At 39.3% G+C, this 57,671-nt stretch carries 45 protein-coding genes, 3 tRNA genes and 1 pseudogene (2 of these 49 running past the window's edge); 30 read left to right on the top strand and 19 right to left on the bottom strand.

Annotated features, from left to right (window positions below; genetic code table 11):
* The 5 genes from H3299_RS05840 to cbiB form a co-directional block, all read left to right on the top strand.
* On the top strand, positions 1-2,584 hold the end of the coding sequence (locus H3299_RS05840; protein ID WP_182419342.1) for a hypothetical protein. It extends 4,520 nt beyond the left edge of the window; 2,584 of the gene's 7,104 nt are visible here — the last part of the coding sequence; its start codon lies beyond the left edge, outside the window; the stop codon is at positions 2,582-2,584.
* A gap of 339 nt (positions 2,585-2,923) precedes the next feature.
* A complete protein-coding gene (cobA, locus tag H3299_RS05845) occupies positions 2,924-3,712 on the top strand; it encodes a uroporphyrinogen-III C-methyltransferase (protein WP_182419343.1) in 789 nt (262 codons plus the stop codon).
* Positions 3,713-3,836: 124 nt separating this feature from the next.
* Positions 3,837-5,132 carry a cobyrinate a,c-diamide synthase gene (locus H3299_RS05850; RefSeq protein ID WP_182419344.1) on the top strand — a complete coding sequence of 432 codons (1,296 nt, stop codon included), beginning with the start codon at positions 3,837-3,839 and terminating at the stop codon, positions 5,130-5,132.
* A 255-nt stretch (positions 5,133-5,387) separates the two neighbouring features.
* The gene (locus H3299_RS05855) at positions 5,388-6,617 is read left to right on the top strand and encodes an MFS transporter (protein WP_182419345.1); all 1,230 of its coding nucleotides are present in this window, start codon (positions 5,388-5,390) and stop codon (positions 6,615-6,617) included.
* Positions 6,618-6,699: 82 nt separating this feature from the next.
* Positions 6,700-7,689 carry an adenosylcobinamide-phosphate synthase CbiB gene (gene cbiB, locus H3299_RS05860; protein ID WP_246708156.1) on the top strand — a complete coding sequence of 330 codons (990 nt, stop codon included), beginning with the start codon at positions 6,700-6,702 and terminating at the stop codon, positions 7,687-7,689.
* A gap of 7 nt (positions 7,690-7,696) precedes the next feature.
* Here cbiB and H3299_RS05865 read toward each other — a convergent pair.
* Positions 7,697-7,822 (bottom strand): annotated as a pseudogene (locus H3299_RS05865) (IS6 family transposase); the annotation flags it as partial.
* A gap of 202 nt (positions 7,823-8,024) precedes the next feature.
* Here H3299_RS05865 and H3299_RS05870 point away from each other — a divergent pair.
* The 6 genes from H3299_RS05870 (at position 8,025) to H3299_RS05895 (ending at position 17,981) form a co-directional block, all read left to right on the top strand.
* On the top strand, positions 8,025-8,471 hold the full coding sequence (locus H3299_RS05870; protein ID WP_182419346.1) for a hypothetical protein: 447 nt from the start codon (positions 8,025-8,027) through the stop codon (positions 8,469-8,471).
* 159 nt (positions 8,472-8,630) lie between these two features.
* The gene (locus H3299_RS05875) at positions 8,631-10,196 is read left to right on the top strand and encodes a Do family serine endopeptidase (protein ID WP_182419347.1); all 1,566 of its coding nucleotides are present in this window, start codon (positions 8,631-8,633) and stop codon (positions 10,194-10,196) included.
* 184 nt (positions 10,197-10,380) lie between these two features.
* A complete protein-coding gene (locus tag H3299_RS05880; protein ID WP_182419348.1) occupies positions 10,381-11,055 on the top strand; it encodes a response regulator transcription factor in 675 nt (224 codons plus the stop codon).
* A gap of 8 nt (positions 11,056-11,063) precedes the next feature.
* The gene (locus tag H3299_RS05885) at positions 11,064-12,461 is read left to right on the top strand and encodes a HAMP domain-containing sensor histidine kinase (protein ID WP_182419671.1); all 1,398 of its coding nucleotides are present in this window, start codon (positions 11,064-11,066) and stop codon (positions 12,459-12,461) included.
* 493 nt (positions 12,462-12,954) lie between these two features.
* Positions 12,955-15,900 (top strand): bifunctional [glutamine synthetase] adenylyltransferase/[glutamine synthetase]-adenylyl-L-tyrosine phosphorylase, encoded by a 2,946-nt coding sequence (locus H3299_RS05890; RefSeq protein ID WP_182419349.1) that lies wholly within the window; start codon positions 12,955-12,957, stop codon positions 15,898-15,900.
* A gap of 641 nt (positions 15,901-16,541) precedes the next feature.
* Complete coding sequence (locus H3299_RS05895; protein WP_182419350.1) at positions 16,542-17,981, top strand: APC family permease; 1,440 nt, start codon at positions 16,542-16,544, stop codon at positions 17,979-17,981.
* A 259-nt stretch (positions 17,982-18,240) separates the two neighbouring features.
* On the opposite strand, the gene H3299_RS05900 is transcribed toward H3299_RS05895, so the two are convergent.
* The 3 genes from H3299_RS05900 to hemB all read right to left on the bottom strand — a co-directional run bounded on the left by H3299_RS05900 (position 18,241) and on the right by hemB (position 21,784).
* Positions 18,241-19,158: a rhodanese-related sulfurtransferase gene (locus H3299_RS05900; RefSeq protein WP_182419351.1), complete on the bottom strand. Its 918-nt coding sequence runs from the start codon at positions 19,156-19,158 to the stop codon at positions 18,241-18,243.
* A 216-nt stretch (positions 19,159-19,374) separates the two neighbouring features.
* Positions 19,375-20,517, bottom strand: coding sequence for a COX15/CtaA family protein (locus H3299_RS05905; protein ID WP_182419352.1), 1,143 nt, complete (start codon positions 20,515-20,517; stop codon positions 19,375-19,377).
* Positions 20,518-20,770: 253 nt separating this feature from the next.
* Positions 20,771-21,784 (bottom strand): porphobilinogen synthase, encoded by a 1,014-nt coding sequence (hemB, locus tag H3299_RS05910; protein WP_182419353.1) that lies wholly within the window; start codon positions 21,782-21,784, stop codon positions 20,771-20,773.
* 234 nt (positions 21,785-22,018) lie between these two features.
* Here hemB and H3299_RS05915 point away from each other — a divergent pair, with 234 nt between their 5' ends.
* From H3299_RS05915 to H3299_RS05945, 7 genes are all read left to right on the top strand, one after another.
* On the top strand, positions 22,019-23,068 hold the full coding sequence (locus H3299_RS05915) for an enoyl-CoA hydratase/isomerase family protein (RefSeq protein WP_182419354.1): 1,050 nt from the start codon (positions 22,019-22,021) through the stop codon (positions 23,066-23,068).
* Positions 23,065-23,496, top strand: a complete 432-nt coding sequence (locus H3299_RS05920) for a DUF6163 family protein (protein ID WP_182419355.1) — start codon at positions 23,065-23,067, stop codon at positions 23,494-23,496. Before H3299_RS05915 ends, H3299_RS05920 begins: the two co-directional genes overlap by 4 nt.
* Positions 23,497-23,755: 259 nt before the next feature.
* Positions 23,756-24,373 carry a 30S ribosomal protein S4 gene (rpsD, locus tag H3299_RS05925; protein ID WP_182419356.1) on the top strand — a complete coding sequence of 206 codons (618 nt, stop codon included), beginning with the start codon at positions 23,756-23,758 and terminating at the stop codon, positions 24,371-24,373.
* A 265-nt stretch (positions 24,374-24,638) separates the two neighbouring features.
* The gene (gene ttcA / locus H3299_RS05930) at positions 24,639-25,463 is read left to right on the top strand and encodes a tRNA 2-thiocytidine(32) synthetase TtcA (RefSeq protein WP_246708209.1); all 825 of its coding nucleotides are present in this window, start codon (positions 24,639-24,641) and stop codon (positions 25,461-25,463) included.
* 50 nt (positions 25,464-25,513) lie between these two features.
* On the top strand, positions 25,514-26,947 hold the full coding sequence (locus H3299_RS05935) for an amino acid permease (RefSeq protein WP_371739810.1): 1,434 nt from the start codon (positions 25,514-25,516) through the stop codon (positions 26,945-26,947).
* 29 nt (positions 26,948-26,976) lie between these two features.
* Positions 26,977-27,819, top strand: coding sequence for an LpxI family protein (locus tag H3299_RS05940; protein WP_182419359.1), 843 nt, complete (start codon positions 26,977-26,979; stop codon positions 27,817-27,819).
* A gap of 282 nt (positions 27,820-28,101) precedes the next feature.
* Positions 28,102-28,533: a hypothetical protein gene (locus H3299_RS05945; RefSeq protein ID WP_182419360.1), complete on the top strand. Its 432-nt coding sequence runs from the start codon at positions 28,102-28,104 to the stop codon at positions 28,531-28,533.
* Between the two features lie 331 nt (positions 28,534-28,864).
* Here H3299_RS05945 and H3299_RS05950 read toward each other — a convergent pair.
* The 3 genes from H3299_RS05950 to queC all read right to left on the bottom strand — a co-directional run bounded on the left by H3299_RS05950 (position 28,865) and on the right by queC (position 30,454).
* Positions 28,865-28,949 (bottom strand) — tRNA-Leu (locus tag H3299_RS05950).
* A gap of 270 nt (positions 28,950-29,219) precedes the next feature.
* Positions 29,220-29,687 (bottom strand): preQ(1) synthase, encoded by a 468-nt coding sequence (gene queF, locus H3299_RS05955; protein WP_182419361.1) that lies wholly within the window; start codon positions 29,685-29,687, stop codon positions 29,220-29,222.
* Positions 29,688-29,764: 77 nt separating this feature from the next.
* Entirely contained in the window at positions 29,765-30,454 is a 690-nt protein-coding gene (queC, locus tag H3299_RS05960) for a 7-cyano-7-deazaguanine synthase QueC (protein WP_182419362.1), read from the bottom strand.
* 289 nt (positions 30,455-30,743) lie between these two features.
* Between queC and dusA the strand changes: the two genes are divergently transcribed.
* The gene (gene dusA, locus H3299_RS05965) at positions 30,744-31,793 is read left to right on the top strand and encodes a tRNA dihydrouridine(20/20a) synthase DusA (RefSeq protein WP_182419672.1); all 1,050 of its coding nucleotides are present in this window, start codon (positions 30,744-30,746) and stop codon (positions 31,791-31,793) included.
* Between the two features lie 25 nt (positions 31,794-31,818).
* Here dusA and H3299_RS05970 read toward each other — a convergent pair whose 3' ends face one another.
* Positions 31,819-32,496, bottom strand: coding sequence for an HAD-IA family hydrolase (locus H3299_RS05970; RefSeq protein ID WP_182419363.1), 678 nt, complete (start codon positions 32,494-32,496; stop codon positions 31,819-31,821).
* Between the two features lies 1 nt (position 32,497).
* A complete protein-coding gene (gene trmFO, locus H3299_RS05975) occupies positions 32,498-33,898 on the bottom strand; it encodes a methylenetetrahydrofolate--tRNA-(uracil(54)-C(5))-methyltransferase (FADH(2)-oxidizing) TrmFO (protein ID WP_182419364.1) in 1,401 nt (466 codons plus the stop codon).
* A gap of 502 nt (positions 33,899-34,400) precedes the next feature.
* Between trmFO and bcp the strand changes: the two genes are divergently transcribed.
* The 4 genes from bcp (at position 34,401) to H3299_RS05995 (ending at position 37,923) form a co-directional block, all read left to right on the top strand.
* Positions 34,401-34,874 (top strand): thioredoxin-dependent thiol peroxidase, encoded by a 474-nt coding sequence (gene bcp / locus H3299_RS05980; RefSeq protein WP_182419365.1) that lies wholly within the window; start codon positions 34,401-34,403, stop codon positions 34,872-34,874.
* Between the two features lie 156 nt (positions 34,875-35,030).
* Entirely contained in the window at positions 35,031-35,249 is a 219-nt protein-coding gene (locus H3299_RS05985) for a hypothetical protein (protein ID WP_182419366.1), read from the top strand.
* 183 nt (positions 35,250-35,432) lie between these two features.
* Complete coding sequence (locus H3299_RS05990) at positions 35,433-37,181, top strand: extracellular solute-binding protein (RefSeq protein WP_182419673.1); 1,749 nt, start codon at positions 35,433-35,435, stop codon at positions 37,179-37,181.
* 67 nt (positions 37,182-37,248) lie between these two features.
* A complete protein-coding gene (locus H3299_RS05995; protein ID WP_182419367.1) occupies positions 37,249-37,923 on the top strand; it encodes a DsbA family oxidoreductase in 675 nt (224 codons plus the stop codon).
* A gap of 199 nt (positions 37,924-38,122) precedes the next feature.
* Here the strand turns inward: H3299_RS05995 and H3299_RS06000 are convergent, their stop codons facing one another.
* Together H3299_RS06000 and H3299_RS06005 are read right to left on the bottom strand one after the other, a co-directional pair.
* Positions 38,123-38,794 (bottom strand): OmpA family protein, encoded by a 672-nt coding sequence (locus H3299_RS06000; protein ID WP_182419368.1) that lies wholly within the window; start codon positions 38,792-38,794, stop codon positions 38,123-38,125.
* Positions 38,795-38,981: 187 nt separating this feature from the next.
* Entirely contained in the window at positions 38,982-40,301 is a 1,320-nt protein-coding gene (locus H3299_RS06005; RefSeq protein WP_182419369.1) for a replication-associated recombination protein A, read from the bottom strand.
* A gap of 731 nt (positions 40,302-41,032) precedes the next feature.
* On the opposite strand from H3299_RS06005, the gene H3299_RS06010 reads away from it, so the two are divergent.
* On the top strand, positions 41,033-44,848 hold the full coding sequence (locus H3299_RS06010) for a vitamin B12-dependent ribonucleotide reductase (protein ID WP_182419370.1): 3,816 nt from the start codon (positions 41,033-41,035) through the stop codon (positions 44,846-44,848).
* A 375-nt stretch (positions 44,849-45,223) separates the two neighbouring features.
* Positions 45,224-45,299 (top strand) — tRNA-Thr (locus H3299_RS06015).
* A gap of 79 nt (positions 45,300-45,378) precedes the next feature.
* Here H3299_RS06015 and H3299_RS06020 read toward each other — a convergent pair.
* From H3299_RS06020 to H3299_RS06030, 3 genes are all read right to left on the bottom strand, one after another.
* Positions 45,379-45,618 (bottom strand): hypothetical protein, encoded by a 240-nt coding sequence (locus H3299_RS06020; protein ID WP_182419371.1) that lies wholly within the window; start codon positions 45,616-45,618, stop codon positions 45,379-45,381.
* Positions 45,619-45,672: 54 nt separating this feature from the next.
* Positions 45,673-45,825, bottom strand: a complete 153-nt coding sequence (locus H3299_RS06025) for a hypothetical protein (protein ID WP_182419372.1) — start codon at positions 45,823-45,825, stop codon at positions 45,673-45,675.
* Positions 45,826-46,331: 506 nt separating this feature from the next.
* Positions 46,332-47,399, bottom strand: a complete 1,068-nt coding sequence (locus H3299_RS06030; RefSeq protein WP_182419373.1) for a hypothetical protein — start codon at positions 47,397-47,399, stop codon at positions 46,332-46,334.
* 122 nt (positions 47,400-47,521) lie between these two features.
* Between H3299_RS06030 and H3299_RS06035 the strand changes: the two genes are divergently transcribed.
* Complete coding sequence (locus tag H3299_RS06035) at positions 47,522-47,695, top strand: primase-helicase zinc-binding domain-containing protein (protein WP_182419374.1); 174 nt, start codon at positions 47,522-47,524, stop codon at positions 47,693-47,695.
* 149 nt (positions 47,696-47,844) lie between these two features.
* Positions 47,845-48,009: a hypothetical protein gene (locus H3299_RS06040; RefSeq protein WP_182419375.1), complete on the top strand. Its 165-nt coding sequence runs from the start codon at positions 47,845-47,847 to the stop codon at positions 48,007-48,009.
* Between the two features lie 221 nt (positions 48,010-48,230).
* Here the strand turns inward: H3299_RS06040 and H3299_RS06045 are convergent, their stop codons facing one another.
* Entirely contained in the window at positions 48,231-48,725 is a 495-nt protein-coding gene (locus tag H3299_RS06045) for an Lrp/AsnC family transcriptional regulator (RefSeq protein ID WP_182419376.1), read from the bottom strand.
* A gap of 657 nt (positions 48,726-49,382) precedes the next feature.
* On the opposite strand from H3299_RS06045, the gene H3299_RS06050 reads away from it, so the two are divergent.
* Positions 49,383-49,877 carry a heme-binding protein gene (locus H3299_RS06050; protein ID WP_182419377.1) on the top strand — a complete coding sequence of 165 codons (495 nt, stop codon included), beginning with the start codon at positions 49,383-49,385 and terminating at the stop codon, positions 49,875-49,877.
* A 392-nt stretch (positions 49,878-50,269) separates the two neighbouring features.
* Here H3299_RS06050 and H3299_RS06055 read toward each other — a convergent pair.
* Both H3299_RS06055 and murJ read right to left on the bottom strand, forming a co-directional pair.
* Positions 50,270-50,346, bottom strand: a tRNA-Ile gene (locus H3299_RS06055).
* 264 nt (positions 50,347-50,610) lie between these two features.
* Positions 50,611-52,179: a murein biosynthesis integral membrane protein MurJ gene (murJ, locus tag H3299_RS06060; RefSeq protein ID WP_182419378.1), complete on the bottom strand. Its 1,569-nt coding sequence runs from the start codon at positions 52,177-52,179 to the stop codon at positions 50,611-50,613.
* A gap of 374 nt (positions 52,180-52,553) precedes the next feature.
* Between murJ and H3299_RS06065 the strand changes: the two genes are divergently transcribed.
* Positions 52,554-52,811 carry a hypothetical protein gene (locus tag H3299_RS06065; RefSeq protein ID WP_182419379.1) on the top strand — a complete coding sequence of 86 codons (258 nt, stop codon included), beginning with the start codon at positions 52,554-52,556 and terminating at the stop codon, positions 52,809-52,811.
* Positions 52,812-52,900: 89 nt separating this feature from the next.
* Here the strand turns inward: H3299_RS06065 and H3299_RS06070 are convergent, their stop codons facing one another.
* A complete protein-coding gene (locus H3299_RS06070) occupies positions 52,901-54,013 on the bottom strand; it encodes an ABC transporter substrate-binding protein (protein ID WP_182419380.1) in 1,113 nt (370 codons plus the stop codon).
* A gap of 568 nt (positions 54,014-54,581) precedes the next feature.
* The gene (locus H3299_RS06075) at positions 54,582-57,149 is read right to left on the bottom strand and encodes a response regulator (RefSeq protein ID WP_246708157.1); all 2,568 of its coding nucleotides are present in this window, start codon (positions 57,147-57,149) and stop codon (positions 54,582-54,584) included.
* A gap of 254 nt (positions 57,150-57,403) precedes the next feature.
* On the opposite strand from H3299_RS06075, the gene H3299_RS06080 reads away from it, so the two are divergent.
* Positions 57,404-57,671: the 5' portion of a flagellar biosynthetic protein FliO gene (locus H3299_RS06080; RefSeq protein ID WP_182419381.1), read on the top strand. Its footprint extends 1,967 nt past the window's final position; 268 of the gene's 2,235 nt are visible here — the first part of the coding sequence; it begins with the start codon at positions 57,404-57,406; its stop codon lies beyond the right edge, outside the window.

A 57,671-nucleotide genomic window follows, 5' to 3' on the forward strand; every position in this document is an offset into this window, starting at 1 on the left:
TAATCGTATGGCTGATGCATCTTCCAACCTTAACGATGAAGCGCGTAAGATTGATGGTCAAATTGCAGTTGGTCTAGATTTGATTAGCCATAGAATGGCAAGTGCTGCTGCAAACCTTAATGAAGAAGCACGTAAAGTTGATAATCAATTATCAACCAGTATTGATCGTATCCATGAGAAAATGGTCGATGCTGTTGGAAACCTTACAGGCGAAGCCCAAAAAATTGATGAACAGTTGCAAAATAGTTTTAGCGCTATAAGCAGCCATGTTTCATCTGCCTCATCAAGGTTGCAACAAGAAACATTCAAAATTGATGATCAGTTATCCGGTGGTCTTGAGCGCATTAATAATCGCATGAATGAAGTTGCTTTGTCATTAGCAGATGAAGCTGATAAAGCTGAAAATCTGCTAGCAAATGCTGGTGAGCGGCTTGGTGGCTCTGTTGTTCAAGCTGCCCAATCAGTAGAGCAAAAGCTCGCGGATCGTTCGGTATTCTTGAAAGAGAATATTAATCTTATTGAAGAACGTGTTACAACAGGTTTGAGCTCTATTGAAGGACGTATTTCTGAGATTACTCAAAAAACAGCATCTCAGCTTGTGAACAAAACGCAAGATTTGCACGGCCTAACTGAACAATTGCAAGCTGCTGCAACTAAAACAAGTGACTCGCTTGGCATGTTGACTAACCAATTTAGCGATCAGCTTAAGGAAGTTACACGCGCAGCTGAAGAGCGGTTGCGGTCTGAAAATAATACATTTATTAGTAATTTTTCTAATAGTTCGGATGAAACAGTTTCTGCAGTTAAAGCGATAAAAAATGATATTTCTGAAAGCATTGCTCAGCTTTTAGATCGGCTTGATACGTCAAATGGTACTATCCAGCAAACTGTCAATGCGCTTCGGAATGGTGTTTATGAAGTTGATACACGCCTAAATGATGTGACCAATGAATTTAAACAAAATATTGGTCAGCTTTCAGATAGTTTTGCGGTAACAAGTAGTAATCTTAATAGTGATCTTGAGCGCTTTAATGGTCTTTCAAGATTAACACTTGACGGCGTTACTAAATTTTCGCAGCAATTTGATGATCATGCCAAGATCTTAACGGAAGCTACCGGTCTTCTTGATCGTTCTCATGATATGTTCAATGACCGTCTTGATGAACGGCAAGTTGCATTGGCATCGTTAGCAAATGGTTTGGTGCAGAAATCGGAAGAAGTATCTGAAACAATGCAAAACTGCGAACAAATCATTGCTGCAATTATGAAGCGCACGGAAGAGCGGGCTCGGTCTTCAACTTTGCAATTGCAATCATCTTTAAGTGAAATGGTGAACGATGCATCTAACCGTTTTGAAGGTGCAACATCTGAAATTCGTAAGTCTGCCGAAGAAATTCGTGAAGAGTTGGCGCGTACTCGTGCTGATTTAAGTCGCGGTGTGCGGACACTACCAACTCAGACAAAAGAATATACTGAAGCTATGCGTAAAGCGGTAGTTGAACAAATCGAAGCTTTGAAAGAATTGTCAGGTATTGTTGAAGAATCCGGGCGTGTTTTCGATGTGTCGACACCTGCAGCTGGTGCCGTTAATCAGCCCAATCTCTTTGTTTCAGAACCTAGAAAGCAAAGTGTAGTTCAACCTGTGCGTAGTTTTGCTCCGCAAGAGCAAAAGGCGGCTGTGCTACAAGCTGATCTTGTGGGGGCAGGTGCGAATGATGTACATGTTGATCCATTGCCTTCAATAATGCCTTCAATTGCGACAACTCAATTTACGCCAGCGCCAACCAATACTCGTGCTCCGCAGAATACTGGCGCTGTAGGTAATAATTCTGCGGTTTCGCAAGTGCAAAATGCTGCTCCATTACAAAACAGCGCTCCATTGCCAGCAAGTTATTTATCTGGATCAAATCCATCAGTGGTAAATGAACCAGTACGTTCTACGGCGCGTAATGTTGGTAGTACAAATTATCAGCCACAGCCTGCATTCAAGGCAGCAGCGCCTGCACAAAATGTACAAGTACAGCCACAAGCATTTGCACCGCAAACACAGACAACACAACAAACCGCCAATCGTGGTTTGGATGCGAGTTCTGGCCATCAAGATCCACGCGCTGCATCGGCGCAGCGTTCAAATCAATCTCGTGGGTGGGTATCAGATTTGTTAGCTAGGGCTTCGCGTGATGATGTGGATAAGGGGGCAACGCATGCTCCTGTTAATACCGCAAAGCCTATCACTGAAAATGCTGGTGATACCTTAACCTCGATGTCTGCTGATATTGTTCAAGGTATTGATCGCAATGCAATTGCTGAGCTTTGGCAGTATTATCGCCGCGGACAACGAAATATCACACCAAATCGTCTATATAATGCGAATGGTTTGAAGATATTCGAGAAAATTAAGCACAAATATGCACTTGAAGGTGAGTTCCGTCGCGCTGTAAGCCAATATATTACAGATTTTGAGCGCTTGCTCGGCGATGTGACAAAAAATGGCGGTAATAACGATACTGTGCGTGAGTATTTGACCTCCGATACTGGTAAAGTATATACTATGCTTGCTCATGCAAGTGGCCGCATTCAATAAAAAAAGGGGCGCTGCCCCCTTTTTTTATTGCTGTTTTTTGTTGATCGAATTAGGGAACTAAATATGGTCAAGCTATGTTAAGCAGCTTTAGTAATTTTTCTAAAAATTAATTGATTAATATGTATCGCTTATTCAATTAAAATTGGAATATTGGTGTGGTCTGTGTTTTCAACTGTTGAGAATATATTGAAAATGTTTTAGATGGCACACTGGTTTTGTACAAATTCCCTTTTATTTAATTGCAAAAGACCAATATTAATGGGAATTGGATTTCATTCCTTTTTTGTGTATTTGTGAAGTTTTTAATAGCTTTGATTTGAAATAGGTTTATGTAAAATAATGTTTGATGGGGCAATAGCGCAAAAGCTGAATCTACCAAAATTTTTGCCCGGCGAGGTTTGGTTGGTTGGAGCAGGTCCTGGTGATCTTGGATTGCTGACACTTCATGCCCTCAATGCGATAGCGCAAGCTGATATAATTCTTTATGATGCATTGGTTGATCTTTCCTGTTTGGATTTTGCAAAATCTGATGTGATTTTACAATTTGCTGGTAAACGTTGTGGCCAACCTTCATTAAGTCAAGAACAGATCACAAAGGATCTTATCAATCTTGCCCGTAATGGCAAACGTGTTTTGCGATTAAAGGGGGGAGACCCGTTTGTTTTTGGTCGAGGGGGAGAAGAAGCACTTGCCTTGCATCGTGCCGGAATTGTTTTCCGTGTTGTTCCTGGCATAACCGCGGGCATCGCCGGCCCAGCTTATGCGGGTATCCCAATCACTAGCCGTACAACAAACCAATCCGTAACTTTTATTACAGGGCATGATGCAGATGGAAAAGCGCCTGCTAATCTTGATTGGGGCGCAATAGCAAGGGGTTCGCAGGTTATAGTTTTTTATATGGCATTGAAGCATTTAGCTGAAATTGTAGAAAAACTTCTTAATGCTGGGCGCAAGCACACTGAGCAATTGGCATTTATTTCCAATGCAACGACTAAAAGGCAAAGGGTTATTATTACAACTTTGGGTGAGAGTGTTGATAAAATGTTGCAGGAAAAAATATCAGCTCCAGCAATTATTGTATTAGGTCCCGTAGTTGATTTTGCATCTGTCTTAAATTGGTTGCCATAAATATTGTTCAAAATACGTAACCTTTATCTATTAACAAAATATACAACCAAACTAGCCTACTTATGGATCGGACTAGGTTAAACTAGTAATTAAATCAATATGTTTGTGTTTAGGGGATTATGATATGAAGGGCTTCATGTTGGCATCGCCCCATTCGGGCGCAGGTAAGACCGTATTGACAATGGCTATTTTGCGGAAATTGTCTCGAGATGGTTTAGCCATTTCACCGATAAAGGTGGGACCTGATTATATTGATACAGCCTTTCATGAGGTTGCATGTCATAGCACTGGAAATAATCTTGATTGTTGGGCGATGCGTGATGATTTGGTAAGTGCTTTGTCAGCTAGGGCAATTGAAGGAGGGCGTTTACTTATCGCCGAAGCAATGATGGGGCTGTTTGATGGCGCCCTTGATGGTACTGGCTCTGCTGCGGATTTTGCTCGCAGGCTTTTATTGCCAATTATTTTGGTTGTTGATTGTTCTAAAATGTCGCATTCTATTGCGCCACTCGTTTTCGGCTTTAACAATTTTTCTGATGATGTTTATATTGCCGGGATTATTCTCAATAAAGTTGGTAGCGCTCGTCATGAAAAATTGCTGCGTAATGCGTTGGCGCCTCTTGGCGTGAACATCCTAGGTGCCATTGGGCGCAGTGAAAAATTGCATCTTCCAGATAGGCATTTAGGTCTTGTTCAAGCCCATGAGATGCAAGAAATTGATAAATTTATTGAAGAAGCTGCAGACTTTATTGAAACATCATTAAACTTTGATGATTTACTTTCACTTGCTAAGGCTACTACCGATCCAGATTATAGTGCTGGAGTGCCACGGCTCGAACCGCTTGGCCAACATATCGCTATTGCTCGAGATAACGCATTTCGCTTTACTTATGCTCATATTCTTGCGGGATGGCAACGACAAGGTGCTTCACTTAGTTTTTTTTCACCTCTTGAGGATGAGACACCAAGTAAAGATGCTGATGCAATTTATTTGCCTGGTGGTTACCCCGAACTTTTTGCCGAAAAGCTCGCCCATGCAGCAAAATTTAAAAGTGCCCTGCAGCAAGTACAAAGCGATAATAAGATTATTTATGGAGAATGCGGTGGATATATGGTTTTGGGAGATTATATAGAGGATAAAAATGGCATTATGCATAAAATGCTTGGCCTATTACCTTTAACCACAAGCATAAAAAATCCAAAACTTCATCTTGGTTATCGAAAAATATTACCATTGTCAAAATTTCCTTGGCATCATCATTTGCGTGGCCATGAATTCCATTACGCAACGACGACCAGTGCTAAAGATACAGTACCTCTTTTTGCGATTGAAGATGCACTTGGTGAAAATTTGGGCGAGGTTGGTATACGTCACAAAAATGTGAGTGGTTCGTTTATGCATATTATTGATCGGGAATAAGTTTATCAAAATGCACTTTAATGATTATAATTTTTCTGAATTATTAAATTTAGTATTAGGCTGTCGATTTAGCGTTATTAATATTGGGAGTTAAATATTTTTGCATTTTACAAAAATTGTCATAATTGCGTTGCGTGATATGTTATATTAAATGCGTTGTCATTTTATTGATTTGCTCAAAGCTGCGTTTAATTATAACAAGTTAATTTTATCCCATTTAGTTCTATGTTTATTTTCTAGAAAAAAGGCGCCAAAATGGCCTTTAAAATCCACCATTTGTCCGCAGATCAATCTTTCGATGATAAAACCCGTAAATTGAGCCAATTGGCTTTTGCTATGGGCGGCTTTTCCATAGGCACTGCAGAATTCGTTATTATGGGCTTATTGCCAGAAGTGGCTAAAGCAACCAATGTTGATATGGCAACAGCGGGGCATTTCGTTTCGTTCTATGCTTCTGGAGTTGTTGTCGGTGCACCATTATTAGCGGTTTTGACGGCAAAAATGCCCCGGAAAATGCTTTTAATCGCCTTTATGATTTTTTATGCTATAGGAAATATTTTATCGGCTTGTGTCTCAACTTATGATCAATTTAGCATTTTGCGTTTTTTAAGCGGTTTGCCTCATGGTATTTATTTTGGTGTAGCAGCTATTGCCGCAGCCTCGATGGTTGAAGCACGCAAGCGAGCGCAAGCCGTGGGCAGTGTGATGCTTGGTTTGACGGTAGCAACCGTGATTGGAGCGCCCGGCGGTACTTTAATAGGACAATTATTTGGCTGGCGCATTGCATTTTTCCTTGTCGGTTTTTTGGCATTGTTTGCTGCTTTTTTGATATGGCGCTTTGTACCAAATTTGAATGCAGCTGCAGGTGCAAGCCCTTTACGCGAGCTATCCGCGCTGAAAAATGGTCAGTTATGGTTGTTTTTAGCCATTATTGCCATTGGTTCAGGCGGTTTATTCGCGGTGTTTACTTATATAAAACCAATTTTAACCGATGTGTCACACATCGATAAATTTTGGGTACCCTTTGTTTTACCTCTTTTTGGCGTTGGTATGGTGGCTGGTAATCTTATTGGGCCCAAAATTGCTTATCGCATGGGGCTTATGCCATCAATTTTTGTTACCACACTATGGGGAATTTTTGTATTCATAATCTTTGGTTTCATGGTTGAGAATGAAGCTCTTGCAGTTATTGCCACATTTTTAATCGGTACATCTTTTATTAGCCAACCATCTGTTCAGACAAAAATAATCGAAGTCTCTGCAAATGCACCAACTTTGGCAACCGCGCTTATGCAATCCTCTTTTAATGTCGCCAATGCTTTGGGGGCTTTTTTAGGTGGATTGGTTATCGTCTATGGTTATGGCTTAGAAGCAACCGCTTGGCTAGGTGCATTTTTGGTGTTTTTGGGTTTTCTTGTTTTTCTTCTTGCTTGGCATATAGAAAAGAAACAGATTATAAACGAAGATAAATCTAAAATTGATTAATTTTAAGGTTCGTTTTATGAAGGGGCGAGAAATTTTATAAAAATAAGTTGTCTTGCTAATCGATTGAAATGGATTACAATTATTGCAACATTATATATTTGTTTTGATCTTTGCCCTATTGATTGATGGTTTAATAGGTGATCCTAAATGGCTTTGGAAATATATTCCTCATCCTGTAATCGGCTTTGGAAAATTAATTGCTATTGGTGAAAGATTAGGTAATGATGAAAAATATTCTGATAAATTGCGTAAATTTAATGGCTTTATAATTATATTTGCGTTGTGTTTTATCGTCATTTTTATCGGGGCTCTATTACAATATATTTGTATGAAACTTGGATATTGGGGACTTGGATTAGAAATATTAATCCTTGCTTGTTTTCTTGCTCAAAAAAGTCTTTATGACCATGTTTTAAATGTTTATCGCGAATATATAGATCGTGGACTTGAAGGCGCGCGTTACGCTGTATCAATGATTGTTGGTCGAAATCCTAAAAATCTTGATGAACCTGCTATTTCTCGCGCGGCAATTGAAAGTCTTGCTGAAAATAGTTCTGATGGCGTTATTGCACCAATATTTTTTTATATTTTATTCGGACTTCCTGGTCTTTTATTTTATAAAATGGTCAATACAGCAGATTCTATGATTGGCCATAAAAATAAACGATATTTTTATTTTGGATATGCTTCTGCAAAATTGGATGATATCGTAAATTTTATTCCCGCTCGCATTACAGCCTTTATTGCGCTTATTGCCGTTTTTATAAAAAAAGGCCCTAAGGCATTTAAAAAATGTTTCATTAATATGATGCATGATGCCCCTCAGCATCGTTCACCTAATGGTGGTTGGCCAGAAAGTGTTTATGCCGCATTTTTAAATATTCAGCTTTCAGGCCCAAGAATCTATGACGATGTTGAAGTCAATGAACCATTACAAAATATCGATGGTCGTATTGCTAGTATGGAAGATATTAAAAGCGCGCTTGTTTTTTTTAAAATCAACATGGCGTTGGTTTTATTTTTTTCAATTCTCTTCTATGGCTTAATAATTGTTTTTGATGTTTTCTTATAAATATTCAACGATTGATTGTGCTATGATCGACCTTGATGCCGCGCTCCAATAATAGCTCTTCAATATCCCTATAGCTTAAACAATAATGCAGATACCAATTGATAGCTTGAATAATGATCATTGCATCAAAGTGCCCAACTATTAGAATTGGCTTTAAAATCATTCCTTGCCCAATCACTCCTTATATGCGGAAATAATTTATTCTTTAATCTTTTGAGCCACTATGTCTCCCTAAAAACATAAAAGCATAGTCTCAAGTTTTTATATTTTTTACTTTAACGCAGATTACGTATAATATTTGCGACAAGGTCGAAAATTAAGATAAGGAATATCCATTGATTATATATGATTTTGTTTTTTTTAGAATTATTTCTGGCATTATATATGTGGATGATGATCCTATATGGAATGTAATTTTTGATTTTCAAGATGAAAACAAAGAAGTTGAATTAATTAATTACGTTCAGCTTAAAATTGAAATACACCTATTAGAAGAAATTGGTCCAAATTATATAAATTCTAAGAATATAAAAAATACTATATATTACTATATTAACTGTGTAAAATATAAAGACTTAGAACGATCATTGAATGGAAGTTTGACTGCTTTTAAAGACTTTAAAATATTTATAAAAATTTTAGAAAATATTTATAATAAAATGGCTAAAGTGACGGGGGAAACAACATTAAGTTGTGATAAATTTATTTTAAATGATTTGACACTTAATCAACTTGATATTTTTCAAAATAAACATTTTTATAATGAATATATGACGTCATAATATCAACCTTAACAATAATTCATTTAATGGACATTGGTTGGTAAGGTTTGAAAATTTATAAAGGGTTCAAGACAAGTTAAGTTATTTGAATAATCATTCATTCTGCATTAACTTATAAAAAAATCATTTTAGATCCTTCGGATCAAAGGAGTTGAATAAATGACAAAGTTAAGCCGCTTTCGTTCTGCTCGTCGGTTTTTAGCAGCAGTTAGCCTATCAACGATAATGGCAGGTTCTGCTATATTAAGTGGCCCGTTAGTTTTTTCGAATATGGCCCTTGCCGATCCTGTTTATGTTGAAGGTCCAAAGCAAATTGGCTTTGCAGATGTTGTTGATAAGGTAAAGCCTGCAGTCGTATCTGTTCAGGTTAAAAGCAATGTTCGTCCACAAGAGGCCGGTGGGCCATTTTTTGGTGGGCCTGGTTTTGATCAACTTCCCGACGATCATCCATTAAAGCGATTTTTTCGTGATTTTCAAGAAGATCCACGTGATCTAGATGGTCCACGTGGCCCCCATGCTAAACCTGGAAAACCAGGCAGACCAGACCCTAGAGGGCGTATGCGGCCGGTATCACAAGGCTCGGGGTTTTTCATTTCTGAAGATGGATATGTTGTAACTAACAACCACGTTGTATCTGATGGCTCAGCCTATGTTGTGGTGCTTGACGATGGGACAGAACTTGATGCTAAACTTATTGGTACGGATCCCCGCACAGATCTCGCTGTAATTAAAGTTAATAGTGATCGCAAATTCTCTTATGTAGGCTTTGCTGATGACAGTCAAACACGTGTAGGTGATTGGGTTGTTGCTGTTGGTAACCCCTTTGGTCTTGGCGGCACTGTGACTGCTGGTATTGTTTCAGCTCGTGGCCGTGATATTGGTGCAAGTGTTTATGATGATTTTATTCAGATTGATGCGGCGGTTAACAAGGGTAATTCCGGCGGCCCAACTTTTAACCTTAACGGTCAGGTTGTAGGTATTAATACTGCGATATTCTCACCATCGGGCGGGAATGTTGGTATTGCTTTTGCAATTCCTGCCACAACTGCTAAGCAGGTTGTTAATCAGCTTATTGAACACGGTAAAGTACAACGCGGTTGGCTCGGTGTGAAAATTCAACCAGTTACCAAGGAAATTGCAGATTCTTTAGGGTTAAAAGAAACCAAAGGTGCATTGATTGTTGATCCAATGGATGGACCTGCAGCTAAGGCTGGTATTAAAGCAGGTGATGTTATCATTTCTGTTAATGAAGAAGCAGTCAATGATGCAAGAGATCTTGCCCGTAAGATTGGCGGAATTGCACCAGATGAAGCCGTGACTCTTGGTGTTTGGCGCAATGGTAAACAAGAAAACATTAAGGTCAATATCGCAGCGATGCCAAGCTCAGAAAATGGTGGAGCAACGGCAGGTCAATCTAGCGGCGATGATGCAAAGCCTGGTGTTGAAGATTCCGATAGTTTGAGTGAATATGGTTTAACTGTAACGCCAGCCGAAGACGGCAAAGGTGTTGTAGTTACCGACATTGATAGCGAAAGCGATGCAGCCGACAAGGGCATACGTCCTGGTGACATCATCCGCCAAGTAAATAGTTTTAACGTTTCATCAGCTCAAGAAATTTCAAAAATTATTGATGATGCTATAAGGGCGGGTCGTTTAAACGTGGCTTTAAGGGTTGAAAATGAGCGCGGTTCGCGTTTTGTTGCAATTACTGTAAAAGGAAAATAAGAAATCCAGAAAAACTTTGCCATGCTTAATTTAATGCAATGGCGATGTTTTAAAACATTGATTGATAGTGCGGGAGGGATCCCGCACTAAGTTATTTCTGATTTGTTTTTAAGATTATTAATCTATATTATGGGCATCTATCAAAGATTAATTTTCTTAACATTAAAATGAATGTGAGGCTTTTATGAAAATTCTGGTTATTGAAGATGATCGTGAGGCATCGCGCTATCTGGAAAAGGCCTTGAACGAAATGGGGCATCTGGTTGATGTCGCTGGCGATGGTGAAACTGGTTACACATTAGCAGAACATGGCAGTTATGATGTTTTAATTGTAGATCGTATGTTACCACGTCGTGATGGGTTATCAGTTGTTGCTGGTCTTCGCGCACAAGGGGTAGAAACACCTGTGCTAATTTTATCGGCACTTGGTCAGGTTGATGATCGGGTGACCGGTTTGCGAGCTGGTGGCGATGATTATCTCACCAAACCATATGCATTTTCAGAACTATTGGCACGTATAGAAGTTTTACAAAGACGTAAAAACCCTAAGGATGCTGAGACGGTCTATCGCGTCGGTGATTTGGAATTAGATCGCTTGTCGCACTCAGCAAGACGAGCAGGGCATGAAATTGCCTTGCAGCCGCGCGAGTTTCGTTTGCTTGAATATTTGATGCGCCATGCTGGACAAGTGGTAACTCGCACCATGTTGCTTGAAAATGTTTGGGATTATCATTTTGATCCACAAACGAATGTTATCGATGTTCATATTTCGCGTTTAAGATCAAAAATTGAAAAAGATTTTGATAGTCCGCTTTTACATACCATCCGTGGTGCTGGCTATATGTTAAAGGCTGCGTAATTTAAGTGTTGCTAAATATTAGAAATATTTTTCGTACTACCGCTGTGCGATTATCCGCACTTTTCATCTTGCTTTTTGGGCTTGTTGCTTTTGGTACTGTGCTTTATATGACTAAGCTTGCCTTTACTATGGTTCAAAACGAAACTAAGCTTGCTTTAGTAGAAGAAATCTCTTCAATTGAATCAGCCTATGAGCATGGTGGTATATCACTATTGGTTCGTACAATCGATCGGCGTTCTCGGCAGCCTGGTGCGTTTTTATACCTTGTAACTGATCCAATCGGGCGAATTTTAGCTGGTAATGTTAGCAATATCGAACCGGGACTTTTGACAAATACTGATAGTTTGAATGAGCCAATTTATTATGGCCGTTTAGGTGATGGTAATAAAATAAATGATCATCAAGCCCTTGTTATGCTTATTGATTTGCCAAATGGCATGAAAGTAATGATCGGTCGTGATTTGGGTGATCCCAAAAAATTTGCTGAGGTTGTCCGCAAAGCTTTACTTTTTGCGTTTAGTGCCGTTGCACTAGGTACATTCTTGATATGGTTTTTTATTGGGCGGCGGGCTTTACAGCGCATTGATACAATTACGCTTGCATCGCGGAGTTTGATGGATGGTGATTTAACTGGCCGGCTACCTGTTTCAGGTTCTGGTGATGAGTTCGACCGTTTAACGGGTAACCTCAACATTATGCTAGAAAAGATTGAGGAGTTAAATGCGGGTCTGCGTCATGTGTCTGATAATATTGCCCATGATTTGAAAACGCCGTTGACAAGACTGCGCAATAAAGCCGAGCAGGCGTTAAATCACGATAATGACGCTGATAGTTATAAGGATGCATTAAATCAAGTATTAGATGAATCTGATCAGCTTATTCGTACTTTTAACGCTATATTGATGATTTCGCGGATTGAAGCAGGCAATACCATTGTCGAGCATAGTCGGGCTAATTTACGCAACATTGTTGAAGATGTAGCCGAACTTTGTGAGCCGGTAGCAGAAGAGGCCGGTGTTGCATTAACAATTGGAGCATTACTTGATGTTGATATTAATGCAAGCCGAGAGTTAGTTGCCCAAACTATTTTTAACCTCACTGATAATGCAATTAAATATGCGATTATTGATAATGATGCGCCGCAAATTACTTTATCAATGGAAATGGTAGATGATGATCAAATTCGAGTGATCGTTGCTGATAATGGCCCCGGTATACCGGAGGGTGAGCGTGATAAGGTAACGGAACGCTTTTATCGTTTGGAAAAAAGCCGCACGCATCCAGGTTCAGGCATAGGCTTAAGCCTTGCAAAGGCAGTTATGAAATTGCATGGTGGAAGCTTAATATTTGAAGATGCAAAACCAGGTCTTAAAGCTGTATTAATTTTTCCACGTCTTAAAGATTAACTCTGATCGGTATAAATCTAGGGTCAGGACCTATTAATTTGATGGAAATGGTATGAGAAAATTTTTGTGAGAACAAGAAGAAGATCCACAGGAAATATGAATATTTTCAAGGGGCTTCGACATAGTTATCGCGAAAATTTGCCATATCCTGAAAGGACACAAAAACAGCTGTAATCTACTGCGTCGTAAAGTTCAAATGGGTATACCACCCACTTTTCGCTTTCCTCCTTGTATATTTTTGCTGTTTATTGTGCCATTTCATTTAAATTAATAGGTCCTGACCCTAGCTAAGCAATGAATAAAAGTTAAAAGCGTAAATTTTACGAATTTTCGTTTTAATTTTTGTTTTAAATATCTATAAATGGCTATTTATATGGTTTTAAATTTGTGTTTTATTGTTTTTATAACATGAACGGTAAAATAATTGGTTATTATGGGTTTTGCTGTGTTTTACCATAGATGGAACCATAATTAAAAACGGTTTGGATGAGACATGAGTCAGGATATTTTATCGTTAAAGCCATTTTTTTTAACAGATTTGAAATCAATAACGCCGCTTGACGAAAAGTCTAATTTTTGGCTAGGAGAATTGGTCAAAAATGCTCAGCAGCAAGAGCTGACAGGATTAATCCAATTTCTTAACTCATCATCACAGGCTACTCAATTTATTGGCGCTGTGATGACATTATCGCCTTTTTTGCGCGAAATAATATTAGCTAATCCGCAATTTTTATCACCGTTATTGCTAACTGATATTAGAAGTCGTCTTGACAAGGTTTTAGACCATATTGCTAGTATTGACCAGCTTAATGATGTAAATGAAGCGCTACTGATGACGCAATTGCGTCGTGGGAAAGCAGAAGCACATTGTTTGATTGCCTTAGCAGATATTGGCGGGGTCTTTACCTGCGCAGAAACTTGCGACTGGCTATCTAAACTTGCTGAAGTATCGCTAGGGGCCAGTTTAAGGTTTTTGCTGCGTGAAGCTCACAATGCTAAAAAGCTTACTTTACCAGACCTGGATTATCCTGAAAAAGACTGCGGCCTTATCGTGCTTGGCATGGGCAAATTGGGTGCGGGTGAACTTAACTATTCATCTGATATTGATTTGATTGTTTTTATTGATGTTGCCTCACCAGCGATTAATGATCCTTTTGAATCCGTGGATATTTTTTCAAAAATGATGCGCCGGCTTATTCGGATCATGCAAGAACGTACCGGCGATGGTTACGTATTTCGCGTAGATTTACGTTTGCGGCCCGATCCAGGATCTACACCGCTAGCAATGCCGGTGGTTGCGGCACTTCATTATTACGAGGCACGCGGTCAGAATTGGGAGCGGGCTGCAATGATAAAAGCGCGACCAGTTGCAGGTGACATAGAAGCAGGTGATAAGGTTTTAAAAGAATTATCACCCTATATTTGGCGCAAATATCTAGACTATGCAGCTATAGCAGATGTTCATTCGATTAAGCGTCAAATTCATGCTCACAAGGGACATGGTGAAATTGCTGTTAAAGGTCACAATGTCAAGCTGGGTCGTGGGGGCATTCGCGAAATTGAATTTTTTGTTCAGACCCAACAGTTAATAGCCGGCGGTCGTTTTCCTGAATTGCGTGGTCGACGTACGGTGGAAATGCTTGGGGCATTGTGCGAACTTGGTTGGATAAATGAGGAAGCTCGCAACTCTCTTACTAAAAAATATGGTTTTTTGCGCAGGGTTGAGCATGCCATTCAAATGGTTGGCGATGAGCAAACCCACATCTTACCTGAAGATAAAGAAGGTTTTCTAAGAGTAGTACGATTATTAGGCTATGAAGATGCACAAAGCTTTTCCAATGATTTTTTAAATACATTGAAAGCAGTCGAAGCTCATTATGCAGCCTTATTTGAGCATGAGCAAGAACTTGGCGCCGATATGGGGAACCTTGTATTTACCGGCGAGGATGATGATCCTGAAACGCTTGCAACCTTATCACGACTTGGTTTTGGGAGACCAAGTGATATTTGCCGCACCATTCGCACTTGGCATTTCGGGCGTTATCGTGCCACCCAATCAGCAGAGGCTCGTGAGCGGTTAACGGAATTGACGCCATCGCTTTTGCAAGCTTTTGGTGCCACTAAACGTGCTGATGACGCATTGCTCCGCTTTGATGCTTTTTTGCAAGGTTTGCCGGCAGGCATCCAACTTTTTAGTCTATTAAATTCTAATCCTGCGCTTTTAGGTATGATCGTATTAATTATGAGTGCTGCGCCCCGTCTTGCTGATATTATTACGCGCAAACCTCATGTTTTTGATGGTATGTTGGATCCGACAACCTTTGCGCAGTTACCAACTAAACCCTATCTTAAAGAGCGGCTTGATTTTTTCTTGGCACAAGCTATGTCCTATGAAGAGGTTCTTGATCGTTTAAGAATTTTTGCCGATGAGCAAAAATTTTTAATTGGTATCCGTTTGTTGACTGGCGCTATCGATGGAGAGCGAGCAGGGCGAGCTTTTACAGATCTTGCTGATCTTATGCTTGCCAAAGCACTTGAAGCCGTAAGAAAAGAGTTCTCCCAAAAACATGGTGATGTGCTTGGTGGAGTTATAGGTCTTTTAGGTATGGGCAAGCTTGGAAGCCATGAGCTTACAGCAGGCTCTGATGTTGATATAATATTACTCTATGATCATGATGAAGATGTTGATATGTCGCAAGGCACAAAGCCGCTTTTTGTGACACAATATTATATGCGATTAACTCAAAGGCTAATTGCAGCTTTATCAGCGCCAACTGGAGAAGGGGTGCTTTACGAAGTTGATATGCGCTTACGACCATCTGGTAATAAAGGCCCACTGGCCGTGTCTTTTACAGCTTTTGATAAATACCAACGTAATGAGGCTTGGGTCTGGGAGCATATGGCTTTAACCCGTGCACGCGGTGTGTCCGGTGATGATAATTTTTTGGCAAAACTCGATGCTGAAATCGAGGGCGTTTTAAGATCGGCGAATGGAAAAGATGATATCGCTGCTGAAGTTGTTAAAATGCGCTTACTGATCGAAAAAGAAAAGCCGCCGATTAATAATTGGGATATTAAAACGATGGCAGGCGGCATTATCGATCTTGAATTTATCGCTCAATATGCGGTTTTGGCTGGCTATGCGCCTTATGAAAGTGGGAAAACAACTGGCGATGTACTTGCTATCATGAGTGATGAGTTTTGCTCGCCGTCAGACAAAGATCTACTGCATAATGCGTTTAAGTTTTATACAAATCTTAGCCAGACATTGCGTATATGTTTAAATGAAGATTTTGACCCTAAAACGATGCCACCCGGCTTTGCGGATGTATTACAAAGAGCGGTTAATGAGCCGGATTTTGCGCATATTGAAAATCTCATTAATGAAACATCGACTACGATACGTACTCTTTTTCATAAGTTGTTGGAGCCTTGTTGAAAACTGTAAATTAGGCGTGTTTATAGCTCACGCAATTATCTTTAGGCATTATTAGCCATAGTTGTTCTGGGGATCGTGTGCAAAAACGCAAATATTTTCTTATAGCTTTAATGAAAAATATTACATCAAAGTACCTGAATATTAATTTTGACTTTTAAAATTTTCTAGCGTTGTAAGCAATTGGTTCTTTAATTTTTATATAATCTAAGCCTACCTTAATACAGGCAGGCCTCAAGATTTTAAAATGGTAAAATTTGTATATTTTTTACGTTAACGCAGAATAAAAATAGTATTTGAAATGAGGCCCATATGGTAATGTCTCAACTTATGAAAGGGTTACTCAAATATATTAAAACGTTAAAAATGTCTGTATAACCTGTCCGCTACAACAGTTTATCCATATTTTTTTTTAAAAATGAATATTTGTTTTTTATTCTCCCAAGGCAAATCATAACTAATTGAATTTTTTATTTTAAATTAATTAATATAGCTATTTCGTGCCTTTTAAAGGGGCACTTTAAAAGCGACATAAATTAGAACCATTAGTAACAATTCATTAAAAGTTGTTTTATGTCTTTATTTTTTTGGAAAATACAGTATTTAGTGGCACACAAGAATAAAATACTAAATATAGGTACCCAATGAGTTCAATTTTTCGAAAAAAGACATTTACTAACAATATTACTAAAACAATGGCACGTACATTAGGATGGCCACATCTTGTTGCGTTAGGTGTTGGTGCGACAGTAGGAACCGGTATTTATACCCTTATCGGCGTTGGCGCAGATAGAGCGGGCCCAGCCGTTTTGATATCTTTCTTAATTGCTGGTTTAGTTTCCGCCTGTGCCGCTTTTGCTTATGCGGAGCTTACAACCGCGATACCTCATAGTGGGGGTGCGTATACTTTCTCCTATGTAGCTCTAGGTGAATTTCTCGCTTGGATTGTTGGATGGGCACTTATCCTAGAATATTCACTTGTTGTTAGTACTGTAGCAGTTAGTTGGTCTGGTTATGCAGTAGGTTTTTTACACGGTATTGGCATTAATTTACCGATTTGGTTATCTGTTGGATATCACACGGTGATCGATGGCCAACGTGGTCTAATAAACCTCCCAGCAATTTTGATCATTTTTGGTGTAACTGCAATACTTATTATGGGAACTCGTGAAAGCGCTTTTGTCAACGCCATTCTTGTCGTTATTAAAATTTTAGCTCTTGTATTATTCGTCGCTATTGCATTGCCTTATTTTAATTCTGATAATTTAACTCCATTCATGCCTTACGGATTTCAAAAAAATCTTATCGAGCAAAATGGTATTTTAGTCGAGCATGGCGTAATGGCAGCTGCGTCAATTGTGTTTTTTGCGTTTTATGGCTTTGATGCTATTGCAAATGCAGCTGAGGAAACTAAAAATCCCGCCCGTGACTTATCTATTGGCATCATAGGCTCACTTATTATCTGTCTTACTGTTTATATTCTTGTTGCCTTAGCTGCTATTGGTGCAAGTCATTTTACTGTTTTTGCAGCCAGTCCTGAGCCGTTGGCCTTTATTTTAAGAAGCCTTGGTCAAGGTAAAGTTGCCGGAATTATTGGTGCTATCGCAATAATTGCCTTGCCAACTGTTATTCTAGCTTTCTTTTATGGCCAAACCCGTATTTTCTTCGTGATGGGACGCGATGGCTTACTTCCTCAGGTTTTGTCAAAGCTTAGCAAGAAAACACAAACACCCGTAGTAACTTCAATTTTTACGGCGATTGTTGTCTCTATATGTGCAGGCATTTTCAGACTTGATGAAATTGCAGCTCTTGCTAATGCAGGTACTTTGATCGCATTTACTGCAACTGGTATTAGCCTTTTAATGTTACGCATCAAGGCACCAGAATTACCACGGAAATTTAAAGTACCTTTAGTTTGGGTAAGTGGTCCAATTATTGTTTTGGGTTGCTCATATCTTTTCTGGAATTTGCCCAACACTACCAAATATTATTGCCTCATTTGGACGGCTATAGGGATTGTTTTTTATGCAAGCTTTGGCTATTGGAATAGCAGATTAAGAAGCAAAAACAACGATGAAGCATAATCGTAATATATTTACTGTAATTTAATACAAAATTAGCGGTAAATATATTTATTGCACCAAATCATTAAAGCCAGCATTTATATAAATGCTGGCTTTATTCTACCTATATAATGGTTTCAAAGAGTTATTGTGGGATATATGCTATAGTTTAAACTTTATTTTTTAATATTTATTCAGTCTATTATTATATTTAAACAATGAAAAAGGCGAATATTATTACTAATATTCGCCTTTTATAATAAATCATATTTATTAATTTTTATGGGCGTACATGCGGAAAGCCGCCACGTTTCTTGGCAAGTTTAATTTGCTTGTCCCGTTCACGAAAACGGGCTCTGTCTTCTTCACTACGTTCGCCATAGCAAGATTCACATGAAATGCCAGCTTCATAATGGGGCTTAGTGAGATCTTCTGGTGATAGTGGACGGCGGCAAGCGCGACAAAGCACGAGATCACCTTCTTGCAGACCATGTCCAACAGAGACACGCTCATCAAAGACAAAACATTCACCATCCCAAAGGCTTTGCTCTTGAGGAATTTCTTCTAAATATTTCAAGATACCACCTTTAAGGTGATATACTTCATCAAAGCCTAAACCACGGACATAGGCAGTTGATTTTTCGCATCGAATACCACCTGTGCAGAACATTGCGATTTTTTTCTTTTTACGCAACTCTTCATCATGATCAGCAATCCATTGCGGAAATTCACGGAATGTCTTAATATTAGGATCAATAGCACCTTTGAAAGTACCAACTTCCAATTCATAATCATTGCGCGTATCGATAAGAATGGTGTCCTCATCTTCGATTAAGGCATTCCAGTCTTGCGGAGCAATATAGGTACCCACTTTTTTAAGTGGATCAACTCCTTCAACACCCATAGTGACAATTTCCTTTTTAAGGCGCACTTTCATGCGTAAAAAAGGCATTTTTGATGCGTTAGAATATTTAAGCTCAGGCTCAGCAAGCTCAGGTTGTGCTGTAATAAAATCTACAACATTTTTAATGCCTTCTTCAGGACCTGCAATAGTACCATTAATGCCTTCATGAGCGAGCAACAATGTACCTTTAACGCCATTTTCCTTACAAAGTGCTTTAAGCGGTGCCTGTAGCTCTTCATAGCGATCAAAGCGAGCAAAACAATAGAGGGCGGCAACAAGATAATTTTGGGTCATAGCAATAGTATTTACCGTTCGATTAAAATTTGGTTTGAAGAATATTTAAGCAAATCATATGCAATTTAGACATAAATCTTGCCTAATTATCCTATCTAACTGTTTTGCATATTTTGTTAAAAATCTAAATTTTTTGATTTTGAAATATGCTTCACATGTGATTCTTGTGATATTTAGAAAGCTATTTATCACAATTTTATAAAAAATTCGACTTATTCATTTACTTGCCATTGCTTGCTTTTTAAAAAGGCTAGCAAATGATTTAATAATATTTGTCGGGCCGGATAATGGGCTTGGCTTCATCATGCCTTTGGTTCCTATCCAATGAGCAACTGCAAAACACATAACTAGCAAGGCAAATCCTTGATGGATAAGGCCCCATTCAATTGGTACATGTGTTAAAAGAGTGATGATGCCAAAAACTGCTTGCGCAATAATAAGAAGAAGTAAAATCATTGCCCTGCGCGCATGTGCGCTACCTGGAAGCAATTTTTCGACCTTAAAGGCATGGAAAATAGCTGCAACCAATAAAATATAGGCGAACATGCGATGAACAAATTGCACGGTCAATGCATTTTCAAAAAGATTCTTCCATAGGGGATTTTGTGATAATAAACCATCTGGAATAAAGCGCCCATCCATAAGCGGCCAAGTATTATAAGCAAGACCTGCATGAAGGCCTGCGACAAGTGCCCCAAGATAGATTTGGAAAAGGACTAAAAACACCATCCATCCAGCAAATATTTGGGTCGAGCGTGATGCCGGTTTTTCTTTATATACTGCAAGACTTCGCGCTAAGGCAAAAACTGCAATAATAATAATGCAGGCAAAAACAAGGTGGATTGCCAAGCGATATTGGCTAACACTGGTTAATTGGCTTTTACCAAGACCTGACGCAACCATCCACCAGCCAATTGCTCCTTGCATTCCCCCTAAGAATAGTAGCCCTAATAGGCGCCATTGAATTTTCCTCTCCAGCCTTTTTGTTAACCAAAAAGCCAAAAGGGGGATTGCGACAGCAAAACCAATAAAGCGCGCTAAAGCTCTATGGCCCCATTCCCACCAGAAAATTCCTTTAAATTCCTCTAGTGTCATGCCTTTATTAACATGCTGATATTGAGCAATTTGCTGATATTTTACAAATTCTTCATGCCATTCTGTTTGGCTTAGCGGCGGAATCATTCCATGAATTGGCTTCCATTCAGTTATGGAAAGGCCCGATCCGGTCATACGGGTTGCACCGCCAACCAAAACTAGAGCCAAAAGAAGAACGAGAACAATATAAAGCCACCAGCGCACAAATTTACGGTTTTGTGTTTGTTCTGGGCTCAGCTCCAACGCAGGTACACCAGCGTCCATTATAGTAGCTCCTTATGCGATGAGCCATATGAAGTAAATGATTTTCGTGTGGCGGCATCGTTTGAAACATGGTTCATACATTGTGCGTAAACAACATATGAATTGGAAAAAATCACTTTAGTAAGTCGCTGCTAAAGGTTTAGATTACCATTTTAATCATGTTCTTTTTGACGCAGGATCACAAAAATTACAAGTATCGACTAATGTGACATGCCGTCACAGCTTAGAATTCTTCAAAGAGAGTTAAATTTACTCAACTTACCTTATTGTGAAGAATTTTTTGCGCTATATCTTTAGCAAAATAGGTGAGGATACCATCACAACCAGCTCTTTTTAAAGATAAAAGCGTCTCAGCAATAATTCGCTCGCCATCAACCCAGCCATTATTAATTGCTGCCATCATCATCGCATATTCACCTGAAACTTGGTAGGCGAATAAGGGTACAGAAAAATTTTCCTTTAACCGATAAATAATATCAAGATAGGGAAGACCAGGTTTGACCATAAGCATATCTGCCCCTTCATCAAGGTCTTGCGCTGCCTCTCTAACCGCTTCATCGCTATTGGCATGGTCTATATAATAAGTTTTCTTATCGCCCTTTAATAGACCTGCTGTACCAATGGCATCGCGATAGGGACCATAAAAAGCCGAAGCAAATTTGCAGGCATAAGAAATAATTGCAACATCTTGATAACCCGCTGCATCCAGTGCATCACGTATAGCACCAATGCGCCCATCCATCATATCCGATGGAGCAATAATATCGGCGCCGGCACGCGCTTGCGATAAAGCGCCTTTAACTACCATATCAACTGTTTCATCATTTATGATAATGCCATCACGCAATATACCGTCATGACCATGGGTAGTGTATGGATCTAATGCTGCATCGGTAATGATGCCAATATTGGCATTATGGCTTTTTAATTCACTGGTGAAACGATTGGTAAGGTTTAATGGCGAAGCCACATAAGCGCCATCTTCACGTTTTACTGAAAAATCCTCTCGCGAAAACGGGGCAATGGCAGGAATTCCTAAGGCTGCCGCTTCAAGACATTCTTCAACCGCAACATCAACTGAAAAGCGTTGTACTCCTGGCATAGAAGGAATTTCTTCACGGATTCCATGTCCATCACAAAGAAAAATTGTCCAAACAAGATCATTGGTGCCCAGCACATTTTCTTGCACCAGTCTACGCGACCAATCAGCTTTACGCATGCGTCTAAGTCTACGGCCGTTGGTGATTTGATCAATTGTCCTAGTCATTTGTTTTCCATATTAATATTGGGGGAGCGATGAATCACGTTTTTTGCTTTTAACATAAAAAACATAAATTTCATTGTATTAAATTTCATTGTATTAATTGATCACATTTATACAACGATGAGTAGGATTTGGCTAATTTATGAAATAAGCAAATTAATAAAAAGCCTTTAAACTTTACTTTTAGTGATTTAATGTGAAAACCAAATTTGTAGAACCAAGCGGAGAGCATAGATAATGCAAATGGATTTTGGTGGTGGTGATGATGTAAGTTTTGCCAAAGAAGGGCACGTTGGCCTTATTAGGCTTACGCGCGAAAAGGCACTTAATGCCTTAAACTTTTCCATGATCAATGCTCTAAATAATGCGCTTATCGCTTGGGAAAAGGATGATGATGTTGCTTGTGTGATTGTTGAGGGCGAGGGACGCGCCTTTTGCGCGGGTGGTGATGTGGTCGCAGCCTATAAGGCCGGTCAGTCAGGGCAGCCACTTTATAGCTATTTCGAATCAGAATATAAAATGAACTATCGAATTGGTAATTTTCCAAAGCCTTTTATTTCCTTCTTAACTGGTATTGTGATGGGCGGCGGCGTTGGCCTCTCAATTCATGGTTCTCATCGCATCATTACTGAAAAAACCGTTTTTGCCATGCCTGAAAGTGCAATCGGCTTTTTTCCAGATGTTGGAACAAGTGCGGTGTTGCCAGGTTTGCCCAATCAATTTGGTCTCTATCTTGCGCTAACTGGTGAAAAAATAAAGCAGGGTGATTGCCTGCAATTTGGTCTTGCAACCCATGCTCTTCACGAAAGTGATCTTGCGGCATTTAAGCAAGAATTGATTAATAGCGGAAATCCTAGGCCATTTTTAGAAGCTAATGCGGTAGAGCTTGATTTTGATACACCTATTGAAACGCGCAATATGATTAATGAGTGTTTTTGTACGGAAAATATTGATGAAATATTTGAAAAATTGCAACAAAAAGCCGAGTCTGGTAACGAATTTGCAAAAAACTGCCTTGAAACTTTGCAGAAACGCTCACCCACGTCTTTGAAGGTTATTTATCGCCAGTTTTCAGCTTGTAAGCCTTTATCATTAGGCGATTGTTTAATTATTGATAATCGTATTGCCAAACATATGTTAGATGGTCATGATTTTTATGAAGGCGTACGTGCCGTGTTGGTGGACAAAGATGGTAGCCCAAAATGGCAACCCTCAAAGCTGGCAGATGTAACGAATGAACAGGTTGAAGCTTATTTTTCACCTTTGGATAAAGAGTTATCGTTTTGATTAATCAATATATAGGTAAACTAAAAGCAAGCTGGAACGAACGTGGTTTTGCAATATTCTTAGGTGTATTAGCCATGTTTTGCCTTATGCTTGGTGCTGCTTATTGGGTAAGGTTGATTGGGGTTTATAATGAACCTTTATGGCGCTATGATCTTATGCCTTGGAATTGGCGAATTCTATGCTGTAGCCTTGCCATTTTATATCCAATTGCCGCTTGTGGTTTATGGATGGGATCAAAATGGGGAGTAATCCTATGGCTATTGGGTGGCTTTGTTGAAGCTGTTTGTTATACTTTTTATGCATCTTATTTTGAATTACATTTGGTCGTACCTTTTATTCATACATTGTTTGTAATTGCCTATGCAACCCTTACATTTTTTAAAATAAAAGAAAGTCGTAAACCCCAAGAAATCGTGGTTGAATATTAAATATGTTAGATGCAATCACATATTGATTGTTTCATGCTTGACATAATATTAACTATGCCATAAAAGCCCAAAATCATGGTTTTTTATAAATCATAATAATAACGTGTCCCGTGGATAAAGACGCAAAATTGCGGTTTTATCCTGTCAGTCTTTTAGATTTTTATCTTATTGTTTTATTTAAGGTAATTAAAAAGGCAGAGGAGGGCGCGTTTCCTTAAAGTCAGCTGAAAAGCAATAATTATTATTAAAAGGAAATGCGATGAGTAAGCGCGAATCTGCAAAGTATAAAATTGATCGCCGTATGGGCGAAAATATTTGGGGTCGTCCTAAGTCTCCAGTTAATCGCCGTGAATATGGTCCAGGCCAACACGGTCAGCGCCGTAAGGGCAAGCTTTCCGATTATGGTGTTCAGCTTCGTGCAAAGCAGAAACTTAAAGGTTTCTATGGTGACGTTTCTGAAAAGCAATTCCATAAAACTTATGAAGAAGCTGCACGTCGTCGCGGTGATACAGGTGAAAACTTGATTGGTTTGCTTGAAAGCCGTCTAGATGCAGTTGTATATCGTGCAAAATTTGTACCAACCATTTTTGCTGCACGTCAGTTTGTAAACCACGGTCATGTTAATGTTAATGGTGTTCGTACCAACATTCAGTCTTACCGTTGTAAAGCAGGCGATGTGATCGAAGTTCGCGAAAAGTCAAAGCAATTGGCTATCGTGATCGAAGCAACACAGTTAGCAGAACGTGATGTTCCTGACTACATCGAAGCAGATCACAATAAGATGCGCGCTACTTATCTTCGTGTGCCAAATCTTGCTGATGTTCCTTACGCCGTTGTGATGGAACCAAATCTAGTAGTCGAGTTCTACTCACGCTAATAGATTTTGTCGTTTATCGAATTTTAAAGGGGGCTTATGCCCCCTTTATTATATTAAACATTTGAGATATTTTATAAAATTATGCCCTTCAAATAATCTTTGTCTATTTTGATCAATAAAATGATTTAGTTGGTTCGTCGTTAGGGAATTATCTAATATTACAGTAACAGACTATGCCGAGGCAATAATGAGTTCATCTGTAGAAAATTTTATCGAATCTTGCGTTGCTAAAGGTGAAACCTTGGCCGATGATGGCTGTCATCCAATGTTTCGAAATGTTAGTTCCGCAGTTGAGTTTAATAAATTGCGTAAGCGTTTGTTGCGCCATATGCGCCAAGCCATTGAAGATTTTGCCATGGTACATGGCGCATCGTTAAAAGGTGAACGTTGGCTTATTGCTTTGTCTGGTGGCAAAGATTCCTATGGCCTGTTAGCGCTTTTATTGGACTTAAAATGGCGCGGACTTTTACCTGTTGATCTTATTGCTTGTAATTTAGATCAAGGACAACCAAATTTTCCAAAACATATTTTACCCGATTATTTAAAGAGTATTGGTGTTGAATATCATATTGAATATCAGGATACCTATTCGGTGGTGACGGATAAGTTGGATCAGAGTCAGACCTATTGCTCACTATGTTCACGCTTGCGCCGAGGTATTCTTTATCGTCTTGCCCGTGAAAAAGGTTGTTCCTCGCTTGTGCTTGGCCATCACCGTGATGATGCTTTGGAAACTTTTTTTATGAATTTCTTTCATGGTGGGCGTTTGGCATCAATGCCGGGTAAATTGCTCAATGATGAAGGCGATCTATTTGTACTGCGTCCGCTTATTTATGCGGCAGAAGATGATTTGGCAAAATTTTCTGATATTATGCAATTTCCGATTATTCCTTGCAATCTTTGCGGCTCTCAAGATGGGTTGCAGCGCAATGCTATGAAGGCAATGTTGTCGGATATTGAAAAGCGGATGCCAGGCCGTAAGGACACCATGATCCGCGCGCTTGGTAATGTGCGTCCATCGCATTTGCTAGATACTAAAATTTATGATTTTTTAGGGCTAGTCGCTAAGTCTAATGAAGAGCAGTTATAAAATAATTTGTAAAAAGATCGCATTTGTGACAAGCGATTTTTGAAAGGGATGTGATGGAAGGTGATAATAGGCATTTACGCCGCGGATTGAAAAACCGCCACATCCAAATGATTGCCTTAGGCGGCGCTATTGGTACGGGGCTTTTTTATGGCTCGGCTGAAGCGATCAGTCTTGCAGGGCCAGCGACTATTCTTTCTTACCTTATTGGTGGGCTTGTTATTTATCTTATCATGCGGATGCTTGGTGAAATGTCAACCGAAGAGCCGGTTGCAGGTTCGTTCAGTTTTTTCGCCTATAAATATTGGAATGGTTTTGCTGGCTTTTTTGCCGGTTGGAATTATTGGTTTCTTTATATCCTGGTCAGTATGGCTGAACTAACAGTTATCGGCATCTATCTTGATCATTGGTTTGCAATTGATCACTGGATTAGTTCTCTTGTTGTTTTGTTGGCTATTACTGCCGTAAACCTTATAAATGTAAGGTTTTATGGTGAGTTTGAGTTTTGGTTTGCGATAATTAAAGTCATTGCAGTTATCGGTATGATTGTTTTTGGGGTTATCCTAATCATAACAGGATTGGGGGGCGCCAATGTAGCCGTTTCAAATCTATGGAACCAAGGTGGTTTTTTTCCGCTTGGTGTATCCGGTATGATTATGGCGTTTGTTGTGATTATGTTTTCTTTTGGAGGAACTGAACTCATTGGTGTTGCTGCGGGTGAAGCGGAAAGCCCAGAAAAGACCATACCAAAAGCCATTAATCAGGTCATGTGGCGTATATTGATTTTTTATATTGGTGCGATTACCGTCATTATGATCTTAAATCCGTGGAATTTGCTTAATAAAGCGAATAGCCCCTTTGTCTCTATTTTTACCAATATAGGTATTCCTGCAGCCGGACATATTTTAAATTTTGTGGTGTTAACGGCTGCAATTTCAGTTTATAATAGCGGGATATATTCTAATAGCCGAATGCTGTATTCATTGGCAGAACAAGGCAATGCGCCACATTTTTTCAAGAATTTGAGCTATAACCGCGTTCCATTTACTGCAATTATGTTTTCATCGCTTTGCACAGCTGTTGCGGTTATTATCAATTATCTTGTCCCAAATGAAGCATTTATGCGGGTTATGGCCGTTGCTACAACAGCAGCTGCGATGACATGGGCGACAATTATTCTTGTTCACTTGAGGTTTAGACGGGCAAAAAACGTTGAAAATAGTAAAACTAAGTTTCCCTCTCCTTTATTTCCCTTGGCTAACTACATCTGCTTAATCTTTTTATTGCTGCTTGTTTCATTGATGATTTTGACAGGCTTTAGTGAAAATGGCTTAATGACCTATCTATTAAAGACTTTACACATTATAGATGTCAGCGCACCAGCATTCTTTACACTTGCAGTTCCTGATATGAGTTTGTCTGTTGTTGTAATGCCTATATGGTTTTTAATTCTCTATCTTGGATTTAAATTAAAAAAAGCTATTTAACCCAATACCTCAGTGTGGAGGATTTAAATATGATAAAGCCTTTACTTGAAGGGCGTACTGCCATTATTGCTGGCGGCGGAAAACTACCGCTTGCCGTTGCCAATGCCTTAAAAAATAAGGGACAAAATCCTTTTATCATTCCACTACGTGATGAGGCAGAGCTAGCAATTTATGAATTTGACCATTGTGAAATTTCTATAGTCGAATTTGCAAAGCTTATTCGCGCAATGAAAAGCGCTAATGTTCATAATGTTGTTTTGGCAGGTGGCGTGCAAAGTAGGCCTCATCTATCTGATTTACGTTTAGATGGTCCTACATTGCGTGCATTGACACGCGTGTTTTTTGCTTTAGCGCAAGGGGATGATGCGCTGTTGCGTGCCTTTATCAAGGTGCTAGAATCTTATGGCTTTAAAGTGGTGGGTGCTCATGAAGTCGTGCCTGATCTGCTTGCACCTGCGCCATGTCTTTTATCTAAAGCGGAACCTTCTAAAGCGGAAGAGAAAAATTTTAAGCTTGCGCTTGCGGCTGCACATATGCTTGGTGATCTTGATGTGGGGCAGGGTGCGGTTGCTGTTGGCGGCAGAGTAGTTGCATTAGAGGGGGCAGAGGGCACGGATAATATGATTAAGCGCATTGCCTTAATGCGACAAGAGCGACGTATTCCACAACAGGGTGGCGTTTTAGTGAAATGTGCCAAACCAAACCAAGAAAAGCGTGCTGATTTACCGACAATTGGGCCAGATACTGTTGAACAAGCCTTTCAATCGGGTCTTGCTGGTGTCGCAATTCAATCCGGATCTAGTTTTATTCTTGATTTAGAACAAACAATCAATACTGCAGATCAACGACAGATTTTCCTTTCAACTTTTTAATAATATTTTTTAATTTTTTACAATTAAATGGTTTAGGAATAAAGTAAATTTGCTCAATGGATTTAAAATATTACTGTAGGTTACATTCGTTATTGCAATGAAGATTAATTGTATAAAATGTATTATTTTATCACTATTCATCGTTCTATTGTTTTATCACTAATATTGCAGTGGTTTGTAGCGTGGGAAATATAAAAAAACTTTGTCTATATTCTATTTGTTGTTTTATTATTTAATGCCTAGGCTTTCTTAGCGGATTGGGATGATCGTTCAAAGATAGAAATGCGTGATGCATTTATAGTATCTTTAAATATTTTTAAGAATAAGAATCTTGGTAAGGCTGTGGAATCTTTAGCACCCGGTTTTTTAGAGTTCTTTGCAGATTTACACAATGTTTCTGAAACAAAACTTGTACCTGTTTTTCGCTCAATGATGAAAGTTCGCTTAGACCAATTAAAAACAATCGAGCTTGACTTTAATCCAGGTAATATTGTGTATCGTCAAGTCCCAAATGGTAAGGTATTTGCATTATTTGCGTATATAACCCATGCCGTAATGGTGGATGATGAGATTATTGACGATGATAGTGTTTCATTTGTCTTTAAGGCTAATGAGCGTTGGTATTTTGTTGATCTTGAAAATCCTATTAATATAGATGCTATAAAAGCAATTTATCCGCTATTCAAAGATATTGATTTTAACATTCAACAATAAGTCAAAAAGACCTTAAATACTTAATGCCTTCAATTGAACTGCATTATTATTTAAATGTATTTTAATAATCGATTTCAAACGGTGTCTGCCGAAGGTCTTATTGTTTGACGTTAAAAATGTAAAATTTATTAAATATTACTTGTACACCATTAGCCAATGTCGCTAAAAGTAACATTGAAAAATATATAATAGATATATGAATGTCCCTAATCCAACTTATAACCACCAATCCAGTTATGACAAAAGAGGAGGCGGATATTTAATTCAAGAATTTATATATCTGCTTAAGCTACAACAAAGCTAAAGAAAAAATCTGTAAATAGATTTTTAATGGTGCGGTCGAGAAGACTCGAACTTCCACGGGTTGCCCCACAGCGACCTCAACGCTGCGCGTCTACCAATTCCGCCACGACCGCACGTGGTAGAAGCTAAAATAAATCAGCTAGCGGCGTGTAACAAATATGAAACAAGCTTACAAGTCCCTTTTTTAAAAAAAGTAAAATTGTCTCAACTTATTTAATGATTGCGATTAAATCACTGCCCATAATTATAGCATTTTCCATATCAGTTAAAAAACGATCATTGGGCAGGGGCTTATTATATTCAAAGCTTACAGCATAGTTTAACTAACCAAGCTAAGACTATGCGTATAAACCAATTTCATTTAGCTGATTTTTTTATAAAAATTAGCGTCCGCGATAAGGTGGCACACCTTGATCGGGAATCCAAACGCCATCAGGGGAGTTGCCGGTTTGCCAAAATACATCAATTGGGATTCCGCCTCGTGGATACCAGTAACCGCCAATACGTAACCATCTTGGTGACAACAGGTCAACCAAACGTCTTGCGATATGAATAGTGCAATCTTCGTGAAAAGCACCGTGATTACGGAAGGATCCCAAAAATAATTTTAACGATTTGCTTTCAACCAACCATTGATCTGGAACATAATCAATTACAATATGGGCAAAATCGGGTTGGCCGGTTATCGGGCAAAGTGAGGTAAATTCCGGAATTGTAAAGCGAACATTATAGGAAATATCAGCTTGAGGGTTTGCAACTTTTTCTAAAATTGCCACCTCTGGTGAAGTTGGTAGGATATTGTCACCACCGAGTTGGGTTAAGCCTTGATAAATATTAGTTGTACCAGTCATGAAATTCTCCAAGCAAAATGGCTTTTTCTATGAAATTTGGGGCATATAAATTGGAATATAAGCGGCTTTAGCCCGTTTTAATGTCTCAATTCAATTTGCGTTTTCCAAAAATTATCATCAAAATATAGGGTAGGGTCTTCAACGCCCGCACAAAAAAACGCTTCGCGCCGCTCTACGCAGGTACCACAACGCCCGCAATGCTGTTCCAACCCCTTATAGCAAGACCACGTTTCAATAAAAGGCGTGTTTACCTTACTACCAAGTGAAACAATATCTGCCTTGGTCTTTTGTACAAAAGGAGCATAAAGGCCGACACTGCCCTCTAGTGAATAGTTTTCCATCGCAGCAAAACTATTGATAAAATCTGCCCGGCAATCAGGATAGATAAAATGATCGCCGCCATGCACAGCCAATGCCACTTGATTTGCACCTTTGGCACTTGCTAAGCCAAAAGCAATGCTTAAAAAAATAGCATTACGGTTAGGTACGACGGTTATTTTCATGCTTTCTTCAGCATAATGACCATCGGGAACGCTAATATGACCGGTAAGTGCAGTATTAGACATCGCTTGCCCAATTGATGAAATATCAATTAAATCAAAGGGTACACCGAGCTTATCTGCACATAATTTTGCAAAAAACAGCTCTTTTTTATGTCTTTGCGCATAGTTGAACGAAAGAATACCATGAAGGTCTCCGCGTTCAGCTAAAATATAAGCTAAAGACACAGAATCAAGACCGCCAGAGCAGATGAGATAGGTTTTCATAATTTGTCCTTGTTTTTACCGGGTAGGCTGCGACCGGAATTCAATTCTTATTATCAATAACTCTTGCATAAATCAAAGCTATCAATCATATATAACATGGCCTATATATGAATTTTCTGAAACTGTGAAGCTATTTTAATAACATTAGCAAATGCTGTGGTAGTTTTTATAAAACATTAAAAATCTTCATAAGATATCCATCTTTGTCGAATATATGAGATGAATATCTATTTTCCCTATTTTACATTTAAAATGATAAGCTATAAAGCCGACCTTTTTAATGTCCCAGATGCAGTTGATTATTATGACACTTTATGAGCGACCATTTGTAAAAACTTTTGCAGTTGCGCCTATGCTTGATTGGACAGACCGTCATTGTCGTTTTTTCCATCGTCAATTAAGTGCCAATGCGTTGTTATATAGTGAAATGGTGGTAGCGGATGCAGCTATTCATGGACCTAAAGAAAGATTGCTTGGCTTTAGTGGTATTGAGCATCCCATTGCGTTACAGCTCGGCGGTAGTGATCCGCAAAAATTGGCCTTGGCGGCAAAAATTGGTGAAGATTTTGGTTATGATGAAATAAATCTCAATGTAGGCTGCCCATCTGACCGTGTGCAATCGGGTACTTTTGGGGCATGCCTTATGCAGTCACCCGATATTGTTGCCACTGCCGTTGCAGCAATGAAACATGTCGTTTCTATTCCGGTTACCGTCAAATGCCGCATTGGTGTTGATGAACAAGATACTGAAACCGCGCTTAATGATGTTGCACGTCTTTCTATTGCTGCTGGTTGTGACGCGTTTTGGGTTCATGCTCGCAAAGCCTGGCTAAAAGGACTTTCCCCCAAGGAAAACCGTGATGTACCGCCGCTTGATTATGGGCGCGTTTATCGTTTAAAAAACAAATATCCCAATATATTTATTGGTATAAATGGTGGTATTTCTAGCATTGAAGAAGCTACAAACCATTTGCACTATGTCGATGGTGTTATGGTTGGGCGCGCCGCCTATCAAAATCCAGCGCAATTAAGTCATGTTGACTATGTAGTTTATGATGAAGCCTATCGCGAAATTGACTTTGAAAGCATAATAGAATCAATGTGTATTTATACCGATGCCCATATTCGGGCAGGGGGGCGTTTATCGCATGTAAGTAAGCATATGGTGGGATTATTTCATGGTTTTCCAGGCGCAAGGCGTTGGCGGCAAATATTGTCAACCGATGCAACCAATTATGATGCAACATCGAGCGTTATTAGAAAAGCCTTTGCCGCAGTAGATGTAAGCGGCATGCAAGAAAGCAAAGACAGTGAGAGCGGGGATACCAGTTCAAATTAATATTTTTGACCGGTAAAATATCATTTTACTGGCTAGCTAAAATACTATTCACCAATTCTGGGATGAGTTTATCGAAGTGGCTAATAATGTGATTGGGCGCAAGCTGCGAAACAGGAACATTCGTATAGCCAAAATCAACAGCAATAACGGGAATTCCGGCTGATTTAGCAGCATTTATATCTGCAGCACTATCGCCAATCATAACTGCATGTTTTGGATCACCGGCAGCGGCTTCTATGGTTGATAAAATATGACGACCATCGGGTTTACGCCATGCAAAACTATCACCACCACATATTGCACTATAATGGTTTTGCGGATCGATTGCGTTGATAATGCGTTTTGCAGCTTCTTCAAATTTATTGGTACAAATTGCAGTTAAAAAGCCAGCGTCTTCAAAGCGTTTAACAGCCTCTCTAGCACCGGGGAAATAAGTTGTTTTCCCCGGAATATGAGCCTTATAATGTTTTAAAAATATTGCCACCATTTCATCAAGCATGGCATCATCAAAAGCGATATTTTGTTCGCTTAAGGCGCGTTGAATCATCACGCGACCACCTTGCCCTAAAAATTGGTGCAAATCATCTAAATCCGCAGTTTTGTAGCCCTTTTCTTGTAAACAAAAATTTAAGCTATCTAGCAAATCAATAGCTGTTTGGGCAAGGGTTCCATCAAGATCGAATATAATAATAGGTTTAGCCATTTTATTTGCTTTCCTTTAACCAAATTTTCCAATCTTCTAAAGCGCGAGCACTCAATGCCATTTTCTTGGCGATGGTCTTTTCTTTCCCGCGCAGTCTTTTACCCTCTGGTTTTGGCACATCAATTGGGGGGAAAAGACCAAAATTTATATTCATGGGTTGGAATGAGCGCTTTCCACCCTCTTCCTCTACCGAAATATGCCCGCCTGTAATATGATTTAACAATGCACCAAAGGCAGTGGTTAGCGGCGGCGGAGTAATCAATTTTTGAAGCTTTTCAGCCGCAGCAAAACGCCCTGCAATATAACCAATTGCTGCAGATTCGACATAGCCTTCGCAACCAGTAATCTGGCCAGCAAAGCGTAAGTTTAAATTGCTTTTTAGGCGCAAATAGGGATCCAATAATTGCGGTGAGTTAAGGTAAGTATTGCGATGCAAACCACCAAGGCGAGCAAATTCTGCATTTTCAAGACCTGGGATCATCCGGAAAATTTGCGTCTGCGCTCCATATTTTAGTTTGGTTTGAAAACCAACCATATTGTAAAGCGTACCCAAAGCATTATCTTGGCGCAATTGGACAACGCCATAGGCTTTTATATCTGGTTGATGAGAATTCGTAAGCCCCATTGGTTTCATTGGGCCATGACGCAATGTTTCGCGGCCGCGCTCTGCCATTACTTCAATTGGTAGGCAACCATCAAAATAGGGGGTATTTTCAAAATCACGAAATTCCGTCTTTTCCCCATCAATCAAAGCGTCAATAAAAGCCTCATATTGGCCCTTATCTAAGGGGCAATTAATATAATCTTTACCATTACCACCAGGGCCAACCTTATCATATCGCGATTGATACCAACAAATATCCATATTGATACTGTCTTTATGAATGATCGGTGCAATAGCATCAAAAAATGATAAAGCAGCTTCATCGGTTGATGCTAAAATTGCATCAGCAAGGGCAGGCGAGGTGAGTGGACCCGTCGCTACAATCGTGCTACCCCATTCTTTGAGTGGTAAACCTACAACTTCTTCACGGCGAATTTCTATATTGGGATGATTAGACAATCGTTTGGTAACTTCTGCGGCAAAACCATCGCGATCAACCGCCAATGCACTACCAGCAGGAACCTGATGAGCATCAGCTGCGCTCATAATTAAAGAACCTGCAAGGCGCATTTCAGCGTGTAATACGCCAACAGCATTGGTTTGACTATCATCAGAGCGGAAAGAATTTGAACAGACCAATTCAGCAAGATGGTCACTTTTATGAGCATCGGTTTCGCGGGTAGGGCGCATTTCATGTAAAACAACCTTTACACCCGCCTCTGCTGCGGTCCATGCAGCTTCAGAGCCTGCAAGACCACCACCAATAATATGCAAAGCCTGATTATCTAAATCTGACATTTTTATCTTTCTAACGTTCAAAATCTAAAAAAAGTGAACTCTTTAAACTTATTAAAAAACTTAAAGAGTTTAAGCCAACATTTTGATCTAAATATCAAATCAGAGCGATGACAAAAATACATTGCTATAAGCGATATCAATAATCACAGGTCAACGCTGCCCCACTATTTTAACAAGAGGTTTTTGTAATTAGTTTCTGCAGCTTTAAACAAACCGATGATAGAGAGATTCTTTAAACGCTTCCGTCACTTCTGGCAAGTACCTAGTCTCGAGCGGGGCAATCACAAAGTCTTTAAAAATAGCAATAGGCTAGAGCTAAAGGCATTTGGCGTACAAGCTATTTCATGGCTCAAAGCTTCGTATATTAAAAGCAATATAAATATCACATAAGATATATTATGGAACTTTTTATGATATCTTTATCGAAAAGACCATGTTTTGGTTTGAAAGATCGGTAATATGCTATAGATAGATAAAAACCCATTTAATCAAGGATGTTATAATGTCAGACTTAAATATTGGTGATAAAGCACCTGAATTTACCTTGCCAGACGATAATGGTGATATGGTGTCTTTAAAGGAACTGCAAGGCAAGCCAGTTGTGCTTTATTTTTACCCTAAAGATGATACCAGCGGCTGTACGACAGAAGCTTTGGACTTTACCGCTCTTATTAGTCAATTTCGTGATATTGGCGTGCGCGTACTTGGGATTTCACCCGATAGCGTTAAAAAGCATGACAAATTTAAAGAAAAGCATCAGCTTGCTGTTGAACTATTAGCTGATGAAGAAAAGACTGTTTTGACTGCCTATGGTGTTTGGGTCGAAAAATCCATGTATGGACGCAAATATATGGGCGTAGAGCGTACAACACTTCTTTTAGATGCTAATGGCACAATCGCTGAAATCTGGCGTAAGGTTAAAGTGACAAGCCATGCTGAAGCTGTATTGAAAGCAGCACAAGCGTTAGTTGCGTAACAAACACTTTTCTTGTAATTGGCAACCTAATCCAGTTTAATTATATTGGATTAGGTCTTTATGCTAGGTTGGCTTTTTATTGGTAATTCGCCAATAAATTAACGTTTTTTTATGGCTTGCTATGCTTTGCTAGCAATGCATAAGGAACGTAAAATTATGAAATTTGCTTTTATTTTAATAACCACCGCTATCATTTTGCCAAGCAACAGTTTTTCTTTTAAAAGCAGCATATTAGAGGGTGATATTAAACCCTATAGCCAACCCCTACCCGCAAAAACCAACTATATCGCTGCCAAAGAATCTGTCATTAATCAAGATGACTATTTTGTTGATATTGATCCAATTATTACTGGCAGCCATGTTCTGCTTCATTAATTCATTATTGATATTTTACGCATTTTTTAAATTTGGATAATCGTCATGTATAAGAGTTTTAAATTGGTTTTTAGCAGCAAATCAGGCCGATTATTATCCAGTTTTTTGGTTTTATTTTTTGCCAATTTATGCGTTGATAACACGGTAAACGCCCAAGATAGCAATATCGCTACGGGGGTTGCCATGCATGGCGGTCCGCAATTAGCCAAAAATTTTGATCATTTTCCTTATGCTGATCCCAATGCCCAAAAGGGCGGTAGATTGTCTTTTGGTGTTATTGGTACATTTGATGGGTTCAATCCTTTTATATTGCCAAGTATGCGTACAACAGTTCGCGGTCTTTTCGGCGATGAACAATTAGGATCCTTAGTATTTGAAAGTTTAATGGTGCGTTCACGTGATGAGCCATTCACCCTTTATGGGTTAATCGCCGATAGGGTTGAAATAAATGACGCACGAACCGAAGCAGTTTTTCATTTAAATCCTTTAGCAAAATTTCAAGATGGAGCACCTATAAGGGTTGAGGATATCATTTTTACCATAGATCTGTTGCTTGAACATGGTCGACCACCGTTTATTAGTTACGCCAAGCGCATAAAGAAAATTGAAAAAATAAATGATCAAGCAGTACGGTTTATATTTAATAATGACGGTGATCGAGAGCTACCTTTATTAATCGCTAGTGTTCTGCCAGTTTTGCCTGAACATGCTATTAACCGTGAAAATTTTGCAAAAAATGGACTCACGCCTTTATTGGGGTCAGGACCATATAAAATTTTTCAATTTGATCAAGGGCAGCGCGTTATTTATAAGCGTGATGAAAATTATTGGGGCAAAGATCTAGCTGTTAACAAAGGGCTTAATAATTTTGATGAAATTCGCATTGATTATTATCGAAACGATAATGCTCGATTTGAAGCTTTCAAAAAAGGCATTCTTGATCTGTTTATTGAAGAACAACCTAATCGTTGGCGGTTAAGCTATGATTTTCCCGCAGTTCAAGAGGGAAAGGTTGTAAAAGAGGAATTTAAAACAGGCACGCCTGCTCCAATGATTGGTTTTGTGTTCAACACACGACGATCACTTTTTGCTGATAAAAAAGTGCGTTACGCTCTTTCTAGCCTATTGGATTTTGAATGGTTAAATCGTAATCTTTTTGATAATCTCTATCAGCGCACCGAGGGATTTTGGGATGGTTCGGAGCTTTCATCAATAGGTAAACCGGCAAATGATTTTGAAAGGCAATTGCTAGCGCCCTACCCTGACTTGGTTAGCCAAGACATTTTAGATGGAACATGGCATCCGGCAAAAACGGACGCATCTGGAATTAACCGTTTTGGGGCGCAACAAGCTTGGCAAGAGCTAAAAAATTTAGGTTTTACACGTAAAGGAAATCAGATTTACACGCCATCTGGTCAGCCTTTTACTTTTGAAATCATGACGCGCTCGATCGAAGAGGAAAAAATTGCCCTCGCCTATCAACGCTCACTCGCCCGTATTGGTATTACAGCTAAAGTACGCTCAATAGATGATAGTCAATATCAAACACGATTAGGCACTTTTGATTATGACATGATTATTGGTCGATTAAGTGCATCATTGTCCCCTGGTAATGAGCAAATACGCCGTTGGGCTTCATCATCTCGTGATATGGAGGGCAGTTTTAATTATGCAGGCGTTGCTAATCCTGCAGTTGATATCTTGATAAAAACAATGCTAGAGGCACGCAGCAAAGAAGAATTTACCAGCAGTGTTCGCGCGCTCGACCGCGTGCTTATTTCAGGCTATTATTATTTGCCCCTATACCACCTTCCCCACCAATTAGTAGCGCGCCGAAATTATGTAAAGCATCCCAATTATACTTCGCTTTATGGTTATCGTATCCCAGCTTGGTGGATAGATGAAAGCGAAAAAGCAAAGTTAAAAAAATAAAAATGGTTTTAGTTTTTATATTTAGTGCTTATATAACAAGCGATATAAAAGCCTATTCATTAAGAGGTTGTTTGTGACTAAATTAACTATCGATATTATCGCCGATTTCGTCTGTCCTTGGTGCTATATTGGCGGTAAGCGACTTGATAAAGCACTTAAAATCTTAGAAATTAATGATGCTAAAATTGAATGGAAGCCCTATCAGCTTGACCCAACGCTTCCAAAACTTGGTCGCCCTTATGAAAGTTATTTAAAACAACGATTGGGTGGAGCAGATAAGGTTGATGAAATTCATCGCCAACTTATTGAACTTGGTAAAGAGTTTGAAATCGAGTTTGATTTTGAAGCTATTGAAATCATGCCAAATACATTAGATGCTCATAGGGTTACTTATTGGGCGGGACAGGCCGAAAGTGATACCCAAACTAAAGTGGCTTATGAGCTTTTTTCAAGGTTCTTTGAGCAAGGTCAAGATATCGGCGAAACGAATATTTTAACCGATATTGCACGTGAAGCAGGTATGCGTGGTGACGTTGTTGAAAAACTTCTTGAAACAAATGTTGATATTAATACCATGACAGATGATATTGCTCTTGCCCAAAAAATTGGTGTTCAAGGTGTTCCGTGTTTTATCATTAATAAAAAATATGCGATTATGGGCGCGCAATCAACTCAGCAATTTGCTGATGCAATTGGGCAGATATGCGCTGGCTTTGAACCGCAGGGTAGCGAAGATCGATAGTTTAAAAACAATTAAAACAATGATATAGCTAAAAATATAAAAGCGCAAATTTAACTAAAAAGTAAATTGGCGCTTTTAATTTATCAATATTTCACTTATTTCTAAATCATTCAATTATCATTTATATTACTGTTTTAATTAAACAGTTTTGTTTTAAATAAAAAAGTCAAAAATGCTTGCTCTTTTATAAAACCAAATTTTAATAGCCACCTTGGCGCAGTGGAGCGATCTGGATTTCAACGCGTCTATTTTGGGCCCTACCCATTTCCGTTGCATTTGATGCAATTGGATTTGATTGTCCATAACCAACTACGGAGAAGCGGCGTGGATCAACGCCTTGACTGCCAAGATATTGTGCAACCGCACCAGCTCGGCGTTCTGATAGACCTTGGTTATAATTGGCATTACCTGTCGAATCGGTAAAACCGAATACGTCTACTATTGATTGATCAAATTTCTTCAACACAAGAGCGACCGAATTTAACGTATTATAGAATTGCGGTTTGACAGCATCTTGGTCGGTATTAAAAGTTACATTACCAGGCATATTTAAAATAATCTGGTCGCCATTACGAGTGACAGAAACGCCAGTACCTTGCAATTGGGCTCTTAGTTCTGATTCTTGGCGATCCATATAATTGCCAATTGCACCGCCGGCCAATGCACCAACACCGGCGCCAATCAATACGGCATTACGTTGGGCACGGCTTGAACCACCAACGAATAAACCTCCTAAGGCACCAAGCCCTGCCCCGAGAGCTGCACCACCAGCCGTTTTTGATATTTGCTGCTGACCTGTATATGGATCAGTTGTCATACAACCGCCCAAAAAGCTACCTGCAGTTAATAAAATGGCAATTTTCTTGATCATTAATGGTTTCTCCATCAAGTGCGATAATTACAAAAACCCAAGAACGAAGTAATTGGGCACAAAGAATATTTAAGCTTTAATATATAACTTAGGGCATTTTTATGAGCAATCCACTAAATTCACTCGACACTCATTAGATTTTAGCGTTTTAAACCTACTTTGGTAAGCTGTATATTTACAGGTTACATTAATTGGTCTGCTCTCTTTCGCGCCGCAGCTTTGCCCACCAATCGAGCCGTTTTTGCAATTCACGCTCAAAACCGCGTTCAACCGGTTGATAGAATTGTTGACGTTTCATTTTTTCAGGAAAATAATCTTGGCCTGAAAATGCATCTGGTTCATCATGGTCATAGCGATAACCACCACCATAACCTTCTTCTTTCATTAATTTTGTTGGCGCGTTTAAAATATGACGTGGCGGCAATAATGACCCATTTTCTTTGGCGGCGCGCATAGCGGTTTTATATGCAAGATATGCAGCATTAGATTTGGGTGCTGTTGCCAAATAAATGCAAGCCTGCGCTAAAGCAAGCTCTCCCTCCGGCGAACCTAAATAATCATAAGCATCTTTGGCGGCGTTGGTCACAATAAGCGCCTGAGGATCAGCAAGACCGATGTCTTCAACTGCCATGCGCACTAAACGCCGGCCAATATAAAGTGGATCTTCACCTGCATCAAACATACGACATAGGTAATAAAGTGCGGCATCGGGATCAGAGCCACGCACCGACTTATGAAGCGCCGAGATTAAATTATAATGTCCATCCTGCCCCTTATCGTAAACGGGCGCACGACGCTGTATCACATCTTGGAGTGAATCTGCACTAAAAATTTCATCTTTACGCGCTGCACGCCAAATTTCTTCAGCAAGGGTTAAAACTGCACGACCATCGCCGTCAGCCAGTCTTATCAACACGCTGCGCGCAGTTTCATCAAGCGGTAATGCTTTATTTTCAATAGCTTCAGCACGAGATAAAAGAACAGCTAGGCTCTCTTCACTATGAGATTTAAAGCTTAACACGCGAGCACGTGATAATAAAGCCGCATTTAACTCAAAAGATGGGTTTTCCGTGGTGGCGCCAACAAGAATCACCGTTCCATCTTCCATAACCGGCAAAAAACTATCCTGTTGGGCTCGGTTAAAACGATGGATTTCATCAACAAAAAGTAAAGTTTGGCGGCCATTACTCTGATTTAGCCGCGCCTTTTCAAAAACTTTCTTTAAATCAGCCACGCCAGAAAAAATTGCTGAAATCTGCTCAAAAGCTAGGTCTGTTTCATTGGCTAAAAGCCTTGCTATTGTCGTTTTTCCAGTTCCTGGCGGGCCCCAAAAAATCATCGAGCCAAGGGAGTGCGATGCAATCATGCGAGTTAATATGCCCTGCTCACCGGTTAAATGTTCTTGACCGGTAACTTCATTGAGTTTCGTAGGGCGCATTCTCTCGGCAAGAGGACGATTTTGGTCAACAAGTTTATCTTGTTTTGGCGATTGAAATAAATCATCCATAATAGTGAGAGCCTATCCATAACACATGTTCAATACCGTAGATCTAGTGTTTTTGTAGAAACAATTCAATGTTAGATTAAGACACGAATCTTTTATATTTAAAATATCATGTGCATTGTAAACGCACTTTGCGTTGCCATTTTTTTGCGGAAGATATCTAAGCTTTTTGCTTTAAGCGCTTGTCCAAAATGACCTAATGAAACTATCCCCAATATTCACAAGTAATGAACAGTTTTTTTATAAAATCTATGTTTGAAAACCACAAGATGTAGTTTTTTAGCTTATATTAAAACAAGCCCTTGACGATCTATTTTTTTTAACCCTTTATGCCAAAATGAAGCAGTAATCTTTCGCTTCATCATTGTTTTTGCGTTTTGTGCCCTATGTAACGGTTTATCGGAATTTTAAAATTTCGTTGGCCGTTTTTTTAATAGCACTTTTTATGGTAAATACATTATTAAAAAAAATACTCATACCTACTATATTTAGTGTTGATTTTGCATTTTAGATGGTAGATATAGATTTTTATAAAAGCAAATCGTTAAGAATGAATCGCCTGCAATTGAGTAATTTAAGCCCCTCATTTATTTGCAGGTTATTTTTTTTGCGCTTTGATGTCTCTTTTGGAAGGTACACTTTCAAAAAAAGATAACAGGATAGGTTAATCTTTATGGGATGATATATTCCCATAAACGCTATATGCGCCACAATATATAGATAAGGTCAGACTAATGAAAATTGCCCGTTATTTCACCAAAGCAGGTCAATCACCTTATGCTGAGATTGAGTTTCGCCATGCAACGAGCGAAATTAAAAATCCAGATGGATCGATTGTTTTTCGCATGGAAAATATTGATGTACCGGCACAATATAGTCAGGTAGCTGCCGATATTTTGGCGCAGAAATATTTCCGTAAGGCTGGCGTTCCAAAATTTTTGAAAAAAGTTGAGGAAAACGACGTTCCATCTTGGCTTTGGCGCTCGGTCGCAGACGATATCGCGCTTGCCAGTACTCCGCATAGTGAGCGCTATGGTAGTGAAAGTGATGCAAGACAAGTATTTGACCGCTTGGCAGGAACTTGGACCTATTGGGGTTGGAAGGGTAAGTATTTTTCTAGCGAGGAAGATGCACGTGCTTTTCGCGATGAACTTGCTTATATGTTAGCGACGCAACGCGTGGCGCCTAATAGCCCACAATGGTTTAATACAGGTCTTCATTGGGCTTATGGCATTGATGGTCCTGGTCAAGGGCATTATTATGTTGACTGGCAGACTGGCCGTTTAACCAAATCAACTTCATCTTACGAACACCCACAGCCTCATGCTTGCTTCATTCAATCTGTTGCCGATGACCTTGTTAATGAAGGCGGCATTATGGATCTTTGGGTACGTGAAGCGCGCTTATTCAAATATGGTTCAGGTACAGGTTCAAACTTCTCGCAATTGCGCGGTGAAGGTGAAAGCCTATCTGGCGGTGGTAAATCATCTGGCTTAATGAGTTTTTTGAAAATTGGCGATCGTGCGGCTGGAGCTATTAAATCTGGCGGTACAACGCGTCGCGCGGCTAAAATGGTGGTGGTTGATGCGGATCATCCTGATATTGAAGCCTATATTGATTGGAAAGTTAACGAAGAACAAAAAGTTGCCGCTCTCGTCACTGGCTCTAAAATTGTCAAGAAGCATTTAACCGCTATCATGAAAGCATGCGTTAATTGCGAAGCCGATAATGATGATTGTTTTGATGCACAAAAGAACCCTGCCCTAAAGCGTGAAATTCGTGCTGCTAAAAAGGATATGGTGCCTGAAAATTATATTCAACGCGTTATCCAATTTGCACGCCAAGGGTTTAAAGAAATTCAATTTTCTACCTATGACACCGATTGGGATTCAGAAGCCTATTTAACTGTTGCCGGCCAAAACTCAAATAACTCTGTATCAGTTAAAGACGAGTTTTTACGAGCCGTTGAGCAAGATGCCGACTGGAATCTTATCCGTCGTACCGATGGCGGTATTTATAAGACATTGAAAGCTCGCGATTTATGGGATCGTATTTCATATGCGGCATGGGCATCAGCTGATCCTGGCTTGCACTTCAATACAACAATGAATGACTGGCATACATCGCCAGCGGCAGGTCCTATCCGTGCATCAAATCCTTGCTCGGAATATATGTTCCTCGATGATACTGCTTGTAATCTTGCCTCAATCAATCTTTTGCCTTACCGCAAACAAGATGGCAATATTGATATAGCAGCTTATGAACATACTGTGCGCCTTTGGACCATCGTGCTTGAAATCTCGGTAATGATGGCGCAGTTCCCATCGCGCGAAATTGCAAGGCTTTCCTATGAATATCGCACATTAGGTCTTGGCTATGCTAATATTGGTGGCCTCTTAATGACATCTGGTATTCCTTATGATTCTGATAAGGGACGTGCATTAGGCGGTGCATTAACCGCTATTATGACCGGTGTGGCCTATGCAACTTCTGCTGAAATGGCATCTGAATTGGGTGCATTTACGGGTTATCCTGCAAACGCTAGTCATATGTTACGGGTTATACGCAACCATCGCCGCGCAGCCTATGGGCAAACGCAAGGCTATGAAAAACTCGCGGTTAATCCTGTTGCATTAAAAGATGTTGATTGCCCCGATTACCGGTTAATTGAACGTGCTCGCCTTGCTTGGGATAGAGCCTTGCAATTGGGTGAAGTACATGGCTACCGCAATGCTCAAGTAACCGTAATTGCACCAACCGGAACTATTGGTTTGGTGATGGATTGCGACACAACTGGTATTGAACCAGATTTTGCTTTGGTGAAATTTAAGAAATTAGCAGGTGGCGGTTATTTTAAAATTATTAACCGCGCCGTGCCAGAAGCTTTGCGCACCCTTGGCTATAGCGAATCGCAAATTGCTGAAATGGAAGCATATGCAGTTGGCCATGGGAATATCAATCAAGCGCCAGCGATTAATCCATCTTCCTTAAAGGCCAAAGGCTTTACAGATGACAAGATTGATCTTTTAAATGCAGCTCTTAAAAGTGCATTTGACATAAAGTTTGTCTTTAATAAATGGACGCTTGGCGAAGATTTTTGTAAAAACGTTTTAGGCCTTAGTGACGCACAACTTGATGACTTCTCTTTTGAGATGCTACAAGCGCTTGGTTTCTCAAGGAAAGACATCGAAAAAGCAAATATCCATGTTTGCGGCGCAATGACATTAGAAGGTGCACCATTCCTAAAAGAAGAGCATTACGCTGTTTTTGATTGTGCTAATGCTTGCGGTAAGATTGGCAAACGTTATTTGTCAGTCGAAAGCCATATCCGTATGATGGCAGCTGCCCAGCCCTTTATTTCGGGCGCTATTTCAAAAACCATTAATATGCCAAATAGTGCAAAGATTGAAGATTGTGCCAAGGCCTATATGCTTTCTTGGAAACTTGGTCTTAAAGCCAATGCGCTATATCGTGATGGGTCTAAACTGTCGCAACCATTGAATTCATCTCTTATTAGCGATGAAGATGACGAAGATGATAGCGTGGAAACTCTTTATGAAAAGCCAATGGCAGCACGCGTTGCCGATGTTAGCGAAAAAGTGGTTGAAAGAGTTGTTGAGCGCGTCATTGAAAAAGTGGTTGAGAAAGTTGTTCATGACCGCGATAAATTACCTAATCGCCGTCAAGGCTACACACAAAAAGCTATCGTTGGTGGTCACAAGGTGTATTTACGCACTGGTGAATTTGGCGACGGCCGTCTTGGTGAAATCTTTATTGATATGCATAAGGAAGGCGCTGCTTTCCGTGCAATGATGAATAATTTTGCGATCGCTGTGTCACTTGGACTTCAATATGGTGTTCCATTAGAAGAATATGTTGATGCTTTCACCTTTACCAAGTTTGAGCCAGCCGGTATCGTTCAGGGTAATGATGCAATTAAAAATGCAACATCAATTCTCGATTATGTGTTCCGTGAACTTGCTGTTTCCTATTTAGGTCGCAATGATTTAGCCCATGTTGATATTTCAGATTTTTCTAATACTGCTCTTGGTAAAGGCGTAAAAGAAGGCAAAACAAATCTGATTTCAACCGGTTGGACACGTGGCTACAAACCAAAAAGCTTAAGCCCTCTTTCCAATGAGCCTAAAGCTTCCAGTAATGTTGCACCAATTTCAGCAAATTCAAACGTCACGACATTAAAGCCAGCCAATACAATTAACGTTGTTTCTTCTTCACAACCAACTGCATTATCAAGCGATGGCGCTACAGCTTTCAAACATGATTTTACACCCGAAATCACTGAGGAAGCGATTGACGAATTTGAAATTGATTCTTTGTTTAATGATGATGAGATTAGCAATGCTTTATCAATAAAAGATGCAGAAGCACAGCAGGCGGAAACTAAAAAGAAAACCGCTAGTCGGCGTATCCAAGCAATGATGCAAGGATATACAGGCGACATGTGTAGCGAATGTCAAAACTTCACCATGGTGCGTAATGGTACGTGTTTAAAGTGCGATACATGCGGTTCAACTAGCGGCTGCAGCTAAAAATAATCCCTGCTTATTTGTTTAAGTGGGGATCCTCATTTTCAGTTTGATTTAAAAAAAACGCTGTGAGTCTAATGGTGGCTCACAGCGTTTTTAATTTAATCTTATCGCCGCTTAATAAAATAATGCAGCACAGCTATTTTTAAATAATCTTCACCCAACACGAACCGGTATTGTGTAGTTTCATTAATTAAAGAGATTCTTAAAAAATAAGTCGCCATTTAACTCATTACCATCAATACTCGGTCAAACATTGGTATTTTTGGATCAACTTATCCACAATCGTGAATTATTTTAAAAAAAATGCATATTTAAGTGTTTTTAGGCTTGCAAGTTTAGATCAATATGCTAAATGCATGTCAACGCAAACGCGTTGCCCTTATAGCTCAGTTGGTAGAGCACCTGATTTGTAATCAGGGGGTCGGGAGTTCGAGTCTCTCTGGGGGCACCATTTATCTTATTGATAATGCTAAACAATCCTTAAAAGTTGAAAACTGGAAATAGCAAGGTTAGACACTTTTTAAGTGGGGTTAAACATTCTTTGTTTTGCGTCTATTCACTTCTTGCACCAAATTTACAATTACTGGCGTTAGTTTTTTGAAGCGTTTCGCTGACCTTAAATAGTGTTGGTCCATGCCGGTTGTTCTTTGCCCTAACATGCCTGCAATGGTGCAACCATCGTAACCTAATTCTGCTAATATGGTCGCAACTGTGTGGCGTAATCCTTTTAGTGTTAGCCCTGCTCCAATTAGCCCTTTTGGCTCAAGCATTAGCTTGATTGGTCGCCGAGAGGCATGAAACCCTGAAACAGTCCATGGCTTACCTTAACTATTTACACAAAGCATAGTTGTTTCGGTTTTTACCGTTTTAGAAATCTTGCGGGTAATCGGTGCAGGTAATGGAATCCATACAGCTTCGCCTGCCTTAACGCGGCTAGTAGAAATCAGTCCTTCATTTATTGTAGATTTGGGTAGCAAGATCGCGTCTTTCGGGTCCAACCCGCAACAAATCATCAAAAAAATCGATAACCGCATATGCGTAGGCATTGTAGCTAAAACAGCGTCACGCTCATTATTTAATCATGGGCGAATAGCATATGCCCCACCTTTTGCCCTTAGCTATAGGGATTATTAAGATGATAGTTGATAAAGCCAATATTGCAACAAATCATGATAGTGGTAAACCATGCCTTGACCTATTGCCAGTAGAGCCTTGTAAAAAATAGCAAAGATTTTAGCCTTTGGTGCGCAAAAATATGACGACCATAATTGGCGCAGCCAAGCAGATGGTAAGTTTGTATAAGGGCGGCTTTACGCTGCCGCGGTGCGGCTTAAATTTCCGTTTGGAATGGTGAAGATTTAGACGCTAAATCCGGCCTACCCCACGCCGCCTGCAATATCATCTTTTTGCTTGAATTTATGAACAATAGCGGCGGCGTTGATGACAGTGTGAAAAAGTGGGCCTTGTGATGGTAGATAATCAGTCATGTAACACTAGGAGGTACCAGTGGCGGGGCGTCAACATCGCGATTGCTAAGCGGTCGAATACCCCATTTTATAAATCCATTAACAATGGAAGCATCGGTCAGGACTTCATCGTTAAAAAGGCAATCAGAACCAAAATCAAAATTATAAAAATTTTCTGCTCTTACTATCCGAAAGTCATGACTAGTAGACGTAGAAGTCCCAAAAAGGCAACTTTGAAAAACATTTTCATAAGGATAAGATATTCCTTCATATTCGTTGCACTCGCCTGTAATTGGGTCATAAGTTGTCTCATTTACTGTAATAAATACTGGTATAAATTTGTTTTGCTGATTAAATGTGCATTTAAAAAATTTGCAATTTTTAGTTCTGAAAGGTACGTATTTTTCATCAAAAATTTCCTTCATGAATGTATAATTATCATAAATAATGCCCTTAGTATTTGGCCACATTTTAAGCCCCCTAAGCATTTTATCGCCTTTAATTGTTACATCATGGAGAACAACTGCACTTCCGTTATTTTTATTGTACTTGTCAATAACATCAAGCGCTTCAAATTCAATTGGGTTGCCATCACAATTCATACCATTAGGGCTTTGCCGCGCACGTTCATTGACAAACAATTTAAGCACTTTGACAGCCTGACGTGCAAAGACGTTATTTTTATCCGGAACGTCAATGATGTAAGACAAGCAAATGACTGCAGCTGTTTTTTCAGCATCTGTTGTATCAGCACCCAACAATTTGGTGGCATCAACCAGCAATTTTGCAAGATTATTATTTTGTGTTTCTATCAAGTTATCGGTAGCCAATCGATAATTGTCGTTGCTAATAGCAAGTTGTTTCGCTTGTGTTTTTTCTTGCATAGCATGCAGCGCGCCGCGCCATACGACGACGCCCAATGTAATTATTCCGATTACCCCAATAGAGATTTTAGACGCAATTTCAAAATTAAGGGTTTCAAAGCCATCACCAAACCAACCTTTTAGCACGGCAATGTGGGTTGAATAAATACCCATGCAAGCAATAATCAGCCCCACGCATCCAACGACTGCAATGCCAGCCAAAATGGGTGGTCGCCAACTTCCAAGGCTTTCCCTTTTCGATTGTCGTTGAACAGTATCTTTTACTTCACGTTTCTCGCTGTTCATGCTTTTCCCTCGCGTTTTGCACAAGGGAGATTGTTAGCATGAGTGGTTCAATAATCAATCCTTTTATTGATGAAGCCGGTGGCGTAAAAATTGCCGATTGTGTGGCTGATCTTGGTTTGCCAACAATTTCCCGCAATGGTGTTTATGATGGCTCCTGCCCGCAATGTGGTGGCAAGGATCGCTTTTCTTACAATATCCGTAAAGATGTTTGAAATTACCGTGGCTGCAAAAAAAGCAAACTCATTCCGCTAAGTGGTTTTGTGTTTAAGCGTGATGGCTATTTCAAGCCGCGTTTTGAGTGCAAGCGTATGGTGGTGGGTGAAGGCATTGAGACGGTGCTTGCTTACGCCTTGCGGAAAGTTTGCGCAATGACACCATTTACGCAGCAAGCGGAGACCTTGGCAACTTATGTGGCCCTGCCGATCGTGCAAGCAGCTTTGCTCACTCAAGCCAAACCATGCCCGACAGTAAGGGGCGTGTGCGCCGTGTTTTTGTGGCAGGTGACAAACCACTGATGAGCGCTTAGCAAAGATTGGAATCGATAATGCATGGAATCTCCTTTGCCACCTCCAATATCTAATTGAGTATTAATCAAGTTAGTTTTCTTGCAAAAAAGCAGACGCGTTATGCCACCCAAACTTTGTCACAATGCACTTATTTTACAATTTTCGACAAGGTCGGCAGGCGGATTATGAATTTAAAGCCGCACGCCATAATTTTAAATAGAGATATAGAAAATTATTATACCTATTCAAAATCTCTCTTTCCTGTTTCCTTTTCTAAAACCATATAATCTAGCGGTAATTGCGTTGTGTACTTGATTTGCTCCATAGCAAAAGAGGAAGAAACATCACGAATTTCGATTTTGCTGATTAGCTTTTTATAAAAGTTGTCATAAGCACCAATATCAGGAACAACAACGCGAAGCAGATAATCAATATCGCCGCTCATCCGGTAAAATTCAACAACTTCTGGAAACTCACGAACCACTTCTGAGAAACGCTTCAGCCACTCATGAGAATGAGAGCCGGTGCGAATAGAAACAAATACCGTTACTTTGGTATTGACCTGTTCCGGATCGAGTATCGCTACCCTCCGTTGAATAACCCCATCTTCCTCAAGCTTTTGTATTCTACGCCAACAAGGGGTTGTCGAAAGACCCACTTTTTTTGCAACATCTGCTACTGCAAGAGTTGCATTTTCCTGTAAAAGACGTAATATTTTACGGTCCAACCGGTCCATTAGTTCCTCACAATTCTTATTGGAAAACAAATATACTGATTTGATTTCGCTTTATATTTTTATTCTGTTAGAAAAATATCTAACCATGCCTGATACTTAAAATTGAGCCGAATAACAATTTTAGCATGGAATAAATATATTTTCAGCAAGTACATAATTCCAATCATATTTTATCAGAATTAATTCAAACTTTAAATCTAATCCCACACTCTATTTCCGTTCTAATTAGATTATTTTTCTAACATTTAAATAAATTATATAAAAAAAATTCAAAAATTACGTTTTTTAAAAAATCTCACCCTAAAACACTGACCGAGCCTTCGTGTATAGTTATTACAATTGATTTTTAGAATATTTACTATTCCTATGAAGTTCATTGCGAAAAATATAAGCTGTTACTGCGAAAAATTAGACGAGATCCTCTCTAAATATTATTTGATATCGTTTCATTTCAACTGGTTATGAAATATGACTGAAATGATCGCATTTTCGTCAAAACTTAGCCTAGAAATAGCACTAAATCGCAAGCTAAAAGCTAACCAATGCGATATTTGAAGAATCTTTTACTTTTCAAATATCATGAAATGGTGACAAAGCAATTTAATGCCTTTTTACACTCACAATTAAATTAAAATTTATTGCATTCTGGAGACACTAATGAAAGCCTTGCTAAAATTAGCAATATTATCTTGTTTAATTGCCCTGCCTTTACCTGCAATTGCAGAATACTCGATTTCAAACCTCGATATCAATGACGCCAAAAATATGATTAATACTGGAACAAGTGCAGCAGCTGAAGCAAAAGCAAATATTTGTATTGCTGTGGTTGATACATCTGGAATGCTAATTGCTTTTCAACGCATGGATAAGGCACCGCTTAGCTGCATTGACGCCGCAATTGCAAAAGCAAAATCTGCGGCTCTTTACCGTATAAAAACATCGGTAAATATGGATCGCGTCAATAGCGCTGAGCCTGCTATTGCAACCTTACCCAATTTGGTGCCTGTTGGCGGTGGCGTACCCGTACTTAATAATGATATAGTAGTCGGCGCTGTTGGTGTGAGCGGCGCAATACGCAATGTAGAAATTCAAATTGCTGAAAAAATTGCCAATACTTACACAAAATCGTTAACCCAAACCAATACTCAATAGTTGGTAATACGCGCTAAATTAATTTATTTAAAATATACGTCTTAATCCAAAAGCACAATTTTTTGTTGTGCTTTTGGTGTTTCACAATCAAATTAAAACGGCTATTTTTATAAATAGGAGCAGCCAACTAACTTTAGTAAGTTAAGGGCTGTCTAAGCATATAAACATTGTAATCAAACGAAATAAGCAGTCATCGTTTATGAAATATTTTGTTACTGGATCAACAGTTCGAACAGGTGCTGATTTGGACAGTATGCATCGTAATATAGCTGTACGATTTTTAATAAATTACACTGCACCATTGCCGTCGTGCAACAAGAACGTGCGGCACAATTGCTAGATGACCTTAAAATCATCGCGAATTAACAATTTCAAGGGTATTTTTTTAAAAATGGTGGGCCCGGAGGGACTCGAACCCCCAACCAAGCGGTTATGAGCCGCCGACTCTAACCAATTGAGCTACAGGCCCCACGCAGGACAGTTCCTAAAGGAATGTTTCACTATATACAAGTACTTTTTTTAATTTTTCCAACTTTTATTTTAAGCCACATTTTATATGATTGTTAATTATGATTGAGTTGGAAATGCAAATATATGAGAGGGTAAATTCAGCTATAGCAATTAGCTAATTTGGGGATGCAGTTGCTAGTCATAATGAGTCTCATAATGCTTTATTTTTAATACTTAATATCCTTTAGCAATTACATTTAAGAGCAATTTATATTTCAAGGAGTTATTCTGTTTTTTTCCGTTTCAAACTACGTTTTAGGATAGATAGACTGGCACCACCAATTGTAAAAACAGTAGTGAAATATATAACCATCGCACCAAGGACTAACCCAATAACAGTCATAGTGCGGGTGAATAATGATGCTTCAACCGATAATGGATATTGCAAATATTGAATAGAAAAATATAAAATTACAGCCATAATAAGTGATGCAAGAATTAAACGGGGTACTCGTTTTAATAGTTGACTATCCCTGCTCCAATGCCCTCTTTTAATAAGTGTTGCGAGCAAAAGTATAGCATTAACCCATCCAGCTACAATCTCAGCAATAGCTATTCCCTTTGCTGAAAGATAGGGGAATAGTGTAATTGCAATAGCAATATTGACTGCAACTGAAATACCGGCAAAAATCATTGGTGTTTTAGTATCTTCACGGGCAAAAAATCCTGGAATAAAAGCTTTTATCAATACAAATGCTGGCAGACCAAGCCCGTAAATGGCAAGGATTGAAGCAACAGTTAGGGTAGCAGTTGCATCAAATTGTCCTCGTTGAAATAATAGGCGTACAATGGGCTCTGACATTACAAGGAACGCTGCTGCAGCTGGCAGAGTTAAAAACAAAGTAAATTCAACAGATCTATTTTGTAAATTGCTTGCTTCAACCATATTTTTAGCGCGCAATGCCCTTGATAGCTCTGGCAAAAGAACCGTTGCAACAGCAATGCCAACAACGCCAAGAGGTAATTGATAAAGACGATCAGCATAAACAAGTGATGATACCGCTCCAGATTGGCTTGATGCGATATTGGTATTGATAAGCAAATTAATTTGGGTGATGCCGCCAGTAATAGCCGCAGGTAGCGCTAATACGAGTAAGCGACGTACATTCGGTGTGAATTTAGGGATGCGCAATGTGATCTTCATTCCAGCGTTATAGACGGCTACCCATACAATAAATAATTGCACCAAACCTGAAACCAATACCCCCCAAGAAATATAGACACCAACATGCCAAACATCGAGCTTTACAAACCATGCATATGCCAAAACGCCAATCAGAATAATATTGAGAAAAACCGGTGCAATAGCTGCAGCAAAATAACGATGAAGTGAATTGAGCATACCGCCCATCATTGCCGCCAATGACATACATGCAAGGTAAGAAAACATGATGGTGGCAAGGCGTACGGTTGCATCGTATTTTTGTGGGTCGCTTGTAAAGCCAGGTGCAATAACATAGGAAACAAGCAGCGGCATTGAAAGTTCCATTGCTATTGTTAAAACAATTAGGATGGAAAATAAAACACCAAAGACCTCTTCGGAAAACTTACGAGCACTTTCCATGCCCTCTTCCTCGATTTGTTTCGAAAACAAAGGGACAAAAGCGGAATTAAATGCACCTTCTGCGAAAAGACGACGAAACGTGTTAGGAAAACGAAATGCGGCGTTAAACGCATCGGCAACAGGGCCAGTTCCAACGGCTGCGGCCATGAGCATTTCACGTATAAACCCAAAAATACGGCTCATTAATGTGCCAGACGCAACGGTTGCAAACTTCTTTAAAAGACTCATTTTACTGCTTTTCAATGACTGCGCCGCAAATAGCATTATAAATAAGCGGCTTTTTGCCTTAGGCTTAACCTTAAACTACGAAGCAAACAAGTCTAACAATACCGAATTAAAAAAATCTTATAATATCAAATCAAAAAATCTATATACTTTTTTTGATGGTAAAAACTGATCGGATAGGGATTGGCAAGCAGAGGTGCCATCATCACATAATTCTTATCTTATTTCACTTGTTTATTGATGAAATTGGATTAAATTTTATGGGAATAACGAATGTTAAAGAGTGGCATATACAAAATTATGTGATTTTGTCGACAAATAAACTTCACTTATTAAAATTAAAAAAATTTTCAACAATATGTAGTTAGGGAAATAAAATGGTTGAGCATAAATCCAATGAACAAAAAATTAAAATAATTGACGTCGAAAAACTAGAAGAACAAGATGATAATCTTGATGGTCCAATTGATACCGTTGATATTTTTGATGAGGTAGCTGAAGGCGGATCGCCGCGATATGATGGTAATCGTCGTAAGTATCTAGATGATCTGGATAACCCACTTGATAATGAAGACACCGATATTATAAATGAAAATATGTATGAAAGCGAACCTGATGAAGATGAGGAAGAATAAGAAGCGCTTATTGGCAAATAACATATCAGTTCGCGAAAAGATCTATTTTAAAAATATAGCGCCCCTAAAAATATAGGGGCGCTATAAATTTATTCTACCGGTACAATTTTACCGTTTTCCCATTGATATAGAGAAAATGTTTTTGATGTCATGTCACCACGCTCACCATAGGTGATCTCACCAATAGCTGTCGGGATTGGTTCTCCAGAATGAAGCACATCTGCAACTGCTTGCGCATCATCCGCACTTCCTGCCTTTTCAATGCCAAATGCAATGACTTGCACTGCGGCATAACCGTTCATAGTAAAGGCTTCTGTAGGAATTTTATTGGCGCTGAGCGCCTCTAACGCATCTTTTGCCAACGGATTTTTCGAAGAATCTGCCGGATTGGTGAAGATCGTCCCTTCAACAGCATCACCCGCAATAGCTCCTAATCCTGAAGTATTAAGACCATCGCCACCGATCATGATTGCCTTTACCCCCTGCTCACGCATTTGGCGTAAAAGAAGACCTGCTTCAGGATGATAACCGCCAAAATAAACATAATCAACATTATCAGCCTTTAGGCGGCTAACAATGACATTATAATCGCGCTCGCCAGGTGTGATTGATCCATAATAGCTTTCGGTTATACCACCAGCGTTCAAAGTCTTTTTAAACGAATCCGCAAGACCTTTTCCATAAGTAGCCTTATCATGGATGATTGCAATATTTTTTCCCTTCCAATGCGCAAGTGCATATTCAGCAGCAAAATCTGCTTGTTGGTCATCTCGCCCAATTGTTCTAAAAACATTCCACATATTTCGTGCAGATAGTTCAGGTGTTGTAGATGACGGAGTAACCATCAAAATATCATTATTTTCTAAAATAGTTGATACAGGCATTGCAGAGTTGGATGTTACTGGTCCAACAACATAAAGAATACCTTCACTGGCAATTTGGTTGGCTACCGAAATGCCTTGTTTTGGCTCTGCTGCATCGTCAAAAATCTTTAAAACAAGCTTTTCACCGTTAACGCCGCCTTTTTTATTAATTTCATCAATTGCGATACGAGTACCGTTGCTAGCCTGTACGCCATAGGCTGCCACTGGACCTGTTACAGGACCAATAAAGCCAATGGTAATATCAGCAAAGGCTTTGGGTGCAAAAAAACAGCTGGAAAGAAGTACAGCTGAAAGAACGGATTTCATAGATAAACGCATATATGATACTCCTAGATCAAAAAATAAGCATGTGCTTAAGCAATATGTTATTATTAAATAAGCGCAAAGCATAGGAAAATATAATTATAAGTCAGTTTTCATGCGATTAAAACCCATAGCTTTAATATAATATAGGATCTCCAAAACTGAATATAATTGTTTTTATCAAATACCTAAGGCAGGACCTATTAATTTGAACGAAATGGTATGAGCATTTTTTTAAAAACCAAAGGTTAAATATGAGCAGAGCCGCAAGAAATGTTAATATTTAAAGGGCTCTTCGACAAAGTCATCGCGAAAATTTAACATATCCTGATAGGACACAAAAACATCCGTAGTCTACTGCGGAGAAAAGCTCAAATGGGTATACCACCCATTTGAGCTTTTCTCCGCTTTATATTAAAAATTGTATATTTTGTTGTATATTTGGGCTTATTTCTTTAAATGAATAGGTCTTGATTTTAGTTATGCCTATGCTTGATGTAATCAATTATTACCCAATGCTACAGCATAATAAAAACGAAAAAACAAATTTTCCAACTTCTTTCCAACTTCCAGCCACCTAAAACTAGTTTAGATCTTCCTGCAATACTTCCTTAACTGCTGTTGCGAGTTGTTTTAATGAAAATGGTTTTGGCAAGAATGTAAAATTCGCATCATCTGGAAGATTTTTGGCAAAAGCGTCTTCTGCATAACCCGATACAAAAATAAATTTGATATAAGGGTATTTTTTTTGCAAAACACGTAACAGACTTGGTCCATCCATTTCTGGCATTACCACATCAGAAACGACGATATCGATTTTTCCATTACATTCTTCAATAACTTCGAGCGCCTCCACACCAGTTGCGGCCTCATAAACAGTGTAGCCGCGTGACTGAAGTGCTTTAACCCCACCTTTTCGAACTGCATCTTCATCTTCGACTAATAAGACTGTAGCAGAACCTGAAAGGTCGACGGATTTATATTCGATTGCTTTGGATTCAAGCTTTTTAGGTTCTTCTTCTGTATCAATCGCCGGAATATAACGCGGTAATAAAATGCTAAATTTAGTACCAAGACCAATTTCAGAGGCGCAGAAAACATAACCGCCCGTCTGGCTAATAATACCATAAACCATCGATAAACCTAATCCTGTACCTTTGCCAAGTTCTTTTGTTGTAAAAAATGGATCAAAGATTTTTTCAAGAATTTCACTAGGAATGCCGGTTCCAGTATCGCTTATCTCGACAAGAACATAATCTTGCTCAACCGGTATTGGGTGATCATAGGGAAATAATTGCGATGCAGGTAAATTAGATGTTTTGATGGTTAAAATTCCGCCCTCTGGCATGGCATCACGCGCATTGGTAGTAAGGTTCATAAAAACCCGTTCCAATTCGGCAAGATCGCCCTTGATTGGCCATATATCACGACCATGCTCAACTACCAACTTAATGGTACTACCAATGAGGCGATCTCCTAGCAATCTAAAATCAGATAAAACATCGGTTAAATCGAGAACTTCAGGGCGAAGAGTTTGACGGCGTGAGAAAGCCAAAAGCTTTTGCACTAATGCAGCAGCACGATCCGCATTATTCTTAATATTCATAATATCGGGATGAGATGGGTCAGAGCTACGATGACTAAGCAATAATAGATCGCAAGACATAGTAATTGCAGTAAGCACATTGTTAAAATCATGTGCAATACCGCCAGCTAACTGACCTACCGCTTGCATTTTTTGCCCATGTTCCACCTGCTGTTCCAATGCACGTTGTTCAGCAATTTCAACAACCGACACAATAAATAAAGGCTCAGTACCATAGGTGTTAAGTGGTAGTTGACTAAAATATAATCGAATATAGCCATCTTCACGATTTACTAATGACGTATCTAAATAAGCAATATTTTGAGCACCTGAAATTGTATGACTTAAAATCTGTTTCAAGCGCACTTGCTCGCGAGGGTGAATAATCGACACTAGATTTAGCTCTGCGCTATCTTCTCCCAACTGTGGTATTGATTTCAAAAATTGCTGATTATAATTAACGATTGCTCCATGAGAATCAATGATTGCCATGGCAATAGGATTTACAGCAAAAACATCTATTGGTTGTTCGACCAGATAGTTGCGGTTTTCGATTTCTACTGAGGTAGGCGTTGGAAGAATAGCATCACTCATCAACTTGCTGCGTAAGATTAAAAATGCCCTTTTATCCTCGCTTTTAATTGTATCGGCTATAGTCGCCATGTACATAGTAACCGCAATGTGGCCACCAGACGAATTGGATAATTCTAAATCAAAAGTTAAATTTTCAGCATTTGAATTAGCTACAGTTTCTTTGATATTGGCAAAAACCTCGTTACCGATAAAATTAGTAAGATTGAAGTCTTGCAGCGGGAATTGCGCTATATCAACAGCTAACCACTTAGCAAGTGTGGTATTCATATATTTTATTTGGCCGTTATCGTCAAAAGATATAAAACCAGCAGGAGAATTATCAAGATGATAAATCGCCTCTTGCAAGTCCTCAAATAGGCTTTCCTGACGATCGCGCAAATTTGTAAAATCAGCAATATTCCAAATAATAAAGCGTTCGCCTTCAACCTCCATAGGGCTTACATTTACACCATAAACAAAGCTTTTCGTTTGTTCGTCTTTTTTTCCCAAGCCGCCAGAAATACGCAACTCTTCATAGGCGCTCTTATCTGATTGCGCGGCAAGGTTGAGCTTATAGATTATCTGTGTGGCCTTTTCATTTTTACTAAACAAGACTTCAGGTGTATAAGATTGTGGTCCTGCCAATTGGCGATAAGCTGAGTTCATATAGCGAATCGTTCCCACATTATCGGTAATTACAACCGCATCAGGCATATGATCTAACATCTTTACAACTGAACTTTTACGCGGATCTGCGGTAGTAAACCGGCACACTCCTAGGGTGGTACAAAGTAAAAAAAACAAACCTATTGCTGAAAATGCACATAAAACCGCAAGTAAAATTTGCGGGTCTAACTTCATTTCATACGCATAATAAGCACTGCCACAACCAACAAGGATAAGAAGCACCGATGTGATCCTACCAAATATCACCCAGCCGTTTCTACCATGATCTTCCGATGACCCGTTAGCATTTTCGTCCCGTGACATCATATAACCCTTTTACTTAAAGCACACACATATTGAAGTTATGTTCAATCATAATGCAGCCAATGGTGCAAATCCAGATTGCTAATATAACTATTTTAAAAAGAAAATGGCTGTGGATGCTTCTAGAATAAAAGCATTTTTTTCCATTTCCATCTGTTAACGTTTCCTTTAATATGTCAAAACCATTAATAAATTTATTTTCTTTAACGGGTGTTGATATTTAATCATCAGGGGACCCGCGACTTTAGGAACGGAGAATGGACATGAATGCTTGGCTGACTACACAGATAGGCGCTGAGGCTGCCAATATTGTCAGCTATATAGCGTTATTTGTTGCTGCTATTATAGTTTTATGGTTAATAATTATGATTATAAAGCGCTTCACAAGAGGTACCTATGTTGTGGGTGGCAAAAATCGTGAAGCTCGCTTATCTGTTCGTGATGCTGCGCCTATTGATAGTAAACGCCGACTTGTTCTTATAAAAAGAGATAATGTGGAGCATTTGATTCTTATTGGTGGACCAA

Source organism: Bartonella sp. HY038 (assembly GCF_014117425.1).
Classification (GTDB): domain Bacteria; phylum Pseudomonadota; class Alphaproteobacteria; order Rhizobiales; family Rhizobiaceae; genus HY038.

Excerpts from the sequence above, each read along its gene's own strand:
- cobA (WP_182419343.1), top strand. The coding sequence starts at position 2,924 with ATGTTTGATGGGGCAATAGCGCAAAAGCTGAATCTACCAAAATTTTTG.
- H3299_RS05850 (WP_182419344.1), top strand. The coding sequence starts at position 3,837 with ATGAAGGGCTTCATGTTGGCATCGCCCCATTCGGGCGCAGGTAAGACC.
- H3299_RS05855 (WP_182419345.1), top strand. The coding sequence starts at position 5,388 with ATGGCCTTTAAAATCCACCATTTGTCCGCAGATCAATCTTTCGATGAT.
- H3299_RS05875 (WP_182419347.1), top strand. The coding sequence starts at position 8,631 with ATGACAAAGTTAAGCCGCTTTCGTTCTGCTCGTCGGTTTTTAGCAGCA.
- H3299_RS05880 (WP_182419348.1), top strand. The coding sequence starts at position 10,381 with ATGAAAATTCTGGTTATTGAAGATGATCGTGAGGCATCGCGCTATCTG.
- H3299_RS05890 (WP_182419349.1), top strand. The coding sequence starts at position 12,955 with ATGAGTCAGGATATTTTATCGTTAAAGCCATTTTTTTTAACAGATTTG.
- H3299_RS05895 (WP_182419350.1), top strand. The coding sequence starts at position 16,542 with ATGAGTTCAATTTTTCGAAAAAAGACATTTACTAACAATATTACTAAA.
- H3299_RS05900 (WP_182419351.1), bottom strand. The coding sequence starts at position 19,158 with ATGACCCAAAATTATCTTGTTGCCGCCCTCTATTGTTTTGCTCGCTTT.
- H3299_RS05905 (WP_182419352.1), bottom strand. The coding sequence starts at position 20,517 with ATGGACGCTGGTGTACCTGCGTTGGAGCTGAGCCCAGAACAAACACAA.
- hemB (WP_182419353.1), bottom strand. The coding sequence starts at position 21,784 with ATGACTAGGACAATTGATCAAATCACCAACGGCCGTAGACTTAGACGC.
- H3299_RS05915 (WP_182419354.1), top strand. The coding sequence starts at position 22,019 with ATGCAAATGGATTTTGGTGGTGGTGATGATGTAAGTTTTGCCAAAGAA.
- rpsD (WP_182419356.1), top strand. The coding sequence starts at position 23,756 with ATGAGTAAGCGCGAATCTGCAAAGTATAAAATTGATCGCCGTATGGGC.
- ttcA (WP_246708209.1), top strand. The coding sequence starts at position 24,639 with ATGTTTCGAAATGTTAGTTCCGCAGTTGAGTTTAATAAATTGCGTAAG.
- H3299_RS05940 (WP_182419359.1), top strand. The coding sequence starts at position 26,977 with ATGATAAAGCCTTTACTTGAAGGGCGTACTGCCATTATTGCTGGCGGC.
- H3299_RS05945 (WP_182419360.1), top strand. The coding sequence starts at position 28,102 with ATGCGTGATGCATTTATAGTATCTTTAAATATTTTTAAGAATAAGAAT.
- queF (WP_182419361.1), bottom strand. The coding sequence starts at position 29,687 with ATGACTGGTACAACTAATATTTATCAAGGCTTAACCCAACTCGGTGGT.
- queC (WP_182419362.1), bottom strand. The coding sequence starts at position 30,454 with ATGAAAACCTATCTCATCTGCTCTGGCGGTCTTGATTCTGTGTCTTTA.
- dusA (WP_182419672.1), top strand. The coding sequence starts at position 30,744 with ATGCAGTTGATTATTATGACACTTTATGAGCGACCATTTGTAAAAACT.
- H3299_RS05970 (WP_182419363.1), bottom strand. The coding sequence starts at position 32,496 with ATGGCTAAACCTATTATTATATTCGATCTTGATGGAACCCTTGCCCAA.
- trmFO (WP_182419364.1), bottom strand. The coding sequence starts at position 33,898 with ATGTCAGATTTAGATAATCAGGCTTTGCATATTATTGGTGGTGGTCTT.
- bcp (WP_182419365.1), top strand. The coding sequence starts at position 34,401 with ATGTCAGACTTAAATATTGGTGATAAAGCACCTGAATTTACCTTGCCA.
- H3299_RS05985 (WP_182419366.1), top strand. The coding sequence starts at position 35,031 with ATGAAATTTGCTTTTATTTTAATAACCACCGCTATCATTTTGCCAAGC.
- H3299_RS05990 (WP_182419673.1), top strand. The coding sequence starts at position 35,433 with ATGCATGGCGGTCCGCAATTAGCCAAAAATTTTGATCATTTTCCTTAT.
- H3299_RS06000 (WP_182419368.1), bottom strand. The coding sequence starts at position 38,794 with ATGATCAAGAAAATTGCCATTTTATTAACTGCAGGTAGCTTTTTGGGC.
- H3299_RS06005 (WP_182419369.1), bottom strand. The coding sequence starts at position 40,301 with ATGGATGATTTATTTCAATCGCCAAAACAAGATAAACTTGTTGACCAA.
- H3299_RS06010 (WP_182419370.1), top strand. The coding sequence starts at position 41,033 with ATGAAAATTGCCCGTTATTTCACCAAAGCAGGTCAATCACCTTATGCT.
- H3299_RS06020 (WP_182419371.1), bottom strand. The coding sequence starts at position 45,618 with ATGCTTGAGCCAAAAGGGCTAATTGGAGCAGGGCTAACACTAAAAGGA.
- H3299_RS06035 (WP_182419374.1), top strand. The coding sequence starts at position 47,522 with ATGAGTGGTTCAATAATCAATCCTTTTATTGATGAAGCCGGTGGCGTA.
- H3299_RS06045 (WP_182419376.1), bottom strand. The coding sequence starts at position 48,725 with ATGGACCGGTTGGACCGTAAAATATTACGTCTTTTACAGGAAAATGCA.
- H3299_RS06050 (WP_182419377.1), top strand. The coding sequence starts at position 49,383 with ATGAAAGCCTTGCTAAAATTAGCAATATTATCTTGTTTAATTGCCCTG.
- murJ (WP_182419378.1), bottom strand. The coding sequence starts at position 52,179 with ATGAGTCTTTTAAAGAAGTTTGCAACCGTTGCGTCTGGCACATTAATG.
- H3299_RS06065 (WP_182419379.1), top strand. The coding sequence starts at position 52,554 with ATGGTTGAGCATAAATCCAATGAACAAAAAATTAAAATAATTGACGTC.
- H3299_RS06070 (WP_182419380.1), bottom strand. The coding sequence starts at position 54,013 with ATGCGTTTATCTATGAAATCCGTTCTTTCAGCTGTACTTCTTTCCAGC.
- H3299_RS06075 (WP_246708157.1), bottom strand. The coding sequence starts at position 57,149 with ATGATGTCACGGGACGAAAATGCTAACGGGTCATCGGAAGATCATGGT.